The organism is Dehalococcoidales bacterium (assembly GCA_041656115.1).
Lineage (GTDB): Bacteria > Chloroflexota > Dehalococcoidia > Dehalococcoidales > UBA5627 > UBA5627.
Genome location: JBBAED010000001.1, coordinates 57,672 through 115,031 on the forward strand (window position 1 = coordinate 57,672; position 57,360 = coordinate 115,031).

Genomic DNA, 57,360 nt, shown 5'->3' on the forward strand with positions numbered 1-57,360 from the left:
GATACTGTTTATAATTATCGGCGTTGCCACAACCCTAAGCGGTATTTATATGATTTTCAGTATGGCAAAAAAGAATTAGTTAAAGTTTTTCTCCGGCGGCGGTTTTTGCCATAATCACAAATTTGGCGTAAAATTAGCTTTTCGTTTCAATAAAAATCTCTTGAAAAAGCGAGCCTATTTTCCCTCTGTTTGAGTCGAATAGTTATGGAACACACAGCAAACAAGGTAAACAAAAATGCTATTTTAATCGTTGCCGTTTTGACCTCTTTCCTTGCTCCGTTTATGGGGTCCTCAACGAATATAGTCTTACCAGCCATCGGGGCTGAGTTTTCAATGGACGCCATTTCCTTAAGCTGGGTTGTGAGCTCGTATCTGCTTGCGACTGCGGTTTTCCTTTTGCCGATTGGCAGGTTTGCCGATATTTACGGTCTTAAAAAAATCCTTTTACTGGGGACGATTTCCTTTACGCTTTTTTCATTGGTTTTGGCAATTACCACTTCTCCGGTGATTCTAATCGTGATGAGAGCCTTTCAGGGGCTTAGCAGTGCAATGATTTTCGGTACCGGTGTTGCTATTTTAACTTCTGCTTTCCCCGCCAGAGAAAGAGGCAGGGCGCTTGGCATAAACGTGGCCTCTGTTTATTTAGGGCTTTCGTTAGGGCCTTTTCTTGGCGGTATTCTTACCGAAAATTTTGGCTGGCGCAGTGTCTTTTGGGCTATTGTGCCGCTGGGGCTGATTGTAATCTTCGTGATATTATCGAAACTGAAAGGCGAGTGGACAGCGGCAAAGGGTGAAAAATTTGATCTTATCGGCTCCGTAATCTACGGCGTCAGCCTGGTATCTTTTATGTATGGGCTATCGGTCCTTCCTGAAATCAATGCTGTCTGGTTTTTGGGAATTGGTTTTGTGAGCCTTTTAGCTTTTATTTGGTGGGAAATGAAAACCCCCAGCCCCCTTTTGGATTTAAACATTATACTGCATAACAGGGTATTTGCTTTTTCAAATATTGCGGTGCTTATAAACTTTAGTGCCACGTTTGCGGTAGCTTTCCTTTTGAGCCTTTATTTACAATACACGCAAGGAATGAGCCCGCAAGCGGCAGGTCTTGTTCTAATCTCTCAACCGGTGGTGATGGCGATTGTTTCGCCGTTTGCCGGTAAGCTTTCGGATAAAACACAGCCGCAAAACGTTGCCGCTTTGGGGATGGCCATAACGGCGGTCGGTTTACTCTATTTTGGTTTTATCGATGCCGATACGTCCGTTGCCGCGATTACTTTAGGCTTGGTGATTGTCGGTTTGGGGCTCTCTTTGTTTTCATCCCCCAATACCAATGCCATTATGAGTTCCGTTGAAAGCAAGAACTATGGGGTAGCCTCCGCAATATTATCCACAATGAGGGTTGTCGGGAACATATTCAGTATGGGTGTTGTCACCGTTCTCTTTGCAATCTTTATCGGTAGGGTTGAGATAACCCCCGAGTATTATTCACCGTTCCTTAGCAGCATCAGAATCTCCTTTATTATCTTTGCTGTTCTCTGCTTTTTGGGGGTATTTGCTTCTTGGGTGCGGGGCAAGCCGCAGGAGTAATCTTTACTTCTTACAGCTTGTGACGGGGATGTTTCCGTTATCCGATATAAACAGAGATTTCGGGATAATTTGTTGACAAAGGTTAAATTTGAACAGTATGATGTAATGAGAGGTCTTGATTGGCTTCTATAAAACAGAAAAAATGAAAGGAGTTATTGTTATGAAAGGGGATCCCAAGTTAGTTGAAACTTTGAATTCATTGCTTGCCGATGAGTTGACTGCAATCAATCAGTATATCGTGCATGCTGAAATGTGTGAAGATTGGGGCTACGGTAAACTGCACGAAAAACTTGAAAAACGAGCCATTGATGAAATGAAGCACGCTGAAAAGTTGATTGGCAGAATACTTTTCCTCGGCGGTATTCCCATTGTTTCCAGCCTTAAAGATATTTATATCGGTAGCGTAGTTCCTGAGCAGGTTGAAAATGACCGAATTGCCGAAGGGGCAGCCATTAAAGCCTATAATGATGCCATTACTTTGGCCGGTGAGTTAAAAGATCATGCTACACGAGATATCCTCGTTCAAATCCTGAACGACGAAGACCGTCATATGGATGAAATAGAGGAACTGAAAGACCAAATCGAACAAATGACCCTGCCCATATTCTTGGCAAATCAAATAGATTAGGTCATTCAATCTAAAAAATAGAGCGGACGACATGTTTGCCGAACGGTTTTGCGGCAGACGTGTCGTCCCTTTGTATATCCCGCACGGGCGGCTGTGGGGTAATTAAAATGCGGATTACAAATCTTAACCATTAAGTATTATTTATCGCTTCTTTGCAGCTTCGAAAACACCTTTATTCTGTTCGTTGTCCTTTAAATGCTATACAATGTCCGAAGTAACTTTTGAGTCATTAAAGTTGGCGTCTAAACCTTGCAATTGCCCCAAACAGATAACATAATATTGATAAGATAATCAATTCGAATGCTATCGGTATAAATAACCGAGTTGGCGGTAAAACAAATGAGTAAATACAAAGCCGTTATTTTTGATATGGACGGAACCCTTCTTAATACATTGGAAGATATTACCGACAGTGTCAATTTTGCTCTAAGAAAAAACGGGTTCCCTTTGCATAAGATTTCGCAGATTCGTAACTACGTCGGAAACGGAGTTTTGCGCATGATTGAATTGGCAATCCCCGACGGAACCCCCCAAGCGCTTTTTGATGGCACGGTTGATTTATTTAAACAGCATTATGCCGCAAATTCCAAAAACAAAACTTGTCCGTATGCGGGTATTATCGAATTATTGCAGGAACTTTTAACCCAAAACTATCAAACAGCGGTTATTTCCAATAAATATGACCTTGCCGTTAAAGAATTAAATCAATTCTACTTTTCGAATTATATCAAACTGGCAATCGGTGAAAGCCCCCAAATTAAAAGAAAACCGGCGGCGGATATGTTGCTCTTTGCGCTGGACAGGCTTAATATTAAGCCCTCGGAAGCGCTTTATGTCGGTGATTCCGAAGTGGATATCGAAACCGCCAAAAATGCCGGCACGGATTTTATCGCAGTCAGTTGGGGATTCCGTGGCGGAAATTTCCTAAGAAGTCATGGGGCATCCATAATTATCGATACCCCGTCTGAGTTACTTTCATTTTTGTAAGCTTGCCGAGCCTTAAAGATAACAATCGTTATCTTTAAGGTGCATATTTTGGGTTACTGATTCACCTTCATAACAACTCGTTAAATTGCGATTGTTCTCCAAGGGTCTTATTTTTATATCAAAATGTGCAGAGGTCGGCAATTTGTATCACAAACAAATTTTCGGTACACGGTACGTCTGTTTTTCTCTTTGATGTAAGAAGGGGGCTTTGAAGCCCCCTTAATCGATATCGTACTTTTTTAAATATTGGGTCTTTGTTGATGCCAATCGGTTGCCTGCTCGTAAGCATAGGCGGTTTTGAGAACAGTTTCCTCGTCAAATTGCTTGCCGATAATCTGTAAGCCGACCGGTAACCCGCCAACAAATCCGCAAGGGACCGAGATTGCCGGAACACCGGCGAGGTTAACGGGAACGGTCAGGATATCCGCAAAAGCCATCTTAGCCGGATCCTCCGATTTCTCGCCTATTTTAAACGGAACGGTAGGGGTTGTCGGCGTAATCAGTAAATCGTATTTCGCAAAGGCTTTAGCGAAATCTTCGCAAATTAAGGTGCGTACTTTTTGCGCCTTAAGATAATATTTTTCGTATTGTCCGGCGGAAAGGAGATATGTTCCCAGCATAATGCGCATTTTGACCTCACTGCCAAAACCCATCCCGCGTGATTTCTCTATCACTTCCCACATATCATCGGTATCCTGATAAGAAAAGCCGTACTTTACGCCGTCGTAGCACGCCAAGTTGGCTGAGGCTTCCGCTGAGGAGATAATTCGGTAAACATCAAGGGCATAACGGGTATTCGGCATTGATAAATCCCAATCGATTATTGCCCCCATTGCTTCAAGTTTGGCAGCGGAGGTTTTTACGGCGGCCGCAACATCCGATTCTAATTCATCCGTAAAGTATTCTTGGGGTATGCCGATGCGCAGGCCCTTAATATCACCCGTAAGACATTTAGTATAATCGGGGACATCGATAGCGGAAGAAGTTGAATCGTTATCGTCAAAACCGGCAATTGCATTCAAAACATGGGCCGCATCGGTAACATTGCGGGTGAGCGAGCCGATTTGGTCCAACGAGCTGGCAAATGCCGCCAATCCGTAACGGCTGACCCTTCCGTAAGTCGGCTTTAAGCCGGTAACTCCGCAAAAGCCGGCCGGTTGGCGGATACTGCCCCCGGTATCCGAGCCAAGGGTGTAAACGGCTTCGCCGGCTGCTACCGCTGCCGCTGAACCGCCGCTGGAGCCGCCGGGAACGCGATTTAAGCCCCAGGGGTTATGAGTTAGGTGAAAGGCTGATTTTTCGGTTGAGGAGCCCATTGCAAACTCATCCATATTTGTTTTGGCAAGCATAACCATGCCTTGCGCCTCTAATTTCTCAATCACGGTGGCGCTATAGGGCGGAACGAAATTTTCTAACATTTTGGATGAACAGGTAGTCTTAATATCTTTGGTGCAGATATTATCTTTGACCATCATAGGTATGCCGGTAAGCGGTGTACAATTACCGGCTGATATCATTTTATCGGCTTTTTGAGCCTGTTGAAGTGCAAGGTCAGCCGTTAGCGTAACAACGGCCTTAATTTGCGGTTCCAGTTTTTCAGTTCTTTCAATATATGCTTTCGTAAGTTCCACGGAGGAAACTTGTTTGTCTTTCAGTAATTTATGGGCTTCGCTTATCGTTAATTGTTTTCCGTCTAACAACTTAATCTCCTTACGGTTTGATTCTGTTTAACTATTCCAATACGACTTTTACTTTAAAGTAGCCGTTGTCGCTCTTGGGGGCATTGTTAAATACATCCTCCTGCGACATTGAAGGTTTAATAGCATCCTCTTTTAAAACATCCATTAAAGTGCTTGGTTGGATTGTGGGCGGAATGCCGTTGGTATTAACCGCTTCAAGCTTCTCAAAGCTATCCAGCATTTCGGATAAATACGCCCTTGTTTTTTCCGTTTCTGCTTTATCCAGATTAATTCTGGAGAGGGTGGCAATGGCTGCTACTTGTTCGCTACTTAATTTCATAAGTTACTCCCAATAATTCTATTACAACAAATTATAACACTCAAAAATGACTATCACAACACAAGAAAAGGTTTAGAATGCCTTTAAACCGTTGCTGCGGCAAAAAAAATGCTATCGTCTCCGATACGAAAAGGCTCCCTTTGCGGGAGCCTTATTTTTGGTTAAATCAGCGATATTATCTCGGATTTTGCGCGTTTATTTTCTGTATTCTTCGAGCTCTTTTAATACCCAATCCGCCCATTCGTTAACGCCTTCACCGGTTACGCCGCTAAGTTTAAATATTTCGATATCTCCGTTCATTCCGGTGACAAGACGCGCAAAATTATCAACATCAAAGTTAACATATTGTACCAAGTCCACTTTGTTGATAATACAGGCATCGGCGATTGTAAACATTAAAGGATATTTGTAAGGCTTATCCTCTCCCTCGGGGGTGCTGGCAATAATTATTCTCTTATATTCGCCGAGATCAAACCCGCCCGGGCAAATCAGGTTGCCGACATTTTCGATGAAAATAACATCAATTTCGTCCAGAGGCAGATTTTGTAAAGCGGAGCTAATCATACCGGCATCCAAGTGACACCCGCCGTCCGTATTGATTTGAATTGCCGTAACACCCGCTTTGGTTAGGGTTATCGTATCAATACTGGAAGCCACATCTCCTTCAATAACCGCCATTCTGGCCTTCCCTTTAAGGGCTTCAGCGGTTCTTAACATGGTCGTGGTTTTTCCGGCACCGGGAGATGCCCAAACGTTAACCATCATAATATTTTTTTCTTTAAGGAGCTTGCGATTCTGCGACGCAATATGATCGTTAGCATCCAAAATATTTTTCAAAACTTTAATTTCCATTTAATCCACCTCTATACTTTCTATATATAATTCTTTGCCGGCTATCATTTCGATGTCCATGGAATGACATTTTTCACACTCCCAGAAGACATCTCTGGGGTTTACCGTACTGCCGCAATTGCAGCATTTTGCCTGCATCGGCACCTTGCGGAAGTTGATTTTGGCGCCTTCGCCGATTGTATCTTTGGTCATTAACTCAAAGTAAAAGGCCACCGAATCGTCAACGGCCCCGGACATTTCTCCGAGCACAACGTTAACGGCGGTTAGTTTTTTGGCATTGGCCTTTTGGGCTTCATCAAGCGCCACTTTAACCAGACTGCGTGTAATTTCCAATTCATGCATCGCTAACAAATCCTCGGCAAAGGTTCGCCTACCAACATATCGACAATTCGCGAAGTTCCGAACGGGGTTCTCATAGTTACCTTGGCATTATGTTTTTCAGTTACTTCGCCGATAATGGCGGCATTTTGCCCGTATTTATTTTTCTTTATTTGCGCGAGGACTTTTTCGGCATCCTCGGCTTCGACAACTACTACCACCTTGCCTTCATTGGCAATATACAATGGGTCAAGCCCCAGCATTTCACAGGCGGCGGCAACTTCACGCCTTACCGGTATTTTGTCTTCGTCTATTCTGATACTGACTCCCGATTGTTCGGCAATTTCATTTAACGTGCTTGAAAGACCGCCGCGGGTTGGGTCACGCATACAATTTATTTTGTTGCTGACTTGCATTATTTCGGCAATCAACTTATTAAGCGGCGCGCTGTCGCTTTCCAGTTTTGTTTCAAAACCGATACCTTCGCGCTTACTAAGTACCGCAATTCCGTGATCACCGATTGTTCCGCTTAAAATAATTTTGTTGCCGGGTTTGGCATTATGCCCGGAAATATCGATACCGTCCGCTATAACCCCAATGCCGGCCGTATTAATAAATATTTTATCGGCGTTGCCGCGGTTAACCACTTTGGTATCTCCGGTAACTATTTGCACCCCGGCTTCGTCGGCGGCTTCTTTAATCGAACTAATAATTTTATGCAAATCATCTTTGGAGAGGCCCTCTTCAATAATCAGTGCCAGGCTTAAATAGAGCGGTGTGGCGCCCATGACGGATAAATCATTTACGGTTCCGCAGACGGACAATTTACCGATATCACCGCCCGGAAAGAAAATCGGCTGTACTACGTGACTGTCAGTCGTAAAAGCGATTTTACCTTGAGCTTCGAAAACAGCCGAATCGTCCAGCCTGTTTAAAATAGGGTTCCCCAACAGCGATAAGATATTGTTGTTAACTATACTCTGCGACATACTTCCGCCGCTTCCGTGAGCCAAAAGTATTTTTTCAGTCATTACTTTCTCCGTAGTGATAATAGGCGGCACAGCTGCCCTCCGATGATACCATGCAAGGACCAATTGGGTTTAACGGATTGCAAATCTTGCGGAATAATTTACATTCGAGCGGGGATTTGGTGCCTCTTAAGACCTCACCGCAAATACATCCCTTTTGGACCTTGGTGGGGCCGGGGTCAAATTCAAATTTTTTCTCGGCATCAAAATCGGCAAATTCGGGTCTTAATTTCAAGCCGCTGTTCGGAACGTTGCCCATACCGCGCCACTCGGCGTCGGAGGGTTCAAAAACCTGTGCTAAGACATTCTGTGCGGTTAGGTTCCCGTCAAAGGTTACCCCGCGCTTGTAGGCGATTTCTACCTTTGCCTCTCCCTTTTCCGTTTGCCGCGCTAACATTTCGATACATTGTAAGATATCAAGCGCTTCAAATCCGGCGACAACACACGGAATACCGTATTCTTCGGCAATAAAATTCCAAGCGTTTGCACCGATAACGGCGCTGACATGCCCGGGGCAAATTAACCCTTGCAGATTGACCTCTCCGGAATCCAATAACGCCCTAATAACCGGCGGACAAACCTTTTGCAGGGAAAGAATATAATAATTTTTTAGCCCCTCTTGTCTTGCCTGTAAAATTGAGGCGGCGACGGTGGGGGCGGTTGTCTCAAATCCGACGGCAATAAAAATTACCGATTTTTGCGGATTGGAGCGGGCAATTTCCAATGCGTCCAGCGGCGAATAAACAACGCGAATATCACTGCCGCTGGCTTTAGCTTCTTGCAAGGTGGTGTGGCTTCCGGGGACCCTAATCATATCCCCGAATGAAGTTACGATGACATCGGGAATTTTTGCCAAGGCAATCGCTTTATCCAATTCGGAATTATCGGTAACACATACCGGACAACCCGGGCCGGATGTAAGTGTTAAGGCTTGGGGCAATAATTGCCTGAGTCCGTTACGCATTACGGAGACGGTATGGCTGCCGCAAAACTCCATATAACGCGCCTCTTTTACGGCATGTTGGTTAATACTTTGTATTAAGCCTGCAGCCATTTCCGGCTTGCTGTATGATTTGTTTTTTTCCATTACGAACTCTTTTCTTCCGGATCGGTAGCCTCTGCTAACTCCCTGAAAAGCTCAATGGTGGCTTCGGCCTCTTCTTTATCGACAATCGAAATAGCGTATCCGGCATGAATTAAAACATAATCACCGATTTGGGCCTCGGGTGTTAACATCAGGCTGGCCTTACGTGTTATTCCGTCGATATCTACTTCGGCATCGGTGCCGTCTATTGCGGTAATCAGAGAGGGGATTGCAACACACATATTGTATTCTCCTTATTTATTAAAATGAGCCGCTACCGCTTGTCCCAGAGCAATTCCTCCGTCGTTACAAGGAAGAATTCGATGGGTCAGAACGGTAAAGCCGTCCTTTTCGAGAATGTTAACCGCCAGCTCGCTAAGCAAACGGTTTTGAAAAACACCGCCGCTTAAGGCTATTGTTTTTATTTTTGTCTTTTCCGCAAGCAACTTACAGGTTTCGGCGATGATTCGCGCCATTGTTTGATGGAACCTGTCCGCAATAATCGGAACAGCTATATTATTGTTAACATCCCGGATAATATATTTTATCAGGTTTTGTAATCTTATTACAGAAACCCCGTTGTTGTCGTCAATTTCAAACGGGTAAGTTTCCTTCCCCGCGTCATTATCATTTTTTGTTGCCGCCATTTCCAAATCAATTGCTGCCTGGGCTTCATAGCAAGCCTCTCCGCAGATGCCGATAATTGCCGAAACAGCATCAAAGAGCCTTCCCGCGCTGGATGTCAGCGGACAGTTTAGTTTTAAATCGATTTGACGCTTTAAGGTGTTTAACTCCGTATCCGCAATCTGCCCTAAAATCGGCAGACTGCCAATATCGGTTTGTGCCTCCAGCAGGGTATAGATATAACCAAGCGCCATTCTGTAGGGCTTACGAATGGCGGCGGCGCCGCCCGGCATCGGAACATATTCAAAGTGTGCCAGTCTTTCAAACCCTTCATAGTCACTCAGTAAAAATTCGCCGCCCCATAAATTATCGTCGGCGCCGTAACCCGTGCCGTCAAACGCAACACCGATAACCGGCGTTTGGACATTGTTTTCAACCATACAGCTTACAATATGAGCGTGATGGTGCTGTACACCGACCGCTTTTAAATTGTTTTTAGCGGCGTATTCGAGTGCGTATTTGGTGGCGCGGTATTCCGGATGTAAATCATAAGCAATTATTTCGGGATTTATGCGAAAAAGGTGTTTGTATAAACCGATTGTATCTTCGTAATGATCCAATGTTTCGGCGTTATCCATATCACCGATATGCTGGCTTAAAAAGGCATATTTATCGCGGGTGACGCAAAAAGTATTTTTTTCCTCCGCTCCGCAAGCAAGAATTTGTTTAGCCTCAAACGGCAGTACCAAGGCTGAGGGGGCGTACCCTCTGGCACGCCTTACGGCATGCGCCTGCTTGTTTGCCACCAAATATACGCTGTCATCGTAACGGGAATAGATATCTCTGTTATGCAGTATAAAATAATCGGCAATGCCGTTTAACCTTGCCAGCGCCTCATTATTATCTTTGCAAATCGGCTCCTCGCTTAAGTTGCCGCTGGTCATTACCAACGGCTTGGCGACATAGCGCATAAGGATATGGTGGAGTGGGGTGGGGGGCAGCATTACCCCCAAATACAAATTATTTTCGGCGATGTTTAAAGCAATTTCACTGTTATCGTCACGCTTTTTTAACAACACAATCGGAGCCTCTGCCGATAAAAGCAGTTTCTTCTCCGCATCTTTTACCAAGCAATGCTTTTCGATTTCTTCCAAATCGGGCATCATTAGTGCAAAGGGTTTTCCCGGGCGTCTTTTGCGCAGGCGCAGTTTTGCAACGGTATCATAATTGGTTGCATCGCAAGCAAACTGAAATCCGCCCAATCCCTTAACGGCAAAAATATTACCCTCTAAAATCAGTTCCGCCGCCCTTTTTAAAATATTATCACAGTCGATTGCGATGCCTTTGCTGTCGGTAAGTTGGAGGTGTGGCCCGCAAACGGGGCAGGCATTAGGCTGCGCATGGAAACGACGGTTGAGCGGGTCATCGTATTCCGCTTGGCACCTGTCGCACATTTTAAAGGGCTGCATGGTGGTTAGCGGACGGTCGTAGGGGATATCTTTAATAATCGTAAACCTTGGCCCGCAGTTGGTGCAGTTGGTAAAAGGATAGAGGTATCTTCGATCCGAAGGGTCCAAAATTTCCGCCAGGCACTGATTACAAGTGGCAATATCGGCCGAAATCGGTTGGTAAGCCCCTTCCTCGGCTTTGCTTTCAATTATGCGGAACCCGGTATCATTGTTTACCGGAATGATTTCCGTACTTATTCCCTGTATGCGCGATACGGGCGGCGATTCATTTTTAAGGGCGTTCATAAAACTATCAACATTTGTTTGGCTGCCCTGAATTTCGATAGCGACATTCCCGGAGGTATTTTGTACCCAGCCGGATAGGCCGTATTTATGGGCAATACGATAGATAAACGGACGGAATCCAACACCTTGGACAATGCCGTTTACCTTAATATGCATACGTATTGATTTATTTTTCGAAAGATTACTCATAGCGGTTATCTTCATAATACATTAAAACGGTTGTTATAGCTAAAGCGGGTAAATAAAAGAGAGAAAGCTTTTCTAAAAAAGACAATGCCGACCGCAAAATAGCATAGCCGGCATTGACAATATGATCTATATTGGATGTAAGTTAATTCGTTTATTAAGCGAAAAGATATATCATAGCAGCTACGAAAATACCTAAAAGCCCGATGTTATAACCCCACGCCATAGCACTGACTCCGCCGCGTGGGTTGCTCCCGGTCCTACGTACACCAACAAAAAAGGTGATTACTGATATGAGCAGTATCGGTCCACCAATCATAAAAGCCAGTTCATACATAGTTAGTACTCCTTCTAATTATAATTCACACAGAGGTCTTTGATCATTGCTGCCGCTTTATCGACGGCCGGTTTTAATTCCGCTGAGAGCTCTGTGCCCCAGTTGATTGTCTGCGGACGGGTTACCACAAAAGTCACTTCCGGTTCTGTGTTACCCATCATCATCCACATATTTATTAACTCCAAGACTCCAACCTGATGGAAAGACACGATCGCTTTCCCCGGTTCTCTCGGCGGGTTTCCCGGTTCAAACACCTTCAGTTCTCCGGGGGGCAGTGGTATCATCATTATATCGACCACTATCAACCTATCAACGCCCTCTAAATCGTTTAAGAGGTTGAATCCGCCCACTCCGCCTTCCTCAAGGATTATATCCTCGGGCATTCCGATTTCTTTAAGGCGGCGGATAACATGGAGGCCAAACCCCTCGTCACCCATAACGATGTTGCCGATTCCCAGCACCAAAGTCTTTTTCCCCGCCTTAAAGTTATCAGTCATTTACTAAGTAATTCACCCTTTCTGTTCAGCAGATTTCACGGAATGAATCTGCTTGATATCTTCGGCATCGTTTGTGCGTGCCTGGCGAATATTAAGATAAAGGTGAATCATCAGTATAAAGACAAACACCCAGTTGATAATATAGTGCCAGATACGGGTATTAACAGCGCTGTCAAACCAAGCGATATTAAACCATACAAACGCATTCGGGAATAACATTGCGAGTCCCGAAAGAACTTGGAAAATAATAAATATGAACACTAAGAAGTAAGTTGCCATCTGTAAAGGATTATACTTCTTGGAAAGTGCGGGCTCTTTGCATAGGTGCAAGTAGTGCCCAACAACTTTAGGTAACAGTGCCAGGTCTTTAAAGGTCCATATAAAGGATTTCCAGTCTCTGTTTTTACCGATAAACATCATTATGAAACGAGTTAAACCGGCAACGGTCAATACGCCGGCGGCGAGGAAATGAACACCGCGTGCCAGCGACATCAGGAATCCCTGTCCGTCGATGAAGGGATAGTGGATGTAGAAGCCGGTTACAATTAAGATTAAAATTGACGACATTATCAAACCGTGTAACTTACTAAACAGCGGAGTGTGTCGTGCGCCCTGAGATTCTGTATTCGTCATTTTCACTACCCCCTAAACTACCTTAGTTACTCTGATGTTATTGCTTTCAGGATCGATAACGTGGACGGCACAAGCCATGCACGGGTCGAAAGAACGAATGATGCGAACGATATTAATCGGGTTGTTTACATCGGGTACGGGGCATCCGATAAGAGATGCTTCGTACGGCCCCTTAACCCCTCTTTCGTCACGAGGAGAACCGTTCCAAGTGCTGGGGACTACAATCTGGTAGTTCTTGTTGCGTCCGCCTTCAATTTTTACCCAATGGCCGAGCGCGCCTCTGGGGGCATCCCAGACACCGAACCCCTCTGCCTTGTCGGGAACCTTTTTATCGTTCATACCAACAATGGTTCCGGCGGTGGCAAGTTCGGTTAATCTGTCAAGCCATGCCGGAGCGGCTTCCGCAACATATTTGCTCTCAATAGCACGGCAGTAATGACGTCCGACTGCACCGGGTTGTGCACCGGATTCAACAAGAGCCATCATTTCGGGATATTTATTAACTAAACCCCTCGCCTGCGGGCCGACTTCCATCGGTTGACCTTTATAGCGCGGAGCCTTACAGAACGAATAAGCCCCTTCTTTGCGTGCGTCGAATGTGGTAACACCTTCGGTAGGATGCAGGCTATCAGGGCCGCCTCCCCAAGTATACTTAACCGATTCGGTTATCTTGTCGTAGTCAACGGTTTCAACAGGATTTAAAGCACCGCCGATAATTGCGCCACCTTTAAACATGTGGTTTCTGCCGCCGAACGGGCGATCGGCCGAGCTTAAGGAATCGGATTCGGGGAACATCGGGAAGCACAGATAGTTCTGTGTACCGCCGCCAAGCCCCATTGTAGCCAATGGGAGCAGAGGACCGGTTCCCACATATTCGACATCGGGGATATAAATATTCTTAACAAAATCAAGCTCTTCCATAAAGAGTCTCTTGAATTCTCTTAACTGATCCACTGACGGGGTTGCGGTGCATCCGCCGGGCATAATCGAGTTGGGGTGTGGTTGAATACCGGTGATAATGGAGCGCATTTTACTTGAACGAGCCTTAGCTTCAATAGCTTTGATGTAGTGTGATACCAAAGTAGTAACAATTTCGGGGTCGGTAACACAAAATTCATCCGGTTCGTAGCGCGGGGTAAACGGTGAAAGATCATTTTTGGATGCCAGATATCTGATTTTATCCCTGATTGCCAACAATCCTTCGTCGTTTCCGGCGTAATCGGCGACTGCCATAATATCAAGATAGTCAAGAGCTGACAGTACATAGAAATGAATGTAATGGTCGGTAATATATTGTGCTGACATGTAAAGGTTACGCAAAAGCCTGCCGGCTTCCGGAACATCTACATCAAAAGCATGGTCAAGACAATAAGCCGATGAAATGGCGTGAACACCTTCGCAAACACCGCAAATACGGCTGGTTATGTAGGGCGCATCGCGCGGATCCTTATCTTCCAAGAGTATCTCGACGCCACGCGCCATAGTGAGCGAAGACCACGCATCGGTAACAATTCCGTTTTCGACCTCAACCTCTATTTTGAGATGACCCTCAATACGAGTAATGGGGTCGATAATAATTCGTTGTGCCATTTAACTCTCATCCCCCTTCAGTTTAGTTATGATGGTATCTATACCGATACCGGCGGCGGCGATAGCGGCCACTGTGGCAAATACCGTATCGATATCCGCTTTTCCTACTCCGGGCAGAGTTACGTCGAATTGCCTATCGTAAAGCGGGCTGAATCTCTCATAGAAATCAGGCTCGCTACAACCGACACAAGGGGCGTTGGCTCCAATACAGTAATTTGTTTGCCCGTTCCATTTGCGTTTCCAACAATCCTGACGGGTCCAAGGTCCTTTGCATCCCTTGAGATAGAGACAATAGCCGTTCTGGCTCGGATCGCCAAAATCGGTTACAAAATGGCCGGCTTCAAACTGCCCGCGGCGTTCACAGTTGTCGTGCTGTAATTCACCGTAGAATGCAATGGGGCGTTCAAAGTTATCCAGCGGAGGGATAGTGCCGAATGTGAGGTAATGTACGATTACGGCTACGAGTCTTTCGGGGTGCATGGGGCAGCAAGGTAAGTTGATAACCGGTTTGTTGCCGGTAACATCATCAAATTCGTGATGTTTCTTTCTGTTGCGGTAGAGATATCCGACCGCATCAGTCGGGCCTGCCGAGTTGAGTCCGCCAAAGGTGGCACAAGCGCCGATCGGAATAACCGCTGCGGCTTTTGAGGCGCACTCTCTGACGATGTCTTTGAAGGTTCTGCCGCCGACTTGGCAGTACAATCCGTCTTCGGCCAGAGGAATTGAACCTTCAATAACCAGCAGGTAGCCTCCTTCTTTAATGGCATCGTTGAGTGCCTGTTCGGCATGATGTCCCGAAGCTGCCATGATGGTTTCGTGGTAGCGGAGTGAAATCGTATCCAGTATAAGCGATGCTGCGGTGGGCTCGATACTGTTTACGAACGATTCGCTACACCCGGTACATTCTTGCCCGTGAAGCCAGACCACTGAGGGTTTTTTGGTTCCGTCTTCAAGAGCTTTGACTACCCTGGGGGATAGCGCTTGGCTAAGCCCTAGGAGAGCCAGTGAGGCCGTGGCGACCTGTAGAAATTCTCGCCTCGTTGGTTTGGGTCTCAGAAGTGTATCCATTCTTACTCCTTTACGTGGAATTTATTGATTACTGCTTAGTAAAAATATACAACTCTTAACAATTTGAAAAACAAACCATTGGTTTGTTTTTCGTCTATCGAGCCTGTTTTTCCGTTGCTATCGGAAGTCCGCTTTCTAAGGCGTAAAACTTAGGCTCTTTCTATCTGTAAAACCTTTACCTTAAAGGTCACATTATGATAATTTTCTATCTGCAATTAACGGGCCCAAGGCAGAGAAAGTTTATTATATTGTAAAACTCCTGTCAATTTAGCACAAATATAAATAGATGTCAATATACAACCTACACCTTTGTAGTCCTTTTTATACAAGGCATATCCGCTGTTTGAGGCGCTCAAAAGATTCGCCTCTTTTATCGGTTTTGTGTTCGCGGAACCGGGTCTTTTTGGCTTTGGTGAAGGGGAAAATCCTGGCAATACCCAGAGGATGCTGTGAGGTAAGTATTTAATCATTTGCCTGCGGCGGGAGTAAATTGGGGATTCCGTTTGCGATGGGATAGTTTATATCGCAATCAGCGCAAAATAAAAAACCGATGGTAACCTCTTTTTCGGTTTGTTCTTCAGGCGAAAGTTTTAGCTTGTTTTTGCATAGCGGGCAGACAATAATATTTAATAGTTCCGGATTCATACCGAAATTATATCCGCTTGGGCCGATAAAAACAAGAAATTTTTAAAGCGTTGGCTCTATCCCGCGCAATCGCAAGGCGGTTATTTCTGGTTTTCCGGCAGTTTGTGCCAAATGTTTCCGATATCAAACCAATTGCCGTCCAAAATGTAGCCTTTAACGGAATCCTCTTTAATCAGATAACTTATAAAATTACCGAGGTTATCCCTTTTGACGCTATCGCAATAAGCACTAAGAAGCGGAATAATTCTTGCCGGAAAGATATAGCAGGCGGTTGAAACCAGCCCTGACTCGGGGTTTAGGGGTTTTTCGATTAGTTCGGTAACTTTTGTTCCGTCCATTTTGATAACACCGAATTGGCGCGCTTCGTTTGGGTTACCGATATCAGAAACGGCTATTAAGGTATTTGCGGTATCAAAGGCTGTTAAAAACCCGGTAAGCCCGCCGGTGAAATAATTATCCCCGGCAATAACCAATATGTCATCATTAATATCGTTTCCTTTAATCCAAAAGTCGAGCGAGCCGACGGCACCCAGCATTTGTTCTTCGTTATCAACCGGCTCAATCCATAACTCAACGTGTCTTTCCAGCTCTTTTTGCCACTGCTGAAATTGCGGGGCGAATTTACGGTTTACCGTAACGGATATCTCTATTTCATCGGGGATTTTTTCGATAATATGGCTGATAACGGGTTTGCCTTGATAGGGAAGTAAACCTTTGGCGATTTTTTGAGTCAGCGGATATAACCTGGTGCCGAATCCGCTGGCAAGAATTAAACATTTCATTTTTTAGGCCTTATTCTCTGCCAATTTAGTAAATTACGCTTATTTTAACAAATGTTCTACTATTTTTATACCTATCAAAAACAATTGTTTAGCTGTTTGGGTGACTTCCCTAAATGGCTTTGATTTTTGGGTCTTCCAATAACAATCAATATAAAAACAATTATCAACAGCGTATTGCGGCGTGCCATTAATAGTACTGGAAGGCTTTCAAAGTACTCGAACTCGATGTAGTTAAAGGGGAAAATATATATTGTGAAGATTCCGGCTACTACAAGCATTGTTATTATTAGATTTTGATAGCGGATATTTAGAAGCGGTATTAAGGGGCAGAACCAAGCCATATACTGGGCGGAAAACACCTTGTTGAAGAGAAGAAAAGCCAGTACAGCAATCGTGACATAACGAATAAGCAGGCTAATCTCGTATATCTGTCGCTTGTCTTTGTTTAATTTAATAGGTTGTTTACGGAGTTGGTAAATAAACAAAGCGTATACTGCTATTAATACAGAGCCCATAATGTAGAAGGAGGCATTTGCTAAATTATCCGATAAAGCGGATGTAATATTAAATGATCCGAAGTTAAAGTCATAGCGGACACTTGTCCAACCAAAGTGTTGTCCCAGAATAACAAAAGAGCCGTAAGTACTTTCGGCGTGCAGACCCCTGTCTAAATGGTATAAAAAAAGAGAGCTCAGAGAACCAGCATCAACAATCAGCCATGGGATAAATGTCAGTAAAGCCACCCCCGCAAAAACGGCGGCACCCTTAAAAAGTTGGGCATACTGTTTTTTCATTAACAGCCAAACAGCAAAAATCGGGGCGACAACAATCGGGAAAATTTTAGCGACCACCCCCAATGCCAACACCCCCCAAGCAGTCTTGTTTTTCCCTGCTATAAAAGCGGCAACGGCAGCCAAAACCATAACGGCAGGCGCCAAATCATAGCGTTGGATTACTATCGGGCCTGCGGCAACGGCAATTAAAAGGGTATATGAAAAAAGGGCTCTGACTTTTGACAGATTGATTCTTTGGGCTATGAAAATAATTAGAAAGATTGCCAGTAAATCGAAAAGGAGCATTTCGGTCGTAAAGGCAACATAGTATGACGGCAGTGTGCGGAAAAATAGACCGGGGATTACAAAAAGGAGCAGCGCCACCGGTGGGTATTCACAATCGAAATCAACATACGGCATGTTGCCGCTCATTATTTGAAGCGCAATGTTTTTTTCGATGGCTCCGGGGGTGGGGGCGTAATAATCGTCAAAAAAGTAGGACCAATACAGAAAAACACCTAAAAAAAGTACAATATGAACAACGACCCAGAAAGGTGTTTTTTGAGGGAGTTTGCTTAGTTCGCCGTATATTTTTTTGTAAGTATCACAGATTCTCGGCATAAAAGCACCACCGGCCGGATATTGTAATTCTTTGCCTTACCGTATTGTAACACATGTAACGGGGCATTGTATTAAGTATAACGAAGCAATTTTTAAAAAGTTAGTAATATTTTGCATATATTATGCAAATGCTCGCATAACGCAGTTTAAAATGGCGGTTCCAAAACAATAATTCCGATACCAAAAAATATAATATCAAGGATAAATACAATGATTCCCAGGGCTATTCCCAAGATTGATAAAACTTTATTGATATGCCCTCGATTCTTTTTTATGCCGATGGCTCCGATTATTGAACCAAAAACAGGGATGCTGAAGGTGCCCAGCAGGTTCATTGTTGTCCATTGGATTGCAAATAAACCGCACAGCATTCCCAAAATTGCAAATATGATGGATATTATTCCCGAGATTTTGATTAATACTGTATTTTGCAGTAAGAAAGAAATAATAATAGCAATGCCGAGCAAGTGCATAACATAAGCTAACGGTGTAAAGATATTGTTATCAGGTATTACCGATGGGGTGAATGCATTATCGACATATCCTTCGGTTAAATTAACGTAACATGAGTAAAATCTGTCTTCAAGTTCAAACCTGACATTCCCCATAAAGTACAGTTTCCCTTCCTTGTAAAGGGTGCCGTCCGCGCTTGTTGCATCGATTAGGCCATATCCCCAATGTATTCCAAATTTAACAGGGTGTGCTCCCTGTTCTATAAAGTTTTGGATACCGGAGTCGGTAGCGGCGATGTCGATAATTGCTTGTTTTGTATGGTCATCAAGTTCTATTTCGTATAAACGGACAACTTCCTCCGTTTCTATATTTACTTCCGATATCAATATGTAATCGTCATCGCCAACCAAAACCACAAACATATGCCCCCGGTCGTCTGCTTTGCCGATTGCATATTTGCTAACGGTTGTAATTTCTTTTTCATTAATTATATTTTGTACGGCGGGGGCATTTAGGGAAATATCAGCCGCTAACGCTTTGTAGTCCTGTTGTAGGAATGTCGGTACGGTAAATAAAAGCCCAAGGCTTAATAATAATGATAAGCCGATAATAGTTGTTGCTCTCAATGTCAGCCGTATATTTTTGGTGGGAAATATGCTATCAATTAATTTTCTGATTGTGTCAGCGATGCCTTGTTTGGATTTTTTGTTTTCCTCTCTTATTATCCGCTGTTGTAGCGCGCTCCACGAATTTGAGGGCGGATTATTTTCATTTGTTATGGCTATCGAGGTATTGTGAAGCTTCAAGATAAATTCGGACGCTAAAGTCATTTCATTAGAACAACTTTGGCAAGCGGATAGATGTTCTGTAATCTCCGCTCGCTCTTTGTCATCCACTTCACCGTCTATAAAGGCCGGAATCAGCTTTTTAACATCGTTACATTTCATTACGGCGGCCCCTTGTTTGCATTTGCTTGCGTAAAAATTTTGATGCGGTATAAATCCGCGACTTTACCGTTCCTAAGGGAATTTCCAGTATTTCAGCGATTTCATGATAGGAAAGGTCATTAAAATATCTTAAAACCAATACATGTTTATGCTTATTAGCCATCTTGCTTAGCTCTTTTACTAATTTCTCGTATTCCATTTTATTAATTAAAGCCTCTTCAAGAGGGTTATTTGTTACAGAGTCGGCAAAAGAGAGCAAGTTTTCATCCAGCGGCAACGAATCGAGTCGTTTTTTACGATAATTGCTTATACATTGATTCAGGGTTATTCGGTATAGCCATGTAACAAATTTTCCTTTTTGCGGGTTAAAATCGTTTCGAGAACGCCAAACTTTAATAAATACCTCTTGCAGAACGTCTTCTGCTTCCGCTTTATTTCCGGTAATAAGGACAGCGTTCTTAAACACCATTCCTTTAAACTCAAGGAAAAGCGCTTCAAATGCCTTTATATCTCCTGTCTGCCACTTCTCGACGGCTTTTTTCATACCTTACTTAATATCTTTGCCTAAATCGTTGAACTTTCAATATAATAACCCAATGTTATTTGAATAAGCTATTCCCCTGTGCTGATATTATATCCCCCATTTTGGTCTACGGTTATATCAATCCAAGGTTTTGTAATGGATATAACCCGTCCGCCCAGCGATAAGCAAAATTCACTCCGGTTCACACTTTTGAAGAAAATGTTTCCGACACCGCCTGATTCGCTTTCGCTTAAAGCATCGTGTTGGTACCCCCAATAGGTATTACCCCAAGAATGACGGTCATATATTTCCGTTATTATGACGTTATCGTAACCCCATTCTAATTGCATACAATATTCAAATAATGTTCCGCCTAAGGGTCCTTTATATGTTGTCATTTGGTATACGGTTTTTTGCCCCCGCGCTTTACTTACGGTTGTAATACTTTCGCATTTAACAGGTGTTAGCATTTCAATTAAGGCTTCTTGTTTTTCCGTTGTCAGCCCCGTAAAAAAGTTGTCGACATCATCGGCTTTTGTAAACTCATTCCAAAGCGCCTGATTAAATGCACGGGTTCCATCCTCGACATATTTATTCTCCGATGAAGCTGAAAAAACGTTGCCGCCAATCATCAATGTTCCGCTAATAACAAGAATAAGAACTAAAATTATACTAAACCCTTTTTTCATAAAACCCTCCTTTACCGGGGATCATTTATTGGTTTTTATAAACTGTTCTCCTTCTACCAATACTATACGCAGACTGCGTCAATAAAGTTCATTTCCGATTTATAAATAAATCTGATTTTTATTCAAAAATTTACAATTTTAAAACGCTTTTTACGTACTGTTTGAATTTGACCGACGTTAAGTAAAATTGTTATAATTAAACCTGAATTTTTCCCAAAATCCCCCCCTCCGGAGCTATTTTACATGTTAGCAGAACTGAAAACCGCAACCCTGGAAGCCCTCGGGTCTATTCTCCCGTTAGTTGCCGTCATTTCAATCCTGCAATTTACCGTTTTACATATTCCCACCAATCTTTTCATTAATTTCCTTATCGGTGCCGCAATGGCTATTGTGGGGGTGACCCTCTTTTTGGCCGGTGTCAGGATGGGTATCTTGCCGATGGGCAGGGATGTCGGTGCCGAATTGCCGCAGCATCAATCAGTGATATTGGTTGTTATCGTCGCTATAGTTTTCGGGTTTGTGGTTACTGTTACCGAACCGGGCGTAACGGTTTTAAGCACGATGTTTACCGATTTGGGCGGAGGCGGCGGGTCTGCAATGGTGATTGTTATCGCAGCCGGTATGGCGGTTCTTTTTACTGCGGCTTTAATACGCATTATTTTTGGAACTTCAATCAGAATTCTGATGGTTGCGGCTTACGGGATTGCCGTGGTTTTAGCACTCTTTGCTCCTCCGGAATTTGTCGGGGTAGCTTTTGACGCCGGGTCGGCGGCCGCCGGTTCTTTTACCGTTCCCATGTTTTTGGCTTTGGGGTTAGGTTTTGTTTCGGTTATGGCACGTAGGTCGCCGCTATCGGATGGTTTCGGGCTTGTTGGGCTTGCCTGTGCCGGTCCGATAATCGGTGTTTTATTATTGGGGGTGCTCCTTTGATTCCGGCCCCCTTTAGCGGACTTTTAAGTGTCTTCGGCAATGTCGCTCTGCCCGTGCTTTTGCTTGTGGCGTTCTTTTTGGTATTTCAATTTGTATTCCTGAAAAGACCGCTAAGACAAGTATTCCTCCTTTTACGCGGTGTATTAATCGCATATATCGGATTGGTTCTTTTCTTACAAGGAATAGATGTCGCCTTTATGCCGATGGGTGGTATAATCGGAGAGACATTAGGCGGTTTTGCGAGCCCATGGGCTTTGATTGCGGTTGGTTTTGTACTTGGCTTTTTGGTGACGTTTGCCGAGCCTCAAGTGCGAATTTTATCCCAGCAGATTGAAAAGGCCTCAAGTGGTTTTGTAAGGGCGCCTCTGATATTGTATACGCTATGTATCGGTGTCGGGCTTTTTGCGGGGCTGGCAATGGCGAGGACCCTTTTCGGGGTTCCTTTACTGTATATTTTAATACCGGGATATATGATTGCATTTTTACTGCTCATATTCTCCGATAAAAACTTTGTGGCAATTGCCTTTGATTCGGGAAGTGTTGCAACCGGCCCGTTAACCGTTGCATTAATTGTTTCAATCGCTACGGGGGCGGCTGCGGTAACCGAAGGGAGCAGCGTCCTGGTTGACGGATTCGGAACTATTGGTATAATTACTCTGGCGCCGATTATTTCGATACAACTGTTAAGCTTGCTTTATCGTATGAAACCGCCGCAAGGAGAAAAAAATGGGTGAAGTATCAAAAAGTTTAATCATAACTGTACTTAAAAAGGGTCTTGGAGACGATGCAGTCGATGCTTCAATGAGAGCCGGGGCCGAAGGGGCGACCGTAATGTACGGGCGCGGTGTCGGGGTGCATGAGAAAAAGAAAATTATGGGGATTGCTTTAGAGCCGGAAAAAGAGATCGTTTTTTCGGTGGTTGATTCCGAAAAAGTTTGCTGCGTAATGAAAGAAATTATTGCCTCTACCGATCTTGAAAAACCGGGTGTGGGGATTTCTTTTTCGGTGTCGATTGATAAGGTTTGCGGGATTGCGCATATACTGCCTGAGGCCGACGAGGTTGAAGCGGAAATTGAGAACGAAGCAAAACCCCTGCCGGAAACGGAAATTGTAAGAAAAGATGCTGACAATCCGCCTCCGCCCGTGTCGCAACAAGAAGAAAACCCTTAATCAATCCTGTTCTTCTAAATACCTGAAAATAAGCAAGGGCATTTTTGGCCGTATTGACACGGGTTATTATTGCCTTTATAATCTTTGTGGAATTGGGAAATAAAATGAAAATTAAATCTGATAAAGAACCCGATCAACGAGAGAATAGATATGTTTGCGTTCAATGGGTAATGCCGGGAGTTGTCTTAGAATAAGGTAACCTCGGTTTTGTGGTGTTTACAAACCCCACGTCCCATCGGGCGTGGGGTCTTTTTATTCGGATAATCAGGAAGAGGCTGCCGATGGAAGAAATGAAAGTAGAAGCCTTTAAAGCGTTACTGGCGGAGAAGAACTTCAAGGTTTTGCGCGAAAAACTGTTGGAGACCGAGCCGAGTAATATTGCCGAATTACTTGATAATATCCCTGATGATATTGCCGTAATTGTTTTTCGTTTGCTCCCGAAACCGCTGGCAGTCGATGTTTTTGATTATATGGACGGCTCACTGCAAAACCGCTTGCTCGGCTGTTTTTCGGACCAAGCGGCGCGTACCTTCCTTGAATCGCTGCCGCCTGACGATCGTATCGAACTTTTGGATGAAGTTCCGGCAAACGTTGCCCGCAGGCTTTTACAAATACTTTCTCCCGAGCAGAAGCGTCTAACCCTCTATCTGTTAGGATACGAAGAAGGCACTGCCGGCCGTGAAATGACCCCTTATTTTGTTGATTTGCACGCCTACATGACTGTATCGCAGGCAATGGAAAGAATCCGCAAACTGGCAATCAATCGCGAAACGGTTTACGTTTGTTACGTAATGGACCGTGCCCGCCATCTAATCGGCACCGTTTCTTTGCGCGACCTTGTGGTTGCCGATCCCGAGGCACGCATTTCGGATATTATGACACCGAATCCCGAATTTGTGTTTACCCATACCGACCGGGAAGAAGTGGTTAAGATTCTGCGCGAACGTGAGCTTATTGCTGTTCCCGTGGTGGATAACGAGGAGCGGTTGGTAGGTATTATTACTTACGACGATGTTGTCGATATTATTGAAGAAGAAACAACCGAAGATATTTATCGTTTCGGCGCTGTTTCGGTTACCGAAAAGAGCTATTTTACCAGCCGTATACTGGACGTGGTCAGAAGCCGTGCGGTGTGGCTGCTGCTGCTGATTTTCGTTAACATGGTAACCGGCTCCATTATTGCGGGGCAGGAGGCCCTTTTAGGCGAAATAGTTATCCTGGCGGCGTTTATTCCTTTACTGATTGGAACCGGCGGTAACGTTGGTTCGCAATCGGCAACCGTTGTGATTCGCGGTTTGGCAACCGGTGAGGTCAACCCTAAAAAGGCGGTGGGGATTGTAATCCGAGAATCAATTGTGGGGATTGTTTTAGGTATCTTCCTCGGTATATTGGTGCTTGGAATGGCTTATTTCTTGGGGCGCAATCTGATGGTTGCGGTGGTTGTTTCGGTAACCCTGATTGCTATTGCGCTGATGGCAACCGTTGTCGGCGGTTCACTGCCTTTTATTTTCCGAACGCTTAAGCTCGATCCGGCATTGGTTTCCGCTCCCTTTATTACGACAATAATGGATATTTTCGGTGTTCTGCTTTATTTCCTGGTGGCACACCTTATACTTGCAATCTAGAAATTAACTCTTTTTGTTGGCACAGTAGTATTCGATCGCCTCGGTAAAGAATTGGGGGAAATCCTCACCGAATTTACGGAAAAATTGGGCAAAATCGGGGTGATTGCTGTAGGCTTGCCCCAGCCCGAGGACGGCTTCGTCCGAATAGTGTGCAAAGTTTTCCAACCAAATTCTCCATTCGGCTACCAGCTCTTGCACTTCTTGGCTGGCGTGTCCTTTCGACATATTCTCCCTAATAGCCATAAAGATGGCCCCGCCCTTTTCCTGTAATGCCTTAAATTTCTCTTTACCCATATTCATAACCCGCGTTTCACTGTCTTTTAGGGTTTCCTCCCCCCAGCGTTCGCGCACTTCCTGTCTGTATCTTTCGATTTGCTCGTCGCTAAAGCCTTCGTAATATTCTTTAATCGGCATATCCCGTTCTCCTTTTAAGGTTTCGATTGTTTTTTCGATTGTGGCTATCATTTTGTTGGTGCGTTCCGCTTTTTTGAGAAGCAGTATCTTTTGCGATTGCAGTGCTTCAATCGGATTAAAATTGGGGTCTGCCAGAATTCTTTTAATTTCATTTAGCTTAAAACCCAGTTCGCGGAAAAACATAATTTGTTGCAGGCGGATTACCGCTTCGTCATCATAATATCTGTAATCGTTAATATCGCGAGACCTTGGTTTTAAAAGCCCCAATTTATCATAGTAGTGCAGTGTGCGCACACTGATTCCGGCAATATCAGCCAGTTTTTTAACCGTGTAACCCATAATGCTTTAATAATAAACTATTACGTAACGTTATAGTCAAGAGGGGGGCTGATACTGTATTTAAAAAATTGACATGTTTTGGCATTACTGCGTGATATAATCACTTTAGCATAACCAAATAATCATAAAGGAGGATGATTATGTTTGACGATCTAAAGATACGTCTTAATGTCGGGATGTGTTGTTTTTATTGCAATAAATCGGTACAGCCGTGCGGACATTTCATACTTCTTAACAGAGAAAAAAGAACCAGATGTGCAGGCGGTGAAGATAAAAGATTCGGGGGTATGGCCACCTATCAGATGTGTATATCCTGTGCCAAGCAACCGATTGAAAATCACAAAATGTTCCGCGATCAACCTGTGCATTTACAACAAATTGAGAAGGACGGTCTCTTTGCTTATTTGAAGGAACTGCGAGAGACCGGAGCGATAACTCAGGATAGGGAACTAGAAGAGAAAGAGTGTAGCTTCTGCGGGGTTTTGGTTGAGGATGGCATGTCTTATATCGAACTCGAAATTCACGAAGAAATCAACTATTATCGTACCGAGGTAGTCCCGGGAACAAGGTGGATTTTGGGAATGGCGTGCGAACAATGCACCGAAAATCTCCTGTTGTGGGTTTAATCGGCGATTATTAGCCTAACTTACTTGTCTAATCTATGGGTTCTGCGTCGCATTGCACTGTCTTTAAGGCGGCGTAGTGTGAGGGAAGTTAATCTTAGAGAACTCTTTTTATTTCTTTGATGTATTCTCCGATTCGCGCTCTTCGGCTTTAACCCTCGGCTTGAGGTTAATCTCTAATTCGGCATCCAATGCGTCCGCTATTTTTTTAATCGTCGATAGTGACGGGAGTGCTCCGCCACTCTCTACCCTCGCAATACTTTCTTGCTTGGTATTTAATAAAGCTGCTAATTGTTCTTGGGTTAGCCCTTTTGCCAGCCGTAATTTAATCAGGGTTGTAGCCAGCTTGTATTGCGGTTCTAAATTCTCAAATTCTTTTCTGAAATTGGGGTCTTCCAGTAGTCTTTTTTTGTGTTCTTTCCAGTTCATTCCTTTTTCCTCTCCTAGCCAAATAGTCGGTGCGTCTTGCTGCGGCTATTTCCAACTCCGTTATCGGAACTGAGCTTGTTTTCTTGCTAAATCCGTGTAACAAAATAAACTTTTGCTTAAAATGCAAGAAATAGATGATTCGATACCGGTTTCGACCCTGTCTAATTCTTAATTCCCAAAGTTTATCTCCCAAATATCTGGCATAAGGCATCCCAAGGTCAATACCGAATTGCTCAAGCAAGTCTAACGTTCGAGCGATTTGAGCTTTGGATTTTGTGTCCTTCGAATCAATGGAACCCTCAACCGGTCGCTTACCGGACGGCGATTCATAGTATTCAATATCCCACACAGTGGCATTATAACAATATTGTTATAATATAGCAATAGGATGGTTTGAGAGGCTGATAGAGTTCGCTAAAGAAAAGTAAATAAGAAAGTGGACCCGAGGGGGTTCGAACCCCTTACCTCCTGAATGCAAATCAGGCGTTCTCCCAACTGAACTACGGGCCCAAGCAGAGGAAATAACAACAACCGTTATTATATCAATGAATGGTGGTTTTTAGCAATTTACAGAGGCTAACAGCAAAACTGCTATTGGGCGAGCAGTCTTTTAATCTCAAGCATTGCGTCAATTGCGGCAAAGTCGCCCTCTGTGATACACTGCTCTGCCTTTTTAAAGTCGGTAAAACTAATCCCCGTTAGGCGCGGTTCGATAACAATATCGGCCCTTTCAAGGCTGGCAGTGGTTGTTTGCGAGTTAATTATCCCCATATGGTTCATCATAATCGTATACATATTCGGTTTTTTTGTTTTACCTTTGTTATCGCTCGGTGCTTCATCTATTGTAACTCGCTTGTTTACATTGGGCATACGCGGCGAGACACTAACGGCGATAACTATATCGGCACCCATATCTCTGACCAAATCAACCGGAACCTGATCCACCAATCCGCCGTCAACCAAGAAACGGCCGTTGCGTTCACAGGCGGCAAATACAATCGGGACGGCAATGCTCGCCCTGACTCCCTCAATTACCGGCCCCTTATCAATAACAACTTCTTCGCCGCTTAAAATGTCGGTGGCGGTGCAAGTAAACGGCATTTTCAACTCGGAGAAGTCAATATCACCGATATAACTCTGTAACATTGCCATAAGTTTTTTGCCGCCGATAAAACCGGTTTTGGGCAGCCCGACATCAATTAGTTTCCATCTTTTCAAAAGATCAATATCCAAAACCTCTCTTTTGATTTCGGCGGCGCTCATCCCTTTGGCAAACAGCGCCCCGACAATCGCTCCGGCGCTCGTGCCGGCAATTATATCAATCGGGATATTTTCTTTTTCCAGCCTTTCCAATACCCCGATATGGGCCATTCCCCGCGCCGCCCCGCCCCCTAAGGCAATCCCTACTTTCTTCTTTTTCATACTGCTTTGTTCTTCCTACCAGAGATCTTCAATATCTTGTTGCGCTTGTTCGAAATCGTCGGCCTTGGCTCCAAATTCCTTGTACGATCCCGCACTGCCGTATTCGCGCGGCCGGAAAGCGACCGGCATTGGAACGGAATGCCCGAAAATAAGGGCCTGCTGTTTTGCGGAAAGCTTTGCCAGCACCGATTTTAACTCGCTTTTACCGGATACGCCCGATAAAACGCTATCCATATCGCGTTCGTTATCCAAAAGGCACGTGATTTTAGTTCCCAGCTGCGACATAATTTCTTCATCAATACCGCTGGGGCGTTGGTCGATAACCAGCAGGGTAACGTTATATTTGCGCATTTCGCGGGCAATCGTTCCGAAAATAGTTTTGTTAGCAATTTCACGGTTTAGGAATTTATGAGCCTCCTCAATCGTAATTACAAGCGGGATCGGCGGCTCGCTTAAACCGCTGAGGCTTTTTTCGGTTTTATCGCGGTAGTGTGAATAAATGCGCCTGGTTAAAAGGTTGGCAACCAGGATATAAGCGGTAATATCGGTATAACGCCCAAACTCCAAAACAACGTTTAAGCCGCGGCTGAGGTCTTCAATTATGCGGTTTACGGTTTTCTGTTCGGTCCGTTCCTGCATAAACGGTAAACGTTTAATCATATTGAGCCCTCTTTGCAGGTTTTGGAAGGTGCTTTCGTGGATATTTAACGAGTTTAATAACTCTTTGGTGCCTTCCGAATCGGACATTTGGGTTGTTTTTAAAAACCACTCGCTGCCGAATTTGCGTCTCATCTGGTAAATGGCTTCCACCGCCGGTTCGGTTAAGTTCAGGGTTTCGCGCAGAAGCGACATATCTTCCGGCTCGATTTCGTTATAGCCGATTCTAACGACATGGTCGGTACTGACTCCGCGTTTGCGTGAGTTTTCTTCGTCCAGTGTAAAAACGGCAACTTTAGAAGGGAAGAGCTGTTTTAAGGCCTTAACTTCACGCGTTTTTTCACTGGTACCCGCCCATCCGTATTCGCTGTGCATATCAAAAACTAAATTCACACTGGCGCTTTTTTGCAGCATTCCGATTAGCAATATTCTGGTTAGGAAGGTTTTGCCGGTGCCGCTTTTACCGAAAATACCGTTGGAACGCTTTACAAGTTCGGGCAGGTTAATACAGAGCTTTGTTTCCATATCAAGCGGGTTGCCGATATAAAAACGCTCCTTATCTTCTTTACCGAAAACAAGTTCGATATCGCTGTCTTGAGCCAGTTGTACCGTTGAGTAATGGCTGGGGATTGTTTTAACGGGTTGCGGCCCGTCTGTAATGCTTAAGGTGTCTCCGCCGATTGTTAAATAGGGCATTACCTCTAAGGTACCGAAAGTGCCGGTGCCGCATAGCACTTCGCTAATAAAAGAATCGTGGGTATCGGGCGGGGTTTGGGTTAAACTTAAATCGGTTACGCCCAATATTACCTCAGTAATCATTCCAAAGAAGCGCCGTTTACGTCCTTCGATGGTGACATAACGCCCGACAACCATATCTTCAACCGAGGTATCGGCATCAAGGCGCACTTCAACCCCTTTGTTAGTGGAGCCGGATACAACAATTCCCATTCTTTTATCTTCTGTGCTCATTGCTTGATCCTTTCGAGGATTGTCCGAAGGCGGTTAAAATCATTGCTTAAACCGGTGGCGAGGTGCTTACCGGCGGCTACCAAAAATGCGTGCTTATCTTCTTGTACCGCGCTCATTTGCCTTAAGCAGGCGGCAATCAGTTCTTCGTGTGCCAAAGTAATGTTACTGTTAAGCAGGGTATTTAAGAATTCAAACGAACGGCTGAATTCCAGTATATCCGCAGGAGGGGAGAGATAAACAAAACTATGAATGGCAACGGGCTGCTCGGGCAAATAGCGCCATATTTTAGCGTCTTTTTTAAAGCCTACCGCCAACGCCTGAAATTCACTTTTAAGGAGCTTGGCGATTTGAGGGTTGGCATTATAAAGCGCTTCTTCGCTCGTTTCGTTTTTACCCCTTGCCAACGGTTTTCGGCCCGGTTCAATTGCCTCGGTAGCGGCATTAAAAACGATTCCGTAAACTCGGTTATCTCCGCTTTGGGTTTCTACCAGCGCCCCAAGGGGCGGAAAATCATCAAGCTCATAGCATTGAGCGGCAAATCCAAGCGTGGAAGATTGAATTACCTCTCCGATTCTTTGTGTTTCTTCTTTATTCATATCAAATCCCTTTTGCCTTATTTCATCGGAAGTCTGACACCGAGCCATTTACTCTCCAGTAAAAACCAGAGCACTTCAACAATGAGGGCAACAAGAAACCAAGCGGGCATTTTAAATCTCCTTTACTCGATAGCGGCTTAGGTTACTCATATTATATTACTAATGAGACGGTTAATGCCAAGTTTAAAGAGAAATTTATCCCTTTTTAAACGTTTTACACCGGTTGGCTTCGGTTTAGTTTCTTAATCCGATATCCCAAAAGCAGTAAACCGCCGGCAATAAGCTGCGGCATCCCGGTTATTAACCATAGAGAGATTTGTCCGTTATTCAGATAATAGAAGGCGTGCACCATAAAAGCCAAAGCAACAACAACAAGCAGAATGCCGGCGTATTTTGCTTTCCAATAGGAGAGAACATAGCCGATAATGGCAAGGGCTGCCAATAAAATAAGCTGTGTTGAGGCGGATTCGCTTGATGTAATCTCTCTTGCCGCACCTTCGCTAAATAACATCACAATAAAAAATACGGCGGCAAAAAACGAAATGAACCTTCCGATATGTATGAGGGTGTTACCGAGTTTTCTACCTTCGTTAGCCTTTTTCTTTTCTATATCCATTTTGTCCTCTTACTGAAACTCTTAGCCGAGCCACTGATTTCGATATTCTTTTCGGAAAGCGATGCTTCCACCAGGGTTTGCAGATTTTGGCGGTCGGAAGCGGTGACCACCGCCTGCTCATGGGCTTCCGAGAGTGCTACCGGATACCCCTGCCCTTTGCGGCATTGGTCAAGAATTAGGGCGTGGGTCAGGCCGAGCAGTTTTTCGTTTTCGGCAATCCATGCCGGTATTTCAATCCGGGCAATCTCATCATCTGTTTTCAGATAGTAAAAGTGGATGCGGTGTTTGCCGTAGCGTTCCTGAATTTGAGAGCGGCTTATAAACAGTGCCGACCTTTCACCGTTTTCTAACAGATTTATAAATAAATCCTTATCAAGCACGCCGTCCACTGTATTGCAGGGATAAGTGTCGTTTGGATTTTCACGTCGGCATTTATCGCAATTTACGGGGTCGTAAGGGCAAACGGCGATGCGGATTGTGCCCAATACGTCCGCAGAGCGCGGGTAGCTGATATAACTTGCCAGCGCAATCTCTTTATCTGCGCTTATTTTTCGGATATCTTCCAAGCATTTAAGAAAACCGTTTTCCAAAAACTCGTTTACCGCAAATTCGGGGATGTCTTTACTCATTAGGTTCCAGCGAATCAGCGTTCCGTCGGCCAGAAGCAAAACGGGGATTTCCTCCTGAATTGAGCTTCCCAGTTGAGTTAAGTGTTTAAGTTCTTCGATATCGCGTTTAATCCCCAGTAAACTGCCCTCAATCGGAATCTCGCGGCCGCCGCTCTCCGGTGATGTCATTACCAGTTCGCTTTGATCGAAATACAATCGGGGGTTACTCTCCAAATCGGCATCGGCATTTTCCCCGTATTTAAGGATAATACTGCCGATATTAATCAAAAAATAGCGTGCCGAATAATGGCGGTCAATATCAATTTGTGAACCGTCGGCGGCAATAACGCCGAAGTTTTGCGGGGGATTTTGCGCGGTGTACTTATTATACAGGGTTTCTACCGGTTCGGCGGGCATCCAACTGATTTTCCCAGCCTCGATTTTGTTTTTTAAATCGTTAATATTTAATGAGCTGTCACAAAGCACCGACATTGCCTTGGCGAGCCGTTTTTGCCGTTCGGCAGCGCCGGTATCGATGTATTCGGTCATCTTTTCTACTTGTGAGGCAATCTTATTTAAGTCCAGCGACATTAATGCTCCTCAATATTTACAATTCTTTCTTAGTATAGTTTATTGGCTTAAACCTCTCAAGCGTTACGATTCACGGGCCGCTAAAAATCTTTGATATCCGCGGCGTAACAGGTTTTCTAGTAATGATTGTATCTAACGATTTCTTCTATGGGTTTACGGTGTTTGGTTGGTGCGCTGTCGTTGGGATAGCCGATAGGGATTAAAACAAGGGGTTCGATATGTGCCGGCAGTTTTAGCATTTCGCGTACTGCGCTTACATCAAATGCCCCGACCCAGCACGTCCCCAGCCCTAAATCGGCAGCGGCAAGAATTAAGTGGTCAACGGCAATTGCCAAGTCAATAAACGAATAGTTCGTTCCGTCTCTGCGAACCCAGCTTTCAGATGGTATTGCACAGGCGCAAATAATAACGGGGGCCTCGCTAAGCCATAATCCATGGTAAACACGTTTTAGTTCTTCTTCTTTGCCTTGGGGTTCAAAAACAATAAACAGAAACGGCTGACGGTTGCAGGCGGTGGGAGCGATTCGCGCCGCTTCGAGGATTATCTCCAGTTTTTCCTCTTCGACCGGAATCGGTTTATAAGATCGAACGCTGTATCTCTTTTTAATAACTTCCGCAAATTCCATTTTCGCCTCCCGTTAACCAATCCAACACTTGCTATTATAACAAACGTCGGATGAAAAGAGATATCTTCCCATAAATGTTATAATGCAAAAATCATATTATTGGGTTTGGTTTAATTGATGTTTGCGTTGCTGTTGACCGTAGTCGGCACTTCTCTTTCCGGGGTGATTGCTCCGGGGCCGATGTTTGCGGTTACAATTACCAAAAGCTTTAAATCTCCTTGGGCGGGGACTCTAATGGCGCTTGGGCATGCGGTGGTCGAGGTTCCCCTGATAATTTTACTCTACTTTGGCCTTTCCCATTTTTTTGAAAATACGGTAGTCCAGTTTGTTTTCAGTATCCTTGGCGGCGGGGTCTTGATATGGCTGGCAATCGGGCTTCTAAAAACCCCAAATGAAATCAAAGACGGCGGCAGGGATATCCGTTACGGGGCCTTTACGGCGGGGATTATTATGACCGGCCTTAATCCCTTTTTTATAATGTGGTGGGTAACCGTCGGTGTTTTGCTACTTATTAAGTTTATGGCGTATTGGGAGATAGTTGCCGTTGGTCTTACGGTATTTATTATCGCCCATTGGTTTTGCGATCTTATCTGGCTTTCTTTTGTTTCGGCGGTGGTTTACAAAACCCATAATATGTGGGGGGCGACCGTTCAGGCATTGGTGTTTATTGTGGCGGGGCTACTGATGGTTGGGTTTGGAGGGTGGTTTATTATCTCCGGTTTCCGGCTCTTATTTTAACCTTTAATTGTTATCTGTTTTGGGGGTTACGCACCATTCGCACTCCGTATCACACGGCTCAATATGAATAACGGCATTTATATTCTGCAGTTTTTCTTTTAAGCTGTTTTCCAAAAGGTCGCATACGTCATGCGCTTCTTCAACGTTAAGCGTACGGTGCATTACCAAATGCAAATCAATAAAGCGGCGGTTGCCCGATTTACGCGTGCGTAAGGCGTGGAAGCCGACAATCAGGTGTTTATTTTCTTCAAGCACTGATTTGATAATATCAATCTCATCTTTCGGCAGGGCGGCATCCATTATGCCGGGGAAGGATTCTTTAAAGGTCGTAATTGCGGTCTTTAGGATTAACAGCGCTACCAATAACGCAACGATTGAATCCATGATTGTTAATTTCGTGATAAGTACAAGTAAAAGCCCGACAAGTACAGCGATTGAACTGTAAACATCGACCATCATTTCGCGAGCGGTAGCTTCAAGTGCCAACGATTCGTGTTTGCGCGCCACTTTAAGCGCATATCCGGCAAACACAAAGTTGATAATAACGGCGGCGGCGGTTACATAGATGCCAACCGCAACCATTTCGATTTCTCCGCCGGAAATCATGCGGTCAATCGCCTGATAGGCAATTAAGCCTGCGGCGGCAAAAATAAAAAGCGAAATAATAGTACCGGCGATATTTTCGGCTTTGCCGTGTCCGAAGGCATGCTTTTTGTCGGGCGGTTTAGCCGAAACCCTGATGGCAATATAGCCGATAATGGCTCCGGAAAGGTCAATCAGACTATGAAAAGCGTCGGCGCGGATTCCGATACTGCCTGTTATAAAACCGGCTATCAGCTTCATTATAATTAATGCACTGATAACAACAATGGCCAAACGAGAAACGTTTTTCGTCGTCGATAACATCGCCGGAAATCCTTTTTGGAATTATACGGGATATAAAAACCCGTTTATGTATTTTGCTGTTTGGTTTTAAATAAGGGCATCCAGCTTATAAAGCGGCGCCATTCTTTTTTCTCCCAAACCACCAAAAGCGAAGTGGCAACGAATAAAGAGTTGTAAGTCCCGGCGAGAATACCGACCAATAGCGCCCAAGCAAAGCTGTCGATATTGGAACCGATAAAAAGCATTAAGGCCAGTACGGTCATTGTGGTTGTTAAGCTGGTGTTCATACAGCGTGCAAAGGTTTGATTAACGCTGTTGTTAACCGTTGTTTCAAAATCGGCGCCTGGGTTGGCTTTAACGTTTTCACGAACCCGATCAAATATAACAACAACGTTATTGACGCTGTAACCGATAACCGCAAGTATGCCGGTGATAAACATCAGGTTGACTTCGATATGCATTATTATTCCGAGAATAGAGAATATTCCCAGTACAATCAGGACATCGTGCAATAACGCAATTACGGCACAAACGCCGTAACGGAACGGTTTAGGCATGGCACGGAAAGCCCACGTAATATAAGCCATCACGCCGAGGGCTGCCAGTATTAAACCGACAAGGGCAACTTTAGCGGTGCCGATGGCGGTTTCGGGCGGAATATCTTCAAAACCTTTTTCGGTAAACGCGCCGAATTCGGCGGTTAGGGCGGTTTTAATTGTTTCTTTTTCGGCGGCGTTTAATTTTGCCGTACGAATAATAAAATCTCCGCTTGAGGCGCTTTGCACAACGGCCGTGCCGTAACCGATATCGGCAAGTTTGGCTTCCAAATTCTCAATCGCAACCTGTTTTTCAAAATTGACTGTAAGGCGTGAACCGCCGGAAAAATCCATACCGATATTTAATCCCGCCGTTAGCAAGAAAATAATGCTAATTAGCAGGGCGGAGACGGAAATCGCAAAAAACAGGAATCGTTTTTTAATAATATTAATCATTGTAAGCCTTCAGTTTCCTTTCGGTATAAGGAGTGAAAAATTGGGTCTTTTTCGATAATGCGGTTCCGATAAACATCTTTAACAACGAGTGCGAAACCGTTATTGCCGTAAACATACTGACACAAACGCCGATAAAGAGCGTCAAGGAAAACCCTCTGACCTGAGCGCCTCCAACGGTGCTGCTGCCGACCCAGAACAGGATAATACAAACAAGCAGGGTGGTAATATTGGAATCTTTAATTGCCGACCAAGCGCGTTTAAAACCCGACTCGGTAGCGGCGCCAAACGACCGCCCCATTTGTAATTCCTCTTTCATACGTTCAAAGATCAAAATATTGGCATCCACCGCCATACCGATCGACAGAACAAAACCGCCGATACCCGCCAGTGTCAGCGTTACCGGTATTAACTTAAAGATTGCCAGCACTATAACAACGTAAAACATTAGTGCCAACGAGGCGACAATGCCGGGAACACGGTAGTATAAACACATAAAGAGCATAATAAGGATTAAACTTAATACACCTGCCGTTAGGCTTAATTTAACGAAGTCGGAGCCTAATGTCGGGGTTACCGTTTCTTCGTAGATTACTTCCAATGATACGGGCAATCTGCCGGCATTGAGCTGTTTGGAAAGCGTCATCGCCACATCAACCCCTAATCCTTCGATTTGCCCTCTTTCGGTGATTACCGATTGAATTGTCGGCGCTATCATCGTCCCGCTTTCGGTTAAAAGCGGTTTATCGTTTTCAAAGATAGCCAATTGTTTGCCGATTAAACGGGTTGTGATTTGTTTGGATAATTCACTGCCGGTTTCATCCCATTCGAATACTAAGAAAATCTTACCGAATTGGTCTTTCTGAACGGAGGTATTACTTTTAAAATAACTACTGGTAAGGGCGAGTGTTTCGCCGTTTATTGTCCCAGTCGCCGGAACCCACTGATCTTCTCCGTCTACTTTTTGCAGTTCTCTAAACTCAAGGAGGGCGGTATTCCCCAAACTCGCTTTTTGAGCGTCGGTTAAGCTCACTCCGGGGATTTCCACCACTATTTGATTATCTCCCTGGATTTCAACCGACGATTCGGTGACCCCCAGAGGGTTAATGCGGTTTGAAATTACATTGGTAACACCCTTCATAATCTCGGATTCGGTTCCCGCTTCCACTGAGGAGAGATCCGCTTTGAAAACGAGATAAGTGCCCCCTTGTAAGTCGCGCCCCAGCGAAACACCGCGTTTGCCTAAAACTCCGTTATCAAGAGGAAAGACCACAAAGGCTGCCAGTAGGAAAATCACCAGTAAAACAGATAAACCGAAATAGAGAGATTTGTTTTTTGTCATTTATTTAACCCGCATTAATAACATTGTGTGAAAATTAAATTTTTATAAATTCCCTAGATTATACACTATTTTAACAAAAAAAGAATTCTTTTAAGATTTAGCTCTTAAAAACCCTCGTATGTAATCCAATGCCCCGATTCTGTCCGCTATTTCTCCCGATGCCTGCGCTTCCCTGACGGTTTCAAGGAGTTCGCCTATCTGCGGCCCCGGCGTAAGACCGAATTCGCGCATAATTTCATTGCCGTTAATTATGGGCGGCAAACTGATTTTACTTTCTTGTTCTTGATGTTTTTGAAGAATATATTTTACGGCAGCGGTATGCTGTTTCCAATTTTCGATATCGAGTGTGGGGCCGCGCGCCGCCAAATGATCTGCCAGGGTAAAATAAAGGGTATCGATAGCTACGTCCCCAACATCGCGGAAATAACGGTAGATGGCATGGTCGGTAACAATCCCCATTTGCGTCATTTGAGTCGGGCGCAAGTGATGCTTGGTAATCTTTTCGACTATTTTGGTTTCCTTATTGCTAAAACGTAAGCGTTCCATTATTTCAAAAACCATCGGGGCGCCTTCTTTGGGGTGTCCAAAGAAACGAATCCTGCCGTTTTCGTCAATAAACTTCATTTTCGGTTTGGCAATATCATGCAGCAGGGCGGTTAGCTTGAGCAAAATCAGCCGCGTGCTTGAGCCGCCGACCTTTGCGTTAAAATAGCTTTCCGTTTCCGCCGATTGCGGTACGAAATGAATTGCTTCACTGTTATATTCCCATTTTTCTTTTCCGAGAATATGCCCGATGGCGTCAATTGTTTTAACGGAATGGATAAAGACATCCCAATAATGTTCGCTCGGTTGCTCTAAGCCTTTGGAGGGGATAAGCTCCGGTATAACGGCGCTGACAAGCCCCAGTTCTTCCGTGTAAAGGAACAAATCCCCCGTTTGGGGCAGTGCCAGCAGTTTAAGCAGTTCTTCCCTTATTCTTTCTCCGGAAACGCTGCTTATGAGTTGGCATTCTTTTTTTATCCTTGTTTCCGTTTCGGGCTCAATCTTAAAGTTTAATTCGGTTGCCAATCTTACAGCCCTTAAAAGCCTGAGCGGGTCTTCTTGAAAAGATTTAGCGCTAACCGCTCGTAAAACCTTTTTAGCGATATCGCCAAGCCCGTTGAAAGGGTCGATAATATCCGAACCGCTTATCTTGCTGCCGGCAAGCTCCAGCGGAACGGCCATTGCATTGACGGTAAAATCACGCCTTAATAAATCGTCCGTTAAGGTATTTTTAATTGCTGATATATCAACGTGGTATAGTTTGCCTGTTTTTGTATCCGCCGGCATAATGCGGGTGGTTCTGTTTTCTTTATCGAAAGGAACATATTTCCCGTTTAGCAGTTCGGCTAGCTTGGGGGCAGATTCCTGTGGGTCGGCATCGGTTATAATATCAATATCATCAATCGGCCTCCTCAAAATGCCGTCACGTATCACCCCGCCGACAAGATAGCCCCGGATATTATTCTCTTTGAGGCAGTTTGTGATTATGCCGAGCGTGTGAGAAAGCGCTTGATTTACGGTGAAGCTGTATTGTTTATTACCTGATGCGGTCATAAGCAAACTATACATTATAAATATAAATGTACGCAAGAAAAGATAAAGCGCCGAAGTATGTTGCAGGGGGTTATTTTACATTTTGGATTTAATGCGCCAAAACCGCGTGTTTTCTCTAAAGCATTCCCAGCGGGTCAACGTCGATAATCCAGCCTTGGGGAATGTCTACTTTTGAAAGTAGAGCATGCAGTTTGCGTCCCCTTAATATTATTTGCCAACGATATCTGCCGCGCAGCCTTTGAATAAAGGCGGGGGCCGGTCCTAAAATATCAATCCCGAACATTCCGGAAGCCTCTGTTTCCAAAAGGAGCTGTTTTTTCATTTGCCCGGCTTCTCTGGCACAAATCGTGTCGTTAACATGGGTATAGGTCATCTTGATTAAATCGGAAAAAGGCGGGTTTTTGAGTTCTCTTCTGTATTCTATTTCTTGGTCATAAAAGGCTTTATAGTCGTGGTTTACGGTGGCCTGTATGGCATAGTGTTCGGGGGTATAGGTTTGAATAACAACCTTTCCCTCTGCTTCACCGCGTCCGGCGCGCCCCGCCACTTGCGAGATTAATTGAAAGGTTCTTTCCCCGGCCCTGAAATCAGGTAAATTCAATCCTGTATCGGCAATTATAACGCCGACCAGTGTCACGTTCGGTAAATCCAATCCTTTAGCGACCATTTGCGTACCGATTAAAATATCGGCCTTACGGTTTTTAAAACTCTCCAAGATATCTTTATGAGCGTCTTTCTTTTTGGTGCTGTCGCTATCCCAGCGCAGGGTTTTGGCATTGGGGAAAACAATTTTTGTTTCCTGTTCCAATTTCTGTGTTCCCAGCCCCAAGTATTTGATTCGCGTACTGCCGCACACCGGGCAGGTCTTGGGTGGTTGTTTTCTGTAATTGCATTGGTGGCAAAGCAGGGAATCGCCGTATGAGTGATAATTTAAGCTGACATTACAGTGGGGGCATTGAAGGATTTTACCGCAATCGCGGCATTGCACAAAGGTATTTGTACCGCGGCGGTTAAAAAAGAGAATAACCTGCTCCCGTTTTTCGAGTGCGTTATTTATTTCGGATACCAAAAGGCGGCTGAATATGCCGCTGTTACCGGCTTTTAACTCTTCTCTTAAATCAACAACCTCAACCTTTGGCAGTGGAGAACCCTCGTTGGGGGTGACCCTTTCCGGCATCTCTAAAAGCTTGTACTTTCCGTTTAAGGCCTTAAAATATGAGGTTACATCGGGGGTGGCACTGCCCAAAACTACGGTTGCTTGAAACTGTTTGGCAATTTCTAAGGCAACATCTCTGGTATGATAGCGCGGCGAGTTATCTTGTTTGTAGGTCCACTCATGCTCCTCATCTATAATAATCAGGCCTATTTGTGGTTGCGGGGCAAATATTGCGCTGCGCGCCCCGATTACAACATCAAACTCACCGTTTTGGATTTGGTGCCATTGGTCAAATTGTTCGCCCAGTGAAAGTTTACTGTGCATAACAGCGACACGGTAGGGGAAACGTGAAGCAAACCTTTCAATTGCTTGCGGGGTTAGCGCAATTTCGGGAACCAGTACTATCGCCCGTTTCCCCAGCTTAATCGCCTCGGCAATCGCATGCATGTAAACCTCTGTTTTACCGCTGCCGGTTACTCCGTGCAGTAAAAACGTATTGCTTTCAGGTTTAACAAGGCTCTCGCGGATTGCCTCAAAAGCAATTTGTTGCCGCGTTGTCAGTTTTAACGGTGCGGATTGTTGGATATCGTTATATGAAAACGGCTGCCGTTTAACATCCGATTCCTGAATCCGAATAAGACCTTTTTGCGCCAAGGTTTTGATTGCTTCGGTTTGGCAATTGGTTTGCTTGCGTATTTCCGCCAGTGTTGCGCTGCCGGTTTCCGTTAAAAATTCAAGGATTTGGGCTTGCCTGACGGCTCTGCCGGCGTACAAACGCCGTATCTCTTCCTGGGCGGTTACTTTATCAACCGCCGGTTCGGCAATCAGCTCTTTTTTGGGTTTTATTCTTACCGGTGCCGTTTCGTATTTCTTGTTAATTAAATTACGTGCCGCCAACTGCCCGATAACCGTGCGCGCGAGCCTAATCCCAAGCAATTTTTCAAGTTCCTTAACCGGTGTTTGGTCTTGTTTCTTTAAAAAATTAACAGCTTCCGTTTGCGGTTTGGTAAGGTTTGAGACGGTATCAATATCAATATCGTCGGCAAATTGGAGATAGGTAATTGTTCTTCGTTCAAAGCCGGGGGGCAGCATTGTAGCCAGCGCGTCAAAAAGGGGGCAAAGATAGTACTCGCTAATCCGGCGGGCAAGTTCCAATTGTTGGGGCGAAAGTATTAGAGGCGGTTCTGCCGCTCTGTTGATATCACGGGTTTCGTTAACGGCGGGAATTTTACCGACTGAAATAACTATGCCTTGCAGTGTTTTACTGCCGAAAGGAACCCAAACGGCTTGCCCCGGAGAAATCTCCATCCCGTCGGGAATAGAATAGCTGAACGTTTGATTGTAGTAGATCGGTGAATTAACACAGACTTCGGCGTAAGACAAAACGCGCTCCCATTAAATGATACGGAGGTCAATTATGTTAATAAAAACGGCAGGTCTCGTATTTTTTGGAAACCTGCCGCTTTATTACTTTATTGTACGCGTCTTTCTTTGATACGGGCGGCTTTACCGCTTAAGTTGCGCAGATAGTACAACTTGGCTCTTCGCACTCTTCCGTGCCGTGTAACCTCAACCTTGGCAACCAGAGGAGATAAGAACTGGAAGGTTCTTTCCACCCCGACACCGTGCGTTACACGTCTGACGGTAAAGCTGCCGCCATCGGCTTTGCGGCATATTTTGATAACCAGGCCCGTAAATATCTGGATACGTTCCTTGTCGCCTTCCTTGATACGGTTATGTACTTTGACGGTATCACCGGGAGCCAACTCGGGAATATCCGGGTTGTGTTTAATTTCTTCAATTAGTGATTTAACATTCATTATTAATAGAACTCCTTAGCCCCTTAATTAAAACATTATCGGAGAAATTTTTCAAGTTTATTATGTACGAAGAAACGCGCCAATTATTTCCACTCTTTTTTGGGTGGTTTTTTCGCTTTTTCTTTTATTTTTAACGGTTCGGCGGGGTCGATTCCGGCTTTGTTCAGCAGTTCGGGACGCCGCTTGGCGGTTTTTAAGATTGATTGTTCGCGGCGCCACTTGGCAATCTCGCCGTGATTTCCTGAAAGTAATATTTCGGGGACTTCCAAACCCTTAAAAACAGCCGGTCTGGTATATTGCGGGTATTCCAATAACCCGTCGGAATGGGAATCGTCTTTAGCGGATTCCTCGGAACCGAGCACACCGGGGATAAGCCTGGTTACCGCGTCTACAATTACCAAGGCCGCCGGTTCTCCGCCGCTTAAAACATAATCCCCGATACTGATTTCGTCGGTTGCCAGGTTGGTGTGTACGCGCTCGTCAATCCCTTCGTAATGTCCGCAGATTATAATCAGCCGGTCGTATTCGGCCAGCTCCTTGGCAATTTCCTGCGAAAAAAGCCGCCCTCGGGGGGTGGTTACTATTATTGATAGCTTTTTATTTTTATCTTCCGCCCCGATAATATTTTCAACCGCTTCGAAAATCGGCTCCGGCTTCATTACCATACCGGCGCCTCCCCCGTAAGGGTAGTCGTCCGTAACATGGTGTTTGTCATAGGTGTAATCGCGGATATTCCAAACGTTAAAATCAATTATTTGGTTGCTAACGGCGCGTTTAAATATCCCTGTTGCCGCAAAATCTTCAAACATTTGAGGGAAAAGCGTCATTATGTCGATTCTCAATCGGTTTCTCCGTATCAATATTGTTAGGTGTAATCCGTCGTTTGCCGCGGGGGCGGACGAGCTTTATTTTACCATAAAAAGATTTATAAGAAAGAATTATTGATTAATTTTCAAAAAAAGGTTCTAAAGTATTGACAAATAGAGGTCTGAATGTAGTAGAATGGTAAAAAGTGGTAGAAAGTGGGGGAAAAAGGGAAGGTTTAAACCCTTTGTGGGGCTTGGGTGGGGGAAAATAAAAAAACGTAGTAAACAGAAGGTTAGTTAACATGTTTTTTGGCGAGTTCGGATACAGAATGGATGAGAAAGGCAGGATTCCCCTGCCGCCGCGTTTTAGGGCGCAATTGAAAGACGGGTTGGTTTTAATCCCCGGCGTAGACAGTTGCATCACGGCGTATACCATGCCCGAATGGGCAAAAATCTCCGAATCGCTTAACAGCAAAAACGGGATAACCCCCAGTAGGCTTAGACAGCTAAACAGGGCCTTGTTCTCCAATGCTTTTCATCTCAATGTTGACGGACAGGGTAGGATCAGCTTACCGGTGCAGTTAAGAGAGCACGCCGGAATTGAAGAAGAAGTAATTGTGGTCGGTGCCAACAATTATTTGGAATTATGGAATAAGGTTGCTTGGGAAAACGAAAAGGCCAGCAGCCGTGAAAAAATGTGGGATATTATCGAAAGCATGGAAGAGAACAGAGAGGCCGATAGGTGATGAGGTCGTATAAAGTACATGTTCCCGTTATGCTGCAAGAGGTTATCGACGGCTTAGCCGTACAACCCGGCGGGCGTTACATTGATTGTACCGCGGGAACCGGCGGACACTCCGCCGCAATAATGAAATACAGTTCCCCGGGCGGTCAGCTTTTGGGGATTGATGCCGATCCGATTGCGGTTGAGGCGGCACGCAAAAGGCTTGTCGGTTACGGTAATTCCGTTGTAATCGAAAACGATAACTTTGTTAATCTGGAAAAGGTTTGCAATAAATATGAATTCAAGCCGGTTCACGGCATATTATTGGATCTCGGCATTTCTTCGTTGCAACTCGACAGAAGCGGCCGGGGTTTCAGTTTCCAGTATGCCGCACCTTTGGATATGAGATTTAGCCCCGAGCAAGAGGTTACGGCGGCTGATATCGTTAATACTTATTCCGAAGAGGAACTGGCACGTATAATCAGAAACTACGGTGAAGAACCGAGAAGCAACCGAATTGCCGGGCGCATTGTCAGCGAGCGTCCGTTTACGACAACCGTAGAGCTGGCCAAAACAATCGAACGCGCGGTCGGGTTTAAAAGGGGCAAGATTCATCCGGCAACAAAAACGTTTCAGGCGTTAAGGATTGCGGTTAACGATGAACTCGCGCACCTTGAACAAACCTTAAAACAAGCCGTTAACCTGTTGGGTTACGGCGGCAGGCTGGTTGTAATTACCTATCATTCCCTTGAGGACCGTATCGTAAAGCAGTTTATGCAGCACGAAGCCAAAGATTGCATCTGTCCGCCGGAAGCGATGGTTTGCAATTGTTTACATTCGGCTGTTTTGAAGTTGATTAATAAAAAAGTAATTACTCCTTCTCTGGAAGAAATAAGCCAAAATCCGCGCAGCCGCAGTGCCAAGCTGAGAATTGCCGAGCGCACCGAGGCCCGTTTGGAGCAGGGCGGGATAGAGGAAAAGAAATCCAATCCTTGTAAAAACGATAACTTTTGGCAAAAACCTTCGATGATGAAGGATGTTTGTGACGTTCTTTAACTTTGTAAATCAGTACTGCCATGATCTCTGATAACGGGGGTCCGGTGTATGGGAAAAATAAAAATAAAATAACTAATAAGTAAATAAAAACAAGGAGAGGAGGAACCAGATGAGTAAACGATCTATAATAGCTTCGATTGATGTTGGCACTACTAAAATCTGCACCACCATTGCCGAAACAACCGGTAACGGTGATGTTTATGTTGTCGGTGTTGGGATTACCCCTTCAAGCGGTTTGCATAAAGGGTTAGTTGTCAATATAAACGAAGCCAAAGAGGCGATTCGAAGTTCGGTCAGAAAGGCGGAGCAGTCCTGCAATTATAAGATTGAGTCGGCATACGTCGGCGTTACAGGCAGGCATGTGGATTCGGTAAATAATACAGGGGTGGTGGCGATAACCCGCAATGACAGGCTGGTTAGGCCGGATGACTTGAAAAGGGTCCTTTCGAGCGCTCAGGGGATTAAAGTCCCCAATGACAGAAAACTTTTACATGTGATTCCCCGCGGCTACTCCGTCGACGGACAGGCGGGCGTCAAAAACCCCGTCGGTATGTACGGCTACAGATTAGATGTCGAAACACATATTATTACTGCTGCCGCAACATCAATTCAGAACTTGGTCAAATGTGTCAGAGGCATCGGCCTTGATATCGATGACCTGGTGCTTGAACCGTTAGCTTCCGGTGAAGCCGTTCTCTCGGAAGATGAAAAGCAGGTCGGTGTCGTCCTTGCCGATATCGGCGGCGGTACAACCGATATTTGTATCTTTAAAGACGGCAGTATTTGGCACAGTGCAATCTTACCGGTTGCCGGTTATCAGCTAACGCGCGATATTGCTATCGGTCTCGGGTTACCGTTCGAGGTTGCCGAAGAAATGAAGCGCCGCTACGGTAGTGTTATGCCGGTCTATGAAAGCAAGATTAATGCCAACAGCCCGATTTCAGAAGACGGACACGGCGTTTCCTATAACGACCTGTGCGATATTATCAGAGCCAGAGTTGAAGAAATTTTAAGACTTACCCTCCTTGAGATGCCCGGATCGGATTATGAGTCGCTCGTACCGGCAGGTTTGGTACTTACCGGCGGCAGCTCTAACCTCTCGGGGATTGAGGTTCTCGGACGCGATATCTTAAAACTCCCCGTTAGAGTAGGGTTACCCAACCGTGTATCCGGAATTACGGATTCACTTAACGATCCTGCATACGCAACAAGCGTCGGGTTGCTTTTGTGGGGCGCCAAAAACCAGAATACCAAAAAATGGAAGGGCAACTGGTTTAAGGACAGAATGAAACAAGTTACCAGCAAGCTGGTACAAATATTTAAATAAAATTAAGAATATAAGAAGGGTAGGAGGATAAAAATGGCTAAGACAAGTTTTGTACCAAATCCGGCAAAAATTAAAGTTATCGGCCTTGGCGGCGGTGGCTGTAATGCCGTTACCCGCATGGTCAGGGAAGAAATTCAGGGCGTTGAATTTATAGCAATGAACACCGACGCGCAGGCACTGGCTATAACGGAAGCCCCCATCAGAATTCAGCTCGGAGAAAAATTAACTCGCGGGCTTGGTGTTGGCGGAGACCATCTCAAGGGTCAGAAAGCAGCGGAAGAGAATAAGGACGAATTAAAAGACCTTATTACAGGGGCCGATATGGTCTTTATCACCGCAGGCATGGGCGGCGGTACCGGAACCGGTTCCGCATCCGTAGTGGCCGAAGTTGCCAAGGAGAGCGGAGCTCTTACGATTGCGGTGGTTACCAAACCGTTCACTTTTGAAGGCGCACATCGCACCGAGGTTGCTAAAGACGGTATCGCCAAATTGTTACCGAAGGTTGATACCCTTATTATCATCCCCAACGACAGATTACTTGACCTCTGCGATCAGAAAACCGGCGTTGACAGCGCCTTTAAGATGGCAGATGATGTTTTACGCCACGGCGTACAGGCGATTTCCGAAGTTATTACCGTCCCCGGCGTAATTAACCTTGACTTTGCCGATGTAAAAGCGGTTATGAAAGATGCGGGTCCGGCTTGGATGTCCATCGGACGCGGCACCGGCAAGAACCGTGCGGTTGATGCAGCCAAAGAAGCGCTGGCCAGCCCGTTACTGGATGTAACCATTGACGGCTCAAAGGGTGTTCTCTTTAATGTTGTCGGCGGTACCGATCTTTCACTCTATGAAGTCAATGAGGCGGCGGAAGTAATCAGACAGGCAGTTGATGCCGATGCCAATATTATCTTCGGTGTAGCCACCGATCCGAGTATGGGCAGCGATGTCAGGATTACTCTTATTACCACCGGCTTTGTTACCAAGACAGAGTTCTCCGATTCAACCGAGGAAGATGAAATCACCAAGCAATTGAAGAACATCAGGACCGAGGACGAATTGGATATCCCGACGTTTATCAGACAGCCGCTCTATAAAAAACAGCAGGTTGTTACTCCGGTTGACAGGATTGTCCATAACGAAAGAAAAACCAGGATGTGGTTTCAATAATTCGATTTAAAAGTCAATCGGATAAATAAGACTTAATAAAAAGCCGCAGGCTCTAACGCCTGCGGCTTTTGCGTTTTTAGATTGTCTTTGCGAGGAACGAGCCCTTGGGCGAGCGACGTGGCAATCTCGCTTTTATCATACTGCTTTTCCCCTTTTGTCATCCTGAATGAAATGAAGGATCTAAGAGGACGGGAAATGTAGACTATGAGGCTGCCTCGGAGTCAAATAAGAGGCATCGTCTGGATGTGATTTGGTAACCGAACACTGCACTATTCGCTAACCCCTAGATTCTTTGCCATGCTCAGAATGACAATAACAGAAACGTCTTTGCGAGGAATGAGCCTTTGGGCGAGTGACGTGGCAATCTCCAAGGAATTTAATCTATATGAGATTCTTCGCTTCGCTCTGAAAGACAGTGGAGTTTATTTATTAGAGATTGCTTCGCTGCGCTCGCAAAGACAAAGAAGAGTTGTTTCCTCCTCTTTATCAAAATAGTCTTGCAAAGACAAAATATTCCCTCTTCTTTTACTCATTAGAAACGGCCTTACAAAGGCAAATTACTGACTAAAAACAACACTTCAAAAAATCTTTAACAATGCTTGACATCCACTACATATTGTGGTACCCTTGCAACGCTAATACTACATAGCGAGGTGGCCCTATGAAATGCCCCTATTGTAAAAGCGCAGATTTAAAAGTGATTGATTCCCGTGACGTCAACGAAGGCATCAGGCGACGCAGGCAATGCCTTAGTTGTAATTCAAGGTTTACTACCTACGAAAGAATACAGCCCAGCAGCCTTTTTATTATCAAAAAGGATATGCGGCGGGAAGAATTTAACAAAGAAAAACTGCTTTCGGGGATTCAGAAAGCCTGCGGAAAGCGACCGCTGCCTATCGGAGCGATTCAAGAGCTTGCCGATAACATCGAAGCCGAGTTATACGGTTTGGGGAAAAGCGAGATAGACAGTTCTAAAGTTGGTGATATGGTAATGGAAGGGTTACGCAAAATGGATTACATTGCCTATATCAGATTCGCCAGCGTCTATCGTGATTTTAGTGATATTACCGATTTAAAACACGAAATAGATGCCTTGGTTAATGCCGGAATAATCAAAAAAAATAAGGCCGGCGGGCAATTGACCCTTTTGCCCGATGATACAACAGGAAAAAATATCCGGAAGGCGGAGAAATAGCTATTATGAGCAAAACCAACAATTCAAAAGAAAAAATAATCGACCGTACGCAAGTTGCCCGAATAATCTTTTCGGCGGCTGATTCGATGGGAATCTCCGACAGGAAGCGGATTGAACTGTTAGCGGGCCAAGTTATCGATAGGCTGGAGCGTCCGCAAACGTTGCCTGGCATGGAAGATTTGGTTCCCAAGAATTACCGCGCACCGCTTTCGGCAACCGAATCCGAAATCTTAAGCGTGGTTAAGGAATTTCTGGCAGACGAGCAACCGGAAGATGAAACTGCCGGTTCGACGGAAGAAATCATATTGCAAACAGGGGATGATGTTTGCGTAGAGATAATACCGGAGGGCTCACAGGCGCTCTCCGCCCATCAAAACAAGACTATTACAAAGGAGAAAGAAGCCATGGTTGTTACTTCACAAGCTTCTCAAGGAGTTAGTTTAACCGACAATGCCCTTCAGGTGTTGGAAAGAAGATATCTAAAAAAAGATAAGCAGGGGAATCTGATTGAAACCCCCGAAGAATTATTCCGCCGTGTGGCACATACCATTGCCGCGGCGGAGACTGAATACGGCACCAAAACCGCTGCCAAAAAGTGGGAAGAGACCTTTTATAATTTAATGACTAATCTCGAATTCCTGCCCAACTCGCCGACGCTAATGAATGCGGGCAGAGAGCTGGGGCAGCTTTCGGCCTGTTTCGTACTGCCGATTGAGGATTCGATGGAATCTATTTTTGAAACCGTTAAAAATACGGCCCTTATCCACAAAAGCGGCGGCGGTACCGGTTTTTCTTTCTCCAAATTGCGTCAAGAGATGGACAGGGTCGGCACAACCGGCGGCGTCGCCAGTGGGCCGGTTTCCTTTATGAGGGCTTTTGATGTTGCAACCGATGTAATTAAACAGGGCGGTACGCGCCGCGGTGCCAATATGGCTATTTTAAGCGTCGATCACCCCGATATTATCAAGTTTATTACCTCAAAAGAAGATATGGTTTCTTTAACCAATTTCAATATTTCGGTAGCGGTTACCGCCGATTTTATGAAAGCGGCCCAAAACGGGGCGGATTACAATCTAATTAACCCGCGTACCAAAGAAGTTGTCGGTAAGCTCAATGCCAAGACGGTGTTTGAAAAGATGGTGGAGCTTGCCTGGAAAACGGGCGATCCGGGGATTATCTTTATCGAACGCATCAATCGCGATAACCCCACCCCGCACCTCGGGCAAATAGAAAGCACCAATCCGTGCGGAGAACAGCCGTTATTGCCTTATGAATCCTGTAATTTGGGTTCAATTAATCTAACAAAAATGCTGGTTGAAAAGGACAGCATGTTTGAAATTGATTATAACAAGCTGGCGCAGACCGTAAAAGCGGCGGTGCGTTTCTTGGATAATGTGATTGATGTTAATAAGTACCCGATTCCCGAAATCGGTGAGATGACCCGTAAAACACGTAAAATCGGCTTGGGAGTGATGGGTTTTGCCGATATGCTTCTGAAACTGGGCGTTCCCTATAACTCGGAAAAGGCGTTAATGCTGGCGGGGGATATAATGGGCTTTGTCGATAAAGAAGCCCTCGCTTATTCATCTGTTTTAGCAGACGAACGCGGGGTATTTCCGGCATTTGAGGGCAGTGTTTACGATGTTGAGGGTGGTATTAAAGTTAGAAACGCTTCCAGAACAACAATTGCGCCAACCGGCACGCTAAGCATTATTGCCGGTTGCTCCAGCGGCATTGAACCGCTGTTTGCGCTAAGTTATATCCGCAACATTCTCGACGGTACCAAGATGGTTGAGGTTAACCCCTATTTTGAACAGGTTGCCAGAGAGGGCGGGTTCTACTCCGACGAGTTAATGAAAAAACTGGCCAGCGGCGAACATTTGGCCGATATCGAAGGCATTCCCGCAAAGATAAAAGAAGTTTTTGTAACGGCGCATGAAATCGATACCTCATGGCATATCTGGATGCAATCGGCGTTCCAGAAACACACCAACAACGCCGTTTCCAAAACGGTTAATTTTGCCAGAGAGGCGACCCAAGGTGACATTGCGCGCGTTTATATGATGGCCTATGAAGAAGGGTTAAAAGGGATTACCATTTATCGCGATGGCAGCCGTGACGGACAGGTCCTTTCAACCGGCTCGCAAAAGAAAGAAGAAAAAGCGGCGGCTGTGGTTGAGCATACCCCTCGCCGCAGAGCCAAGGTAACCACCGGCTTTACGGAAAAGGTCAATACCGGCTGCGGACACCTCTATGTTACCGTTAACTCCGACGAGCACGGTATTTGCGAAGTGTTTTCCAGTTTAGGCAAATCGGGCGGGTGTGCTTCGGCGCAGCTGGAAGCTATTTGCCGTTTAATCTCGCTTGCTTTAAGATCGGGGATTGAGGTTAGCTCACTGGTTAAACAGCTTGAAGGTATTCGCTGCCCGTCTATTGCTTGGGAGGGCGGCAAATCAACCCTTTCCTGTGCCGATGCCATCGCCGGTGTTTTGGATGGCCATTTTAAAGCAACCAATGGCAGCGAGGAAGCGGCTGAAAAGCCGGTTAAAGATTACGGGCTTGTAAAAAATATTGCCGGGCAATGCCCCGATTGCGGAAGTATCCTTGTTTTTGAGGAAGGCTGTTTTAAATGCCCCGGCTGCGGTTATACCAAATGTTAATTTCGTTTAGAATTATTTAGTGCCGGTTTTTACCCGCTCCTTTTGGGGAGCGGGTATTTTTATGTTTTCTATCGTTACTTTTTCGTTTGAGACGGGTCTAAGGTTGAATATTAATTTTCCAGGCGTTATATTCATAGGTGATAATATTTAATTACAGTTAGGAAAAATGAGCAGGGATAAATACAGTAAAGGGGAAGATTTAGTCCGCAAAGAGCAAGGCACAATCGTTAAAAATTGGGGCGGCAGGCTTCCTGTCGGTTTAATTTATCCCAATTCTTATTATATCGGGATGTCGAATCTGGGGATGCAATTCCTTTATCGGATGCTAAATGCCTATGGCGATGTTGTTTGTGAACGTATTTTCTATGAAGAAGGGATGCTTTACAGTTTGGAAAATTTACGTGAGATAAACGAATTCCCGGTTCTGGCCTTTACGGTTTCCTATGAATTGGATTATTTTAATGTAATCGACCTTATTAAACAAAGCGCAATCTCTTTATATGCCGAAGAACGCAATGCAAACGACCCGATTATAATTGCCGGCGGACCTTGTATTATTTCCAACCCCGTGCCGCTGGCTCCTTTTTTGGATTGTATGTGTATCGGGGAAGCCGAGGCTCTTATGCCCTCTATGTTACCGGTGCTTGCCGATGTCAATCTTACACGTGACCAAAAACTGGAAGCCCTTTCAAATTTGCCGGGATTGTATGTTCCGCAGTTTTATACCGGTAAAAAAATTATTCGCCAATATTTATCGGAATTGGAAGATATACCTGTAACCGCGGTATTAACAACCGAAACCGAGCTGGGGAATTTGTATCTGATAGAGGCTGAACGAGGCTGCAATTGGGGCTGTCGTTTTTGTATGGTGGGGAAGGCCTTTAGTCCGATACGTTTCCATTCCGCCGAAAGCATTATTAAACAGGCCAAGGAGGGGGTGGAATTCCGGGACCGCATCGGATTGGTGGGGGCGGTCGTTTCCGACCATCCGCAAATTGAAGAGATAATCGCTGCCATCCGCGGTTTGGGGGCGGGGATATCAATTAGTTCAATGCGTATCAAACCTCTCTATGAATCGGTATTAAAAGCGATTGTGGAAAGCGGGGCGCAAACCCTAACACTGGCGCCGGAAGCCGGTTCACAGCGTTTGCGCGATGTAATTAACAAACGTATCAGCGAAGATGACATAATCCAAGCAGTTGAGAAGGTTACGGAGTATCCGCTTAAAACGCTTAAGTTTTATTTTATGATCGGACTGCCTTCGGAAACCGACGAAGATGTGCAGGAAATAGTAACGCTGGTCTTAAAATGTAAGGATATCCTTGTTAAGAAATTAGCCGGTTGCCGTATCGATATCAATGTTGCTCAGTTTATTCCTAAAGCAGGGACACCCTTTCAGTGGATGCCGATGGCGGATGAGAAAATATTAAATAGACGTTTGACCTTTCTTAAAAAGAAATTGATTCCGCTGGGAGTGCAGGTTAAGAATGAAAGTACGGCTTGGAGTTTGGTACAAGCGGTGTTATCGCGAGGCGACAGTAAAATAGCGGAATTACTTGCCGCTGTTGAATCGGTTACGCTTTCGGAATGGAAACGTAAGGCTAAAGAGCTGGAAATAGACCTTGATTATTATACTGTTAGGGAGTGGGATACCGCAGAGAAGCTCCCGTGGGGATTTATCGACTGCGGGACCGATAAAGACAAACTGCAGACGGAATTTGAACGGGCGACACTGTTTTAGAAGTGGGACGATGCCTCTTTTTTTGCTTCGCTACGCTTGCAAAGACAAAGGTTTAGCCGTTCGTGGTGAGCCTGTCGAACCATAACGGCGCACGAACAGTAATCCTCATTTCTCCCCGTTCTTTGGACCCTTCGACAGGCTCAGGGCGAACGGTTTTTTATTATCCTGCCTTTCACTTTTGTCATCCTGAACGCAGTGAAGGATCTAAGAGGACGGGAAATCTAGGCTATGAGGTCACCTTCAGAAACAAGACAGAGGCATCGTCTGGATGTGATTTGCTAACCGAACGCTACACTATTCGTTAACCCCTAGATTCTTCGACAAGCTCAGAATGACAATAGTAGTAACGTCTTTGCGAGGAGTGAGCCGTTAGACGAGTGACGTGGCAATCTAATATGAATTTATATGAGATTGCTTCGCTGCGCTCGCAAAGACAAGGTAGTTATCCCAGCCGTTCGTGGTGAGCCTGTCGAACCATAACGGCGGACGAATAGTAATCCTCGTTTCCACCCGTTCGTTTGACCCTTCGACAAGCTCAGGATAACAAATCCTACTTACCCGTCGCTTTCCGCGGCGTATAACTTCTCCCGGCTTCCACAAGCAGCGCCAGGCTCATCAAAAAATCATCGTGCCCTTGAGACGGATCAACAAAAAAGTTCATCAATTGGTTGGGTCGATAAAAACTTCGTGCTTTCTCAATCTGTTCCCAAAATTCGGCGTATTCCGCAGACCCATCTCCTTGATACATCTTCAATCGTCCGGAATTAACGGCAGCCAGCAGATTAAAGCCCAATTGCGATTTGGAGCTTGAACTAAAGACAAAAGGGATAACCTTTGCTCCCAGCGCTTTTCTTAAAAAAGAGCTCACTGTCAGCCCGATACCGGTAGAATCAATTACAATCTTACGGCAGTTCCAGATATTGCCCAAAATATCGGCCAGCTGCGGATACAAATCGGTATGCTTCTTACCGTTCCAACGATAATGTTCGACGATTTTAAGCCTCGGCTCGTTTTGTACACTGTCTAAAGCGGAATAATCAAGTTCACCTACGGTTATCACCGTTGAATCCTGCTTCGGATTTAAGGTTTTTAGAAGATAATCTTCCGCCGCTTCACCGGCAATATCGACCCCCGCAACATAAACTTTGCCCCTCTCCGGCCGGTTTAACCTTTGATGGTTTCCCTGTAACTGTGCTCTTTGCTGTGCGTCCAGAAAACCGCCTCCTCCGCTAATCGGCAGTAGACGGTATTGAGTACGAAAAAGAGGATGATTTTCTCCGAGCCGCGCCCTTTCCGTTTCTATGTATTGCAGATAGTCAGGGTTATATTTTGCCACTTCCTGCCAATCGTAACGATAATGCCGTTTAATTCCGTCTTTCTTTTCCAGTTCCAGATTATGTTGCTTGATTTCTTCAAGGAGTGTCTGCTCGTCCCAAGCGGTGCCGTAATGCACGGTGGTTACGTTGGTTGTACTGCCCATCGGTTTAAAGTCTTTGTTATATTTATCTTTGCCGATATCTTGCGATTCATCGATTTCCAGCAGTATATGAGCGGTATTCCCGACGACATTGGCCGATTCCTCTGCCGAAAGGAAAACAGCGCGGCAAAAACCCAGCCTGATAATATGCCCCTGCTCGGTTGTATAAATACCGGTAAAACCGGCATCAATGAGCCTATCCTTGAGCCTTGACATTGAAATCAGCGCTTGCGGCTTAAAGGTCGGGGCGCACTTAATCAGATTTTTAGAGTTTGGCATAAAGATAGTCATCAACAGCAGTTCTATTTGTGCCGAAAGCTCATTCTTACCCCCTTGGCGTGCTATTTCCACCGAAAAGGTATGTCCTTTGCGATTCAAAACACTCCCTAATACGGCGACGGCAATTTCTTTTTGATAGGGGCGTAATCTATTTATCAAATATCTTCCCGATGGTGATACCGAGCGGCAAGGCAATATCCCTTAAAACATTTGCAATCGCCTCTTTAAGCCCGCTTTTATCGTTTTTATCGATACTGTATCTGGTTCTGACCAAACCGCCGAGAGTGGTTAGAGCTTTCATAATTAAATCCATATTTTCCGGGTCGTGCCTTAATACAGACTTAATTTTGGTTCGCAATAAGGCTATTTCATCGTCAATACCGTAAACGACGGTTGCCATTTCAAAATCATTTTGTTCATCTTCGTCAAGCACTCGCGAGTAAAAACCGTGCTTGCGAGCATATTGGTTGCCTATCGGTGCGCCTTTTCTTGTTCTTTCAGTCAATTCTTTACTCCTTTACACCAAATTGTTCTCCGCTTATTTACGGCGATAATAATAGCACATATGTTCTTAGCATTATATGAAATATTGTCGTTATTTTGTGACTTTTGTCTGGTACAAGGTATTATTAATGTTGTATAATAACGTCATACACAGGGATGTATAAATTAATTTATGGAGGTTGTACATGAAAATTATTACCCTTTGTGGCGAAAAGAGCTGCTGCCCGGTGGTAAAAATCGACGAAGAAAAGGTCGAAATCGGTGAAGAAGGAAACCTCTGCGTTCTGAAAAGAAGCGAATGGGAGACCCTGAAAAAGAAAATTTTGGAGAATGAAGCCTAGTTTAAAGCGCTTTTACGTGGAAGAGGGCGGGGATAAAAACCCTGCCCTCTTTTTATTTACCCGAAAATTGAACCATAACGGCTGACGGATTGTAATCCTCGTTTTCTCCCCGTTCGTTGAACCCTTCGACAAGCTCAGAATGACAATAATAGAAACGTCTTTGCGAGGAATGAGCCTTTAGGCGAGTGACGCGGCAATCTCATTTTGTCATCCTGAACGCAGTGAAGGATCTAAGAGGACAGGAAGTATAGGCTATGAGGTCGCCTCAGAAACAAAAAAGAGGCATCGTCCAGACGTGATTTGCTAATCGAACGGTATACTATTCGCTAACCCCCAGATTCTTCGACAAGCTCAGAATGACAAGTTATAATCGTCTTTGCGAGGAGCGAGCCTTTAGGTGAGCGACGTGGCAATCTCCTACGAATTTATTAGAGATTGCTTCGCTACGCTCGCAAAGACAAAGGTAATGTCATCCTGCTTTTCCCATTTGTCATCCTGAACATAGTGAAGGATCTAAGAGGACGGGAAGTGCAGGCTATTAGGTTGCCTCGGCATCAAAGAAGAGGCATCGTCCTACGATTAAATCCGCAACCGAACACTGCACTATCCGCTAACCCCTAGATTCTTCGGCAGGCTCAGAATGACAATAATAGAAATGTCTTTGCGAGGAATGAGCCTTTAGGCGAGTGACGCGGCAATCTCCAAGGAATTAATCTATATGAGATTGCTTCGCTGTGCTCGCAAAGACAAGGGGAATTGCTTCGCTACGCTCGCAAAGACATGATAGCAAAGACAAAGGAGAGATGCATCGCTTTCCTATCGAGAATGGTCTTACATGAGTAAAATTAATTTCCCTCCACATCGAACAAGCTTAATTAAATACGGTGTAGCTTAATTTAAAGCTCTGGTTTATAATATCTAATAAACAAACCTTTTTGTTAAGTTTTAGAACCGGCATACGCCCTGATTGTTGCTTAAAAGGAGTTCAATTAATATATGCGCTTATCACAGTTATTCGGAAAGACTCAAAGGGAGATTCCGGCAGAAGCCGATACAGTCAGCCATCAACTGATGCTGCGTACCGGCATGATTCGCCAGCTTACCGCCGGTGTTTATTCGTATTTACCGTTGGCGCTTCGTGCGTTGTATAAAATAGAAAATATTATCAGAGATGAAATGGACAAAGCCGGCGGGCAGGAAATATGTATGCCGGTCTTACAACCGATTGAACTCTGGGAAAAATCGGGTAGGGTTAGCGGATTTGGGAAAAATCTGTTCCGCTTATATGACCGCAAAGAACGCGAATTGGCGCTGGGGCCCACTCATGAAGAAGTTGTGACCGATTTGGTTGGGCGCACCGTTCAGAGTTACCGTGAACTGCCTTTGCTTTTATACCAAATCCAAACCAAATTCCGTGACGAACTGCGTCCCAGAGGCGGGCTGGTACGCGTACGTGAATTTGTGATGAAAGACCTTTACAGTTTTGATACCGATGCCGAAGGGTTAGATATCAGTTACCGTAAAATGGTTACCGCTTACGAAAATATCTTTGCCAGATGCGGGCTGCCGGTTATTATGATTGAAGCCGATAGCGGAGCAATCGGAGGCAAAGATTCCAATGAATTTATGGCCGTTTCCGAAATGGGCGAAGATGAAATTATCTACTGCAAAAATTGCGGGAATGCCGCTAATGCCGAAAAGGCAAAAAGTATCAAACCCGAAGCCAACAACGGCGAACCGCTGGCGACGGAGGAAGTTGCCACCCCCGGTTGTAAAACTATCGCAGAAGTGTGTAACTACTTGGGAATCGAACCGATAAATACGTTAAAAGCCGTTTTCTATGTTGCCGACGAAGAATTTATTTTTGTTTGTTTGCGCGGCGATATAGATGTAAACGAAGTAAAATTAAAGAACCTTTTACGCTGTGCCGAACTAAGGCTGGCAACCGAAGAAGAAGTTACCGCCAAAGGGATAGTTGCCGGATTTGCATCGCCAATCGGGCTCAAGAACGTGAAAGTTGTGGTTGATGAATCGGTTGGCGTCGGAACAAACTTTGTTGCCGGCGGCAATAAAACCGATTTTCATATTAAAAACGTCAACTTCCCCAGGGATTTTGAAGCTGATTTAATTGCCGATATTGCGCTGGCAGCCGTCGGTGACGGTTGTGCAAAATGCGGTTTCGAATTATCTGTTGATCGCGGTATAGAGTTAGGGCATGTATTTAAACTGGGGACTTTCTTAAGCGAAAAGCTGGGAGCCTATTATATTGACGCAAACGGCGAATCAAAACCGATAGTGATGGGCTGTTACGGTATCGGTGTCGGCAGGTTAATGGCAGCCGCCATTGAGGTTAACCATGACGATAAAGGCATTATTTGGCCTAAAAATATTGCCCCCTATCAGGTTCATATTTGCCCGCTATTTATGGAAAACTTACAAGTTGCCGAAAAAGCGGAGGAACTCTACAAAGAATTGGAACTCTGTGGCATAGAGGTACTTTACGATGACCGCAACGAATCTACCGGAATTAAATTTAACGATGCCGACCTTTTAGGAATTCCGCTGCGAATTACCGTTAGCCCGCGTTCACTGGAAAAAGGGTGCATCGAAATAAAGCGGCGTTCGGAAAAAACGGCGGAGCTTATTCCCGTTAACGAAGCGATTGAAAAGGTTAAGGCAATACTGGCGGGCTAGCTCAGCCCGGCTTTTTCCGATTTTTTGTTATTTATTGCTATAATAAAGACCTAAACATTACAAAAAAGGATGGGGAAATATTTATGTTTGCAATGTTTGCTAAATTAAAGAGATTTTTCTTCTCGGCATTAGTGGGAGCAATCGGAATCGGTGTGGCCGGAGTCCTTTTTGCATACCTCAACGGAATGGATGACGGGAGCACTTTGCTATGGATTTTGGGGTGGCTTCTGATTGGTTTTATTGTTAACGTTACCATCGGATTTGTGGTAAGCGGTAATAAACTGTCTAAGTTTGTAATGTGGGGTATTATCGCCGGTGTTGTGGCCGGATTCTTATCGGCTGACCCGAGTTATGACCTTTGGATGAAAATGGGAATCATTGGGCTTACTCTCGGTATCGGAATCGGCATTGCCGGTGTTTCTTATACACCGCCGGCAGATAAAAAACCTGCACCGAAACAAAAAGAAGAGCCAAAAGATCCCAGAAATATCCCCTGTGATGAATGCGGTTCACTTGTAGCGGAAGACGACAACTTCTGCCACGAATGCGGCACCGAATTTGAAGAATAGCTTCTAAAAAAATAGAACAAAATGAAAACGCCCTGCCGATAACCGACAGGGCGT

At 44.9% G+C, this 57,360-nt stretch carries 56 protein-coding genes and 1 tRNA gene (1 of these 57 cut by a window edge); 20 read left to right on the top strand and 37 right to left on the bottom strand.

Annotated features, from left to right (window positions below; genetic code table 11):
- The 4 genes from WC958_00250 to WC958_00265 all read left to right on the top strand — a co-directional run.
- A protein-coding gene (locus WC958_00250; GenBank protein ID MFA5628685.1) for a hypothetical protein crosses the window boundary here: on the top strand, positions 1–79 show its end. It extends 119 nt beyond the left edge of the window; 79 of the gene's 198 nt are visible here — the last part of the coding sequence; its start codon lies off the left edge, out of view; its stop codon occupies positions 77–79.
- A 125-nt stretch (positions 80–204) separates the two neighbouring features.
- The gene (locus WC958_00255; GenBank protein ID MFA5628686.1) at positions 205–1,587 is read left to right on the top strand and encodes an MFS transporter; all 1,383 of its coding nucleotides are present in this window, start codon (positions 205–207) and stop codon (positions 1,585–1,587) included.
- Between the two features lie 160 nt (positions 1,588–1,747).
- A complete protein-coding gene (gene bfr, locus WC958_00260; GenBank protein MFA5628687.1) occupies positions 1,748–2,215 on the top strand; it encodes a bacterioferritin in 468 nt (155 codons plus the stop codon).
- A 339-nt stretch (positions 2,216–2,554) separates the two neighbouring features.
- Positions 2,555–3,202 (top strand): HAD-IIIA family hydrolase, encoded by a 648-nt coding sequence (locus tag WC958_00265; GenBank protein MFA5628688.1) that lies wholly within the window; start codon positions 2,555–2,557, stop codon positions 3,200–3,202.
- A 239-nt stretch (positions 3,203–3,441) separates the two neighbouring features.
- Here WC958_00265 and gatA read toward each other — a convergent pair whose 3' ends face one another.
- From gatA to WC958_00360, 19 genes are all read right to left on the bottom strand, one after another.
- A complete protein-coding gene (gene gatA, locus WC958_00270) occupies positions 3,442–4,902 on the bottom strand; it encodes an Asp-tRNA(Asn)/Glu-tRNA(Gln) amidotransferase subunit GatA (GenBank protein ID MFA5628689.1) in 1,461 nt (486 codons plus the stop codon).
- Between the two features lie 31 nt (positions 4,903–4,933).
- Positions 4,934–5,221 (bottom strand): Asp-tRNA(Asn)/Glu-tRNA(Gln) amidotransferase subunit GatC, encoded by a 288-nt coding sequence (gene gatC, locus WC958_00275; protein ID MFA5628690.1) that lies wholly within the window; start codon positions 5,219–5,221, stop codon positions 4,934–4,936.
- A gap of 195 nt (positions 5,222–5,416) precedes the next feature.
- Entirely contained in the window at positions 5,417–6,073 is a 657-nt protein-coding gene (hypB, locus tag WC958_00280; protein MFA5628691.1) for a hydrogenase nickel incorporation protein HypB, read from the bottom strand.
- Positions 6,074–6,415, bottom strand: a complete 342-nt coding sequence (gene hypA, locus WC958_00285; protein ID MFA5628692.1) for a hydrogenase maturation nickel metallochaperone HypA — start codon at positions 6,413–6,415, stop codon at positions 6,074–6,076.
- A gap of 2 nt (positions 6,416–6,417) precedes the next feature.
- Complete coding sequence (gene hypE / locus WC958_00290; GenBank protein MFA5628693.1) at positions 6,418–7,422, bottom strand: hydrogenase expression/formation protein HypE; 1,005 nt, start codon at positions 7,420–7,422, stop codon at positions 6,418–6,420.
- Positions 7,415–8,506, bottom strand: a complete 1,092-nt coding sequence (gene hypD / locus WC958_00295) for a hydrogenase formation protein HypD (GenBank protein ID MFA5628694.1) — start codon at positions 8,504–8,506, stop codon at positions 7,415–7,417. The genes hypE and hypD overlap by 8 nt, the downstream gene beginning before the upstream one ends.
- On the bottom strand, positions 8,506–8,745 hold the full coding sequence (locus WC958_00300) for a HypC/HybG/HupF family hydrogenase formation chaperone (GenBank protein MFA5628695.1): 240 nt from the start codon (positions 8,743–8,745) through the stop codon (positions 8,506–8,508). Before WC958_00300 ends, hypD begins: the two co-directional genes overlap by 1 nt.
- Positions 8,746–8,757: 12 nt before the next feature.
- Positions 8,758–11,070, bottom strand: a complete 2,313-nt coding sequence (hypF, locus tag WC958_00305; protein MFA5628696.1) for a carbamoyltransferase HypF — start codon at positions 11,068–11,070, stop codon at positions 8,758–8,760.
- Positions 11,071–11,224: 154 nt separating this feature from the next.
- A complete protein-coding gene (locus WC958_00310) occupies positions 11,225–11,404 on the bottom strand; it encodes a hypothetical protein (protein MFA5628697.1) in 180 nt (59 codons plus the stop codon).
- A gap of 14 nt (positions 11,405–11,418) precedes the next feature.
- Complete coding sequence (locus WC958_00315) at positions 11,419–11,901, bottom strand: hydrogenase maturation protease (protein MFA5628698.1); 483 nt, start codon at positions 11,899–11,901, stop codon at positions 11,419–11,421.
- Positions 11,902–11,913: 12 nt separating this feature from the next.
- Complete coding sequence (locus WC958_00320) at positions 11,914–12,534, bottom strand: cytochrome b/b6 domain-containing protein (GenBank protein MFA5628699.1); 621 nt, start codon at positions 12,532–12,534, stop codon at positions 11,914–11,916.
- Positions 12,535–12,546: 12 nt separating this feature from the next.
- The gene (locus tag WC958_00325; GenBank protein ID MFA5628700.1) at positions 12,547–14,124 is read right to left on the bottom strand and encodes a nickel-dependent hydrogenase large subunit; all 1,578 of its coding nucleotides are present in this window, start codon (positions 14,122–14,124) and stop codon (positions 12,547–12,549) included.
- Complete coding sequence (locus tag WC958_00330; protein ID MFA5628701.1) at positions 14,125–15,192, bottom strand: hydrogenase small subunit; 1,068 nt, start codon at positions 15,190–15,192, stop codon at positions 14,125–14,127.
- 462 nt (positions 15,193–15,654) lie between these two features.
- Positions 15,655–15,837, bottom strand: coding sequence for a methytransferase partner Trm112 (locus WC958_00335; protein MFA5628702.1), 183 nt, complete (start codon positions 15,835–15,837; stop codon positions 15,655–15,657).
- An 80-nt stretch (positions 15,838–15,917) separates the two neighbouring features.
- On the bottom strand, positions 15,918–16,619 hold the full coding sequence (locus tag WC958_00340; protein MFA5628703.1) for a nucleotidyltransferase family protein: 702 nt from the start codon (positions 16,617–16,619) through the stop codon (positions 15,918–15,920).
- Between the two features lie 74 nt (positions 16,620–16,693).
- A complete protein-coding gene (locus tag WC958_00345) occupies positions 16,694–18,013 on the bottom strand; it encodes a glycosyltransferase family 87 protein (GenBank protein MFA5628704.1) in 1,320 nt (439 codons plus the stop codon).
- A gap of 146 nt (positions 18,014–18,159) precedes the next feature.
- Positions 18,160–19,413, bottom strand: a complete 1,254-nt coding sequence (locus WC958_00350) for a zf-HC2 domain-containing protein (protein MFA5628705.1) — start codon at positions 19,411–19,413, stop codon at positions 18,160–18,162.
- Positions 19,403–19,957: an RNA polymerase sigma factor gene (locus WC958_00355; protein ID MFA5628706.1), complete on the bottom strand. Its 555-nt coding sequence runs from the start codon at positions 19,955–19,957 to the stop codon at positions 19,403–19,405. The genes WC958_00350 and WC958_00355 overlap by 11 nt, the downstream gene beginning before the upstream one ends.
- 68 nt (positions 19,958–20,025) lie before the next feature.
- On the bottom strand, positions 20,026–20,625 hold the full coding sequence (locus tag WC958_00360; GenBank protein MFA5628707.1) for a hypothetical protein: 600 nt from the start codon (positions 20,623–20,625) through the stop codon (positions 20,026–20,028).
- A 243-nt stretch (positions 20,626–20,868) separates the two neighbouring features.
- Between WC958_00360 and WC958_00365 the strand changes: the two genes are divergently transcribed.
- The 4 genes from WC958_00365 to mgtE all read left to right on the top strand — a co-directional run bounded on the left by WC958_00365 (position 20,869) and on the right by mgtE (position 24,350).
- On the top strand, positions 20,869–21,555 hold the full coding sequence (locus WC958_00365; protein ID MFA5628708.1) for a DUF1538 domain-containing protein: 687 nt from the start codon (positions 20,869–20,871) through the stop codon (positions 21,553–21,555).
- A complete protein-coding gene (locus WC958_00370) occupies positions 21,552–22,289 on the top strand; it encodes a DUF1538 domain-containing protein (GenBank protein ID MFA5628709.1) in 738 nt (245 codons plus the stop codon). Before WC958_00365 ends, WC958_00370 begins: the two co-directional genes overlap by 4 nt.
- Positions 22,282–22,725 (top strand): hypothetical protein, encoded by a 444-nt coding sequence (locus tag WC958_00375; GenBank protein ID MFA5628710.1) that lies wholly within the window; start codon positions 22,282–22,284, stop codon positions 22,723–22,725. Before WC958_00370 ends, WC958_00375 begins: the two co-directional genes overlap by 8 nt.
- Before the next feature lie 281 nt (positions 22,726–23,006).
- A complete protein-coding gene (gene mgtE / locus WC958_00380) occupies positions 23,007–24,350 on the top strand; it encodes a magnesium transporter (protein ID MFA5628711.1) in 1,344 nt (447 codons plus the stop codon).
- 3 nt (positions 24,351–24,353) lie between these two features.
- Here the strand turns inward: mgtE and WC958_00385 are convergent, their stop codons facing one another.
- Complete coding sequence (locus tag WC958_00385; protein MFA5628712.1) at positions 24,354–25,103, bottom strand: MerR family transcriptional regulator; 750 nt, start codon at positions 25,101–25,103, stop codon at positions 24,354–24,356.
- Between the two features lie 140 nt (positions 25,104–25,243).
- Between WC958_00385 and WC958_00390 the strand changes: the two genes are divergently transcribed.
- The gene (locus WC958_00390) at positions 25,244–25,729 is read left to right on the top strand and encodes a hypothetical protein (protein MFA5628713.1); all 486 of its coding nucleotides are present in this window, start codon (positions 25,244–25,246) and stop codon (positions 25,727–25,729) included.
- A 108-nt stretch (positions 25,730–25,837) separates the two neighbouring features.
- On the opposite strand, the gene WC958_00395 is transcribed toward WC958_00390, so the two are convergent.
- From WC958_00395 to WC958_00430, 8 genes are all read right to left on the bottom strand, one after another.
- Positions 25,838–26,155 (bottom strand): helix-turn-helix transcriptional regulator, encoded by a 318-nt coding sequence (locus WC958_00395; protein ID MFA5628714.1) that lies wholly within the window; start codon positions 26,153–26,155, stop codon positions 25,838–25,840.
- Positions 26,156–26,592: 437 nt separating this feature from the next.
- Positions 26,593–26,665: transfer RNA gene (locus WC958_00400), tRNA-Ala, on the bottom strand.
- Positions 26,666–26,746: 81 nt separating this feature from the next.
- Positions 26,747–27,577: a patatin-like phospholipase family protein gene (locus tag WC958_00405; GenBank protein ID MFA5628715.1), complete on the bottom strand. Its 831-nt coding sequence runs from the start codon at positions 27,575–27,577 to the stop codon at positions 26,747–26,749.
- Positions 27,578–27,592: 15 nt separating this feature from the next.
- Complete coding sequence (locus WC958_00410; GenBank protein ID MFA5628716.1) at positions 27,593–29,203, bottom strand: ATP-binding protein; 1,611 nt, start codon at positions 29,201–29,203, stop codon at positions 27,593–27,595.
- Positions 29,200–29,799 (bottom strand): hypothetical protein, encoded by a 600-nt coding sequence (locus WC958_00415; protein MFA5628717.1) that lies wholly within the window; start codon positions 29,797–29,799, stop codon positions 29,200–29,202. Before WC958_00415 ends, WC958_00410 begins: the two co-directional genes overlap by 4 nt.
- Before the next feature lie 214 nt (positions 29,800–30,013).
- Positions 30,014–30,415, bottom strand: a complete 402-nt coding sequence (locus tag WC958_00420; GenBank protein MFA5628718.1) for a hypothetical protein — start codon at positions 30,413–30,415, stop codon at positions 30,014–30,016.
- Positions 30,406–31,614 (bottom strand): DNA double-strand break repair nuclease NurA, encoded by a 1,209-nt coding sequence (locus WC958_00425; protein ID MFA5628719.1) that lies wholly within the window; start codon positions 31,612–31,614, stop codon positions 30,406–30,408. The genes WC958_00420 and WC958_00425 overlap by 10 nt, the downstream gene beginning before the upstream one ends.
- A gap of 116 nt (positions 31,615–31,730) precedes the next feature.
- Positions 31,731–32,240, bottom strand: coding sequence for a nitroreductase family protein (locus WC958_00430; protein ID MFA5628720.1), 510 nt, complete (start codon positions 32,238–32,240; stop codon positions 31,731–31,733).
- A gap of 117 nt (positions 32,241–32,357) precedes the next feature.
- On the opposite strand from WC958_00430, the gene WC958_00435 reads away from it, so the two are divergent.
- Entirely contained in the window at positions 32,358–32,978 is a 621-nt protein-coding gene (locus WC958_00435) for a LysE family transporter (GenBank protein MFA5628721.1), read from the top strand.
- A 3-nt stretch (positions 32,979–32,981) separates the two neighbouring features.
- Here WC958_00435 and WC958_00440 read toward each other — a convergent pair whose 3' ends face one another.
- The 7 genes from WC958_00440 to trmD form a co-directional block, all read right to left on the bottom strand.
- Entirely contained in the window at positions 32,982–33,884 is a 903-nt protein-coding gene (locus WC958_00440) for a cation diffusion facilitator family transporter (GenBank protein MFA5628722.1), read from the bottom strand.
- Positions 33,885–33,928: 44 nt separating this feature from the next.
- On the bottom strand, positions 33,929–34,855 hold the full coding sequence (gene secF / locus WC958_00445) for a protein translocase subunit SecF (protein MFA5628723.1): 927 nt from the start codon (positions 34,853–34,855) through the stop codon (positions 33,929–33,931).
- On the bottom strand, positions 34,848–36,194 hold the full coding sequence (gene secD, locus WC958_00450) for a protein translocase subunit SecD (GenBank protein ID MFA5628724.1): 1,347 nt from the start codon (positions 36,192–36,194) through the stop codon (positions 34,848–34,850). Before secD ends, secF begins: the two co-directional genes overlap by 8 nt.
- 90 nt (positions 36,195–36,284) lie before the next feature.
- Positions 36,285–37,790, bottom strand: a complete 1,506-nt coding sequence (locus WC958_00455) for an HD domain-containing protein (GenBank protein MFA5628725.1) — start codon at positions 37,788–37,790, stop codon at positions 36,285–36,287.
- 115 nt (positions 37,791–37,905) lie between these two features.
- Positions 37,906–40,329 carry a primosomal protein N' gene (gene priA, locus WC958_00460; protein MFA5628726.1) on the bottom strand — a complete coding sequence of 808 codons (2,424 nt, stop codon included), beginning with the start codon at positions 40,327–40,329 and terminating at the stop codon, positions 37,906–37,908.
- 89 nt (positions 40,330–40,418) lie between these two features.
- Entirely contained in the window at positions 40,419–40,766 is a 348-nt protein-coding gene (rplS, locus tag WC958_00465; GenBank protein ID MFA5628727.1) for a 50S ribosomal protein L19, read from the bottom strand.
- Between the two features lie 83 nt (positions 40,767–40,849).
- Positions 40,850–41,608 (bottom strand): tRNA (guanosine(37)-N1)-methyltransferase TrmD, encoded by a 759-nt coding sequence (trmD, locus tag WC958_00470; GenBank protein ID MFA5628728.1) that lies wholly within the window; start codon positions 41,606–41,608, stop codon positions 40,850–40,852.
- Positions 41,609–41,874: 266 nt separating this feature from the next.
- Between trmD and mraZ the strand changes: the two genes are divergently transcribed.
- The 7 genes from mraZ to WC958_00505 all read left to right on the top strand — a co-directional run bounded on the left by mraZ (position 41,875) and on the right by WC958_00505 (position 51,442).
- Complete coding sequence (gene mraZ, locus WC958_00475) at positions 41,875–42,318, top strand: division/cell wall cluster transcriptional repressor MraZ (GenBank protein MFA5628729.1); 444 nt, start codon at positions 41,875–41,877, stop codon at positions 42,316–42,318.
- Positions 42,318–43,352, top strand: coding sequence for a 16S rRNA (cytosine(1402)-N(4))-methyltransferase RsmH (rsmH, locus tag WC958_00480; GenBank protein MFA5628730.1), 1,035 nt, complete (start codon positions 42,318–42,320; stop codon positions 43,350–43,352). The genes mraZ and rsmH overlap by 1 nt, the downstream gene beginning before the upstream one ends.
- 109 nt (positions 43,353–43,461) lie before the next feature.
- Entirely contained in the window at positions 43,462–44,679 is a 1,218-nt protein-coding gene (ftsA, locus tag WC958_00485; GenBank protein ID MFA5628731.1) for a cell division protein FtsA, read from the top strand.
- 33 nt (positions 44,680–44,712) lie between these two features.
- Positions 44,713–45,846, top strand: a complete 1,134-nt coding sequence (ftsZ, locus tag WC958_00490) for a cell division protein FtsZ (GenBank protein ID MFA5628732.1) — start codon at positions 44,713–44,715, stop codon at positions 45,844–45,846.
- A gap of 661 nt (positions 45,847–46,507) precedes the next feature.
- On the top strand, positions 46,508–47,041 hold the full coding sequence (nrdR, locus tag WC958_00495; protein ID MFA5628733.1) for a transcriptional regulator NrdR: 534 nt from the start codon (positions 46,508–46,510) through the stop codon (positions 47,039–47,041).
- A 404-nt stretch (positions 47,042–47,445) separates the two neighbouring features.
- Positions 47,446–49,701 (top strand): vitamin B12-dependent ribonucleotide reductase, encoded by a 2,256-nt coding sequence (locus tag WC958_00500; GenBank protein MFA5628734.1) that lies wholly within the window; start codon positions 47,446–47,448, stop codon positions 49,699–49,701.
- A 166-nt stretch (positions 49,702–49,867) separates the two neighbouring features.
- Positions 49,868–51,442, top strand: a complete 1,575-nt coding sequence (locus WC958_00505) for a radical SAM protein (protein MFA5628735.1) — start codon at positions 49,868–49,870, stop codon at positions 51,440–51,442.
- A gap of 550 nt (positions 51,443–51,992) precedes the next feature.
- Here the strand turns inward: WC958_00505 and WC958_00510 are convergent.
- Both WC958_00510 and WC958_00515 read right to left on the bottom strand, forming a co-directional pair.
- Complete coding sequence (locus WC958_00510) at positions 51,993–53,357, bottom strand: hypothetical protein (GenBank protein MFA5628736.1); 1,365 nt, start codon at positions 53,355–53,357, stop codon at positions 51,993–51,995.
- Positions 53,347–53,703 (bottom strand): hypothetical protein, encoded by a 357-nt coding sequence (locus tag WC958_00515; protein MFA5628737.1) that lies wholly within the window; start codon positions 53,701–53,703, stop codon positions 53,347–53,349. Before WC958_00515 ends, WC958_00510 begins: the two co-directional genes overlap by 11 nt.
- A 184-nt stretch (positions 53,704–53,887) precedes the next feature.
- Between WC958_00515 and WC958_00520 the strand changes: the two genes are divergently transcribed.
- The 3 genes from WC958_00520 (at position 53,888) to WC958_00530 (ending at position 57,306) form a co-directional block, all read left to right on the top strand.
- Entirely contained in the window at positions 53,888–54,043 is a 156-nt protein-coding gene (locus WC958_00520) for a hypothetical protein (protein MFA5628738.1), read from the top strand.
- 996 nt (positions 54,044–55,039) lie between these two features.
- The gene (locus WC958_00525; protein ID MFA5628739.1) at positions 55,040–56,737 is read left to right on the top strand and encodes a proline--tRNA ligase; all 1,698 of its coding nucleotides are present in this window, start codon (positions 55,040–55,042) and stop codon (positions 56,735–56,737) included.
- 83 nt (positions 56,738–56,820) lie between these two features.
- Complete coding sequence (locus WC958_00530; GenBank protein ID MFA5628740.1) at positions 56,821–57,306, top strand: zinc ribbon domain-containing protein; 486 nt, start codon at positions 56,821–56,823, stop codon at positions 57,304–57,306.
- The last annotated feature ends 54 nt before the right edge of the window (positions 57,307–57,360 follow it).

What these genes read in the sequence shown, in the direction of transcription:
- WC958_00255 (MFA5628686.1), top strand. Translation starts at nt 205, where the DNA reads ATGGAACACACAGCAAACAAGGTAAACAAAAATGCTATTTTAATCGTT.
- bfr (MFA5628687.1), top strand. Translation starts at nt 1,748, where the DNA reads ATGAAAGGGGATCCCAAGTTAGTTGAAACTTTGAATTCATTGCTTGCC.
- WC958_00265 (MFA5628688.1), top strand. Translation starts at nt 2,555, where the DNA reads ATGAGTAAATACAAAGCCGTTATTTTTGATATGGACGGAACCCTTCTT.
- gatC (MFA5628690.1), bottom strand. Translation starts at nt 5,221, where the DNA reads ATGAAATTAAGTAGCGAACAAGTAGCAGCCATTGCCACCCTCTCCAGA.
- hypB (MFA5628691.1), bottom strand. Translation starts at nt 6,073, where the DNA reads ATGGAAATTAAAGTTTTGAAAAATATTTTGGATGCTAACGATCATATT.
- hypA (MFA5628692.1), bottom strand. Translation starts at nt 6,415, where the DNA reads ATGCATGAATTGGAAATTACACGCAGTCTGGTTAAAGTGGCGCTTGAT.
- hypE (MFA5628693.1), bottom strand. Translation starts at nt 7,422, where the DNA reads ATGACTGAAAAAATACTTTTGGCTCACGGAAGCGGCGGAAGTATGTCG.
- hypD (MFA5628694.1), bottom strand. Translation starts at nt 8,506, where the DNA reads ATGGAAAAAAACAAATCATACAGCAAGCCGGAAATGGCTGCAGGCTTA.
- WC958_00300 (MFA5628695.1), bottom strand. Translation starts at nt 8,745, where the DNA reads ATGTGTGTTGCAATCCCCTCTCTGATTACCGCAATAGACGGCACCGAT.
- hypF (MFA5628696.1), bottom strand. Translation starts at nt 11,070, where the DNA reads ATGAGTAATCTTTCGAAAAATAAATCAATACGTATGCATATTAAGGTA.
- WC958_00310 (MFA5628697.1), bottom strand. Translation starts at nt 11,404, where the DNA reads ATGTATGAACTGGCTTTTATGATTGGTGGACCGATACTGCTCATATCA.
- WC958_00315 (MFA5628698.1), bottom strand. Translation starts at nt 11,901, where the DNA reads ATGACTGATAACTTTAAGGCGGGGAAAAAGACTTTGGTGCTGGGAATC.
- WC958_00320 (MFA5628699.1), bottom strand. Translation starts at nt 12,534, where the DNA reads ATGACGAATACAGAATCTCAGGGCGCACGACACACTCCGCTGTTTAGT.
- WC958_00325 (MFA5628700.1), bottom strand. Translation starts at nt 14,124, where the DNA reads ATGGCACAACGAATTATTATCGACCCCATTACTCGTATTGAGGGTCAT.
- WC958_00330 (MFA5628701.1), bottom strand. Translation starts at nt 15,192, where the DNA reads ATGGATACACTTCTGAGACCCAAACCAACGAGGCGAGAATTTCTACAG.
- WC958_00335 (MFA5628702.1), bottom strand. Translation starts at nt 15,837, where the DNA reads ATGAATCCGGAACTATTAAATATTATTGTCTGCCCGCTATGCAAAAAC.
- WC958_00340 (MFA5628703.1), bottom strand. Translation starts at nt 16,619, where the DNA reads ATGAAATGTTTAATTCTTGCCAGCGGATTCGGCACCAGGTTATATCCG.
- WC958_00345 (MFA5628704.1), bottom strand. Translation starts at nt 18,013, where the DNA reads ATGCCGAGAATCTGTGATACTTACAAAAAAATATACGGCGAACTAAGC.
- WC958_00350 (MFA5628705.1), bottom strand. Translation starts at nt 19,413, where the DNA reads ATGAAATGTAACGATGTTAAAAAGCTGATTCCGGCCTTTATAGACGGT.
- WC958_00355 (MFA5628706.1), bottom strand. Translation starts at nt 19,957, where the DNA reads ATGAAAAAAGCCGTCGAGAAGTGGCAGACAGGAGATATAAAGGCATTT.
- WC958_00360 (MFA5628707.1), bottom strand. Translation starts at nt 20,625, where the DNA reads ATGAAAAAAGGGTTTAGTATAATTTTAGTTCTTATTCTTGTTATTAGC.
- WC958_00365 (MFA5628708.1), top strand. Translation starts at nt 20,869, where the DNA reads ATGTTAGCAGAACTGAAAACCGCAACCCTGGAAGCCCTCGGGTCTATT.
- WC958_00375 (MFA5628710.1), top strand. Translation starts at nt 22,282, where the DNA reads ATGGGTGAAGTATCAAAAAGTTTAATCATAACTGTACTTAAAAAGGGT.
- mgtE (MFA5628711.1), top strand. Translation starts at nt 23,007, where the DNA reads ATGGAAGAAATGAAAGTAGAAGCCTTTAAAGCGTTACTGGCGGAGAAG.
- WC958_00385 (MFA5628712.1), bottom strand. Translation starts at nt 25,103, where the DNA reads ATGGGTTACACGGTTAAAAAACTGGCTGATATTGCCGGAATCAGTGTG.
- WC958_00390 (MFA5628713.1), top strand. Translation starts at nt 25,244, where the DNA reads ATGTTTGACGATCTAAAGATACGTCTTAATGTCGGGATGTGTTGTTTT.
- WC958_00395 (MFA5628714.1), bottom strand. Translation starts at nt 26,155, where the DNA reads ATGAACTGGAAAGAACACAAAAAAAGACTACTGGAAGACCCCAATTTC.
- WC958_00405 (MFA5628715.1), bottom strand. Translation starts at nt 27,577, where the DNA reads ATGAAAAAGAAGAAAGTAGGGATTGCCTTAGGGGGCGGGGCGGCGCGG.
- WC958_00410 (MFA5628716.1), bottom strand. Translation starts at nt 29,203, where the DNA reads ATGAGCACAGAAGATAAAAGAATGGGAATTGTTGTATCCGGCTCCACT.
- WC958_00415 (MFA5628717.1), bottom strand. Translation starts at nt 29,799, where the DNA reads ATGAATAAAGAAGAAACACAAAGAATCGGAGAGGTAATTCAATCTTCC.
- WC958_00420 (MFA5628718.1), bottom strand. Translation starts at nt 30,415, where the DNA reads ATGGATATAGAAAAGAAAAAGGCTAACGAAGGTAGAAAACTCGGTAAC.
- WC958_00425 (MFA5628719.1), bottom strand. Translation starts at nt 31,614, where the DNA reads ATGTCGCTGGACTTAAATAAGATTGCCTCACAAGTAGAAAAGATGACC.
- WC958_00430 (MFA5628720.1), bottom strand. Translation starts at nt 32,240, where the DNA reads ATGGAATTTGCGGAAGTTATTAAAAAGAGATACAGCGTTCGATCTTAT.
- WC958_00435 (MFA5628721.1), top strand. Translation starts at nt 32,358, where the DNA reads ATGTTTGCGTTGCTGTTGACCGTAGTCGGCACTTCTCTTTCCGGGGTG.
- WC958_00440 (MFA5628722.1), bottom strand. Translation starts at nt 33,884, where the DNA reads ATGTTATCGACGACGAAAAACGTTTCTCGTTTGGCCATTGTTGTTATC.
- secF (MFA5628723.1), bottom strand. Translation starts at nt 34,855, where the DNA reads ATGATTAATATTATTAAAAAACGATTCCTGTTTTTTGCGATTTCCGTC.
- secD (MFA5628724.1), bottom strand. Translation starts at nt 36,194, where the DNA reads ATGACAAAAAACAAATCTCTCTATTTCGGTTTATCTGTTTTACTGGTG.
- WC958_00455 (MFA5628725.1), bottom strand. Translation starts at nt 37,790, where the DNA reads ATGACCGCATCAGGTAATAAACAATACAGCTTCACCGTAAATCAAGCG.
- rplS (MFA5628727.1), bottom strand. Translation starts at nt 40,766, where the DNA reads ATGAATGTTAAATCACTAATTGAAGAAATTAAACACAACCCGGATATT.
- mraZ (MFA5628729.1), top strand. Translation starts at nt 41,875, where the DNA reads ATGTTTTTTGGCGAGTTCGGATACAGAATGGATGAGAAAGGCAGGATT.
- rsmH (MFA5628730.1), top strand. Translation starts at nt 42,318, where the DNA reads ATGAGGTCGTATAAAGTACATGTTCCCGTTATGCTGCAAGAGGTTATC.
- ftsA (MFA5628731.1), top strand. Translation starts at nt 43,462, where the DNA reads ATGAGTAAACGATCTATAATAGCTTCGATTGATGTTGGCACTACTAAA.
- ftsZ (MFA5628732.1), top strand. Translation starts at nt 44,713, where the DNA reads ATGGCTAAGACAAGTTTTGTACCAAATCCGGCAAAAATTAAAGTTATC.
- nrdR (MFA5628733.1), top strand. Translation starts at nt 46,508, where the DNA reads ATGAAATGCCCCTATTGTAAAAGCGCAGATTTAAAAGTGATTGATTCC.
- WC958_00500 (MFA5628734.1), top strand. Translation starts at nt 47,446, where the DNA reads ATGGTTGTTACTTCACAAGCTTCTCAAGGAGTTAGTTTAACCGACAAT.
- WC958_00505 (MFA5628735.1), top strand. Translation starts at nt 49,868, where the DNA reads ATGAGCAGGGATAAATACAGTAAAGGGGAAGATTTAGTCCGCAAAGAG.
- WC958_00520 (MFA5628738.1), top strand. Translation starts at nt 53,888, where the DNA reads ATGAAAATTATTACCCTTTGTGGCGAAAAGAGCTGCTGCCCGGTGGTA.
- WC958_00525 (MFA5628739.1), top strand. Translation starts at nt 55,040, where the DNA reads ATGCGCTTATCACAGTTATTCGGAAAGACTCAAAGGGAGATTCCGGCA.
- WC958_00530 (MFA5628740.1), top strand. Translation starts at nt 56,821, where the DNA reads ATGTTTGCAATGTTTGCTAAATTAAAGAGATTTTTCTTCTCGGCATTA.